Annotated in this window: 51 protein-coding genes (1 of these 51 cut by a window edge); 26 read left to right on the top strand and 25 right to left on the bottom strand. The window is 66.9% G+C overall.

Annotation, left to right across the window (positions count from 1 at the left end; genetic code table 11):
- The 3 genes from ACFXHA_RS40130 to ACFXHA_RS40120 all read right to left on the bottom strand — a co-directional run.
- Positions 1-112, bottom strand: the 5' end (the start) of a protein-coding gene (locus ACFXHA_RS40130; protein WP_379365753.1) for a hypothetical protein. 356 nt of this gene lie to the left of the window's left edge; the window shows 112 of its 468 coding nt (coding positions 1-112); it begins with the start codon at positions 110-112; its stop codon lies off the left edge, out of view.
- 189 nt (positions 113-301) lie between these two features.
- Positions 302-1141 (bottom strand): alpha/beta fold hydrolase, encoded by an 840-nt coding sequence (locus ACFXHA_RS40125; protein ID WP_379365751.1) that lies wholly within the window; start codon positions 1139-1141, stop codon positions 302-304.
- Complete coding sequence (locus ACFXHA_RS40120) at positions 1138-1563, bottom strand: helix-turn-helix domain-containing protein (protein WP_379365749.1); 426 nt, start codon at positions 1561-1563, stop codon at positions 1138-1140. Before ACFXHA_RS40120 ends, ACFXHA_RS40125 begins: the two co-directional genes overlap by 4 nt.
- A 140-nt stretch (positions 1564-1703) precedes the next feature.
- On the opposite strand from ACFXHA_RS40120, the gene ACFXHA_RS40115 reads away from it, so the two are divergent.
- The gene (locus ACFXHA_RS40115) at positions 1704-2126 is read left to right on the top strand and encodes a DUF4383 domain-containing protein (RefSeq protein WP_379365747.1); all 423 of its coding nucleotides are present in this window, start codon (positions 1704-1706) and stop codon (positions 2124-2126) included.
- Here ACFXHA_RS40115 and ACFXHA_RS40110 read toward each other — a convergent pair.
- Positions 2123-3043, bottom strand: coding sequence for a LysR family transcriptional regulator (locus ACFXHA_RS40110; RefSeq protein WP_379365745.1), 921 nt, complete (start codon positions 3041-3043; stop codon positions 2123-2125). The two genes, ACFXHA_RS40115 and ACFXHA_RS40110, sit on opposite strands and share 4 nt — an antisense overlap.
- A 71-nt stretch (positions 3044-3114) precedes the next feature.
- Here ACFXHA_RS40110 and ACFXHA_RS40105 point away from each other — a divergent pair, with 71 nt between their 5' ends.
- From ACFXHA_RS40105 to ACFXHA_RS40095, 3 genes are all read left to right on the top strand, one after another.
- The gene (locus tag ACFXHA_RS40105; RefSeq protein WP_379365743.1) at positions 3115-4479 is read left to right on the top strand and encodes an FAD-binding oxidoreductase; all 1365 of its coding nucleotides are present in this window, start codon (positions 3115-3117) and stop codon (positions 4477-4479) included.
- Positions 4480-4547: 68 nt separating this feature from the next.
- Complete coding sequence (locus ACFXHA_RS40100; protein ID WP_379365741.1) at positions 4548-5429, top strand: SPFH domain-containing protein; 882 nt, start codon at positions 4548-4550, stop codon at positions 5427-5429.
- Positions 5429-5587, top strand: coding sequence for a hypothetical protein (locus ACFXHA_RS40095; protein WP_379365739.1), 159 nt, complete (start codon positions 5429-5431; stop codon positions 5585-5587). The genes ACFXHA_RS40100 and ACFXHA_RS40095 overlap by 1 nt, the downstream gene beginning before the upstream one ends.
- A 72-nt stretch (positions 5588-5659) precedes the next feature.
- Here the strand turns inward: ACFXHA_RS40095 and ACFXHA_RS40090 are convergent, their stop codons facing one another.
- Both ACFXHA_RS40090 and ACFXHA_RS40085 read right to left on the bottom strand, forming a co-directional pair.
- Positions 5660-7150 (bottom strand): protein kinase, encoded by a 1491-nt coding sequence (locus ACFXHA_RS40090; protein ID WP_379365737.1) that lies wholly within the window; start codon positions 7148-7150, stop codon positions 5660-5662.
- Positions 7151-7194: 44 nt separating this feature from the next.
- Entirely contained in the window at positions 7195-8067 is an 873-nt protein-coding gene (locus tag ACFXHA_RS40085; RefSeq protein ID WP_379365735.1) for a class I SAM-dependent methyltransferase, read from the bottom strand.
- A gap of 301 nt (positions 8068-8368) precedes the next feature.
- Here ACFXHA_RS40085 and rpsA point away from each other — a divergent pair, with 301 nt between their 5' ends.
- Positions 8369-9847: a 30S ribosomal protein S1 gene (gene rpsA / locus ACFXHA_RS40080; RefSeq protein ID WP_379366003.1), complete on the top strand. Its 1479-nt coding sequence runs from the start codon at positions 8369-8371 to the stop codon at positions 9845-9847.
- A gap of 143 nt (positions 9848-9990) precedes the next feature.
- Positions 9991-10623, top strand: a complete 633-nt coding sequence (locus ACFXHA_RS40075; RefSeq protein ID WP_379365734.1) for a TetR/AcrR family transcriptional regulator — start codon at positions 9991-9993, stop codon at positions 10621-10623.
- Here the strand turns inward: ACFXHA_RS40075 and ACFXHA_RS40070 are convergent.
- Positions 10569-12842, bottom strand: a complete 2274-nt coding sequence (locus ACFXHA_RS40070; protein ID WP_379365732.1) for an MMPL family transporter — start codon at positions 12840-12842, stop codon at positions 10569-10571. The two genes, ACFXHA_RS40075 and ACFXHA_RS40070, sit on opposite strands and share 55 nt — an antisense overlap.
- 231 nt (positions 12843-13073) lie before the next feature.
- On the opposite strand from ACFXHA_RS40070, the gene ACFXHA_RS40065 reads away from it, so the two are divergent.
- Entirely contained in the window at positions 13074-14597 is a 1524-nt protein-coding gene (locus tag ACFXHA_RS40065) for a phospholipase C (RefSeq protein WP_379365730.1), read from the top strand.
- Positions 14598-14661: 64 nt separating this feature from the next.
- On the opposite strand, the gene ACFXHA_RS40060 is transcribed toward ACFXHA_RS40065, so the two are convergent.
- Positions 14662-14880: a hypothetical protein gene (locus tag ACFXHA_RS40060; RefSeq protein WP_379365728.1), complete on the bottom strand. Its 219-nt coding sequence runs from the start codon at positions 14878-14880 to the stop codon at positions 14662-14664.
- Positions 14881-15170: 290 nt separating this feature from the next.
- Here ACFXHA_RS40060 and coaE point away from each other — a divergent pair, with 290 nt between their 5' ends.
- A complete protein-coding gene (coaE, locus tag ACFXHA_RS40055) occupies positions 15171-16361 on the top strand; it encodes a dephospho-CoA kinase (protein ID WP_379365726.1) in 1191 nt (396 codons plus the stop codon).
- A 7-nt stretch (positions 16362-16368) separates the two neighbouring features.
- On the opposite strand, the gene ACFXHA_RS40050 is transcribed toward coaE, so the two are convergent.
- Positions 16369-16893, bottom strand: coding sequence for a DUF402 domain-containing protein (locus ACFXHA_RS40050; protein WP_379365724.1), 525 nt, complete (start codon positions 16891-16893; stop codon positions 16369-16371).
- A gap of 213 nt (positions 16894-17106) precedes the next feature.
- Between ACFXHA_RS40050 and ACFXHA_RS40045 the strand changes: the two genes are divergently transcribed.
- Positions 17107-17529: a hypothetical protein gene (locus ACFXHA_RS40045; RefSeq protein WP_379365722.1), complete on the top strand. Its 423-nt coding sequence runs from the start codon at positions 17107-17109 to the stop codon at positions 17527-17529.
- A 55-nt stretch (positions 17530-17584) separates the two neighbouring features.
- On the opposite strand, the gene ACFXHA_RS40040 is transcribed toward ACFXHA_RS40045, so the two are convergent.
- Positions 17585-18091: a DUF402 domain-containing protein gene (locus ACFXHA_RS40040; RefSeq protein WP_379365720.1), complete on the bottom strand. Its 507-nt coding sequence runs from the start codon at positions 18089-18091 to the stop codon at positions 17585-17587.
- A 422-nt stretch (positions 18092-18513) separates the two neighbouring features.
- Here ACFXHA_RS40040 and uvrB point away from each other — a divergent pair, with 422 nt between their 5' ends.
- On the top strand, positions 18514-20679 hold the full coding sequence (gene uvrB / locus ACFXHA_RS40035; RefSeq protein WP_379365718.1) for an excinuclease ABC subunit UvrB: 2166 nt from the start codon (positions 18514-18516) through the stop codon (positions 20677-20679).
- Between the two features lie 20 nt (positions 20680-20699).
- Here the strand turns inward: uvrB and ACFXHA_RS40030 are convergent, their stop codons facing one another.
- Positions 20700-21170 carry a VOC family protein gene (locus tag ACFXHA_RS40030; RefSeq protein WP_379365716.1) on the bottom strand — a complete coding sequence of 157 codons (471 nt, stop codon included), beginning with the start codon at positions 21168-21170 and terminating at the stop codon, positions 20700-20702.
- 56 nt (positions 21171-21226) lie between these two features.
- On the opposite strand from ACFXHA_RS40030, the gene ACFXHA_RS40025 reads away from it, so the two are divergent.
- From ACFXHA_RS40025 to ACFXHA_RS40015, 3 genes are all read left to right on the top strand, one after another.
- On the top strand, positions 21227-22090 hold the full coding sequence (locus tag ACFXHA_RS40025) for a helix-turn-helix domain-containing protein (RefSeq protein ID WP_379365714.1): 864 nt from the start codon (positions 21227-21229) through the stop codon (positions 22088-22090).
- A gap of 16 nt (positions 22091-22106) precedes the next feature.
- A complete protein-coding gene (locus ACFXHA_RS40020) occupies positions 22107-22274 on the top strand; it encodes a hypothetical protein (RefSeq protein ID WP_379365712.1) in 168 nt (55 codons plus the stop codon).
- Between the two features lie 476 nt (positions 22275-22750).
- Positions 22751-23203, top strand: a complete 453-nt coding sequence (locus ACFXHA_RS40015) for a universal stress protein (protein WP_379365711.1) — start codon at positions 22751-22753, stop codon at positions 23201-23203.
- A gap of 107 nt (positions 23204-23310) precedes the next feature.
- Here the strand turns inward: ACFXHA_RS40015 and ACFXHA_RS40010 are convergent, their stop codons facing one another.
- Positions 23311-25593: a HelD family protein gene (locus tag ACFXHA_RS40010; protein WP_379366001.1), complete on the bottom strand. Its 2283-nt coding sequence runs from the start codon at positions 25591-25593 to the stop codon at positions 23311-23313.
- Between the two features lie 187 nt (positions 25594-25780).
- On the bottom strand, positions 25781-27115 hold the full coding sequence (locus ACFXHA_RS40005; protein WP_379365709.1) for a diguanylate cyclase domain-containing protein: 1335 nt from the start codon (positions 27113-27115) through the stop codon (positions 25781-25783).
- Between the two features lie 174 nt (positions 27116-27289).
- Here ACFXHA_RS40005 and ACFXHA_RS40000 point away from each other — a divergent pair, with 174 nt between their 5' ends.
- Positions 27290-28486, top strand: a complete 1197-nt coding sequence (locus ACFXHA_RS40000) for a beta-ketoacyl synthase N-terminal-like domain-containing protein (RefSeq protein ID WP_379365707.1) — start codon at positions 27290-27292, stop codon at positions 28484-28486.
- On the opposite strand, the gene ACFXHA_RS39995 is transcribed toward ACFXHA_RS40000, so the two are convergent.
- Positions 28483-30294, bottom strand: coding sequence for a GAF domain-containing sensor histidine kinase (locus ACFXHA_RS39995; protein ID WP_379365705.1), 1812 nt, complete (start codon positions 30292-30294; stop codon positions 28483-28485). The genes ACFXHA_RS40000 and ACFXHA_RS39995 overlap by 4 nt on opposite strands.
- Before the next feature lie 71 nt (positions 30295-30365).
- A complete protein-coding gene (locus tag ACFXHA_RS39990) occupies positions 30366-31013 on the bottom strand; it encodes a response regulator transcription factor (protein ID WP_354846173.1) in 648 nt (215 codons plus the stop codon).
- A gap of 281 nt (positions 31014-31294) precedes the next feature.
- Here ACFXHA_RS39990 and ACFXHA_RS39985 point away from each other — a divergent pair, with 281 nt between their 5' ends.
- Together ACFXHA_RS39985 and uvrA are read left to right on the top strand one after the other, a co-directional pair.
- Positions 31295-32128: a sigma 54 modulation/S30EA ribosomal C-terminal domain-containing protein gene (locus tag ACFXHA_RS39985; RefSeq protein ID WP_379365703.1), complete on the top strand. Its 834-nt coding sequence runs from the start codon at positions 31295-31297 to the stop codon at positions 32126-32128.
- Positions 32129-32268: 140 nt separating this feature from the next.
- Positions 32269-35259, top strand: coding sequence for an excinuclease ABC subunit UvrA (gene uvrA, locus ACFXHA_RS39980; RefSeq protein ID WP_379365701.1), 2991 nt, complete (start codon positions 32269-32271; stop codon positions 35257-35259).
- A gap of 64 nt (positions 35260-35323) precedes the next feature.
- Here the strand turns inward: uvrA and ACFXHA_RS39975 are convergent, their stop codons facing one another.
- The 7 genes from ACFXHA_RS39975 to ACFXHA_RS39945 form a co-directional block, all read right to left on the bottom strand.
- On the bottom strand, positions 35324-37255 hold the full coding sequence (locus ACFXHA_RS39975) for an ATP-binding cassette domain-containing protein (RefSeq protein ID WP_379365699.1): 1932 nt from the start codon (positions 37253-37255) through the stop codon (positions 35324-35326).
- 33 nt (positions 37256-37288) lie between these two features.
- The gene (locus ACFXHA_RS39970) at positions 37289-38509 is read right to left on the bottom strand and encodes a type III polyketide synthase (RefSeq protein ID WP_379365697.1); all 1221 of its coding nucleotides are present in this window, start codon (positions 38507-38509) and stop codon (positions 37289-37291) included.
- A 35-nt stretch (positions 38510-38544) separates the two neighbouring features.
- A complete protein-coding gene (locus ACFXHA_RS39965; RefSeq protein WP_379365695.1) occupies positions 38545-40032 on the bottom strand; it encodes a fatty acid desaturase in 1488 nt (495 codons plus the stop codon).
- Between the two features lie 232 nt (positions 40033-40264).
- Entirely contained in the window at positions 40265-41098 is an 834-nt protein-coding gene (locus tag ACFXHA_RS39960) for an LppX_LprAFG lipoprotein (protein WP_379365694.1), read from the bottom strand.
- A 303-nt stretch (positions 41099-41401) separates the two neighbouring features.
- Positions 41402-42115, bottom strand: a complete 714-nt coding sequence (locus tag ACFXHA_RS39955) for an alpha/beta fold hydrolase (protein ID WP_379365692.1) — start codon at positions 42113-42115, stop codon at positions 41402-41404.
- Positions 42116-42453: 338 nt separating this feature from the next.
- Positions 42454-43989, bottom strand: a complete 1536-nt coding sequence (locus ACFXHA_RS39950) for a hypothetical protein (protein WP_379365690.1) — start codon at positions 43987-43989, stop codon at positions 42454-42456.
- A 52-nt stretch (positions 43990-44041) separates the two neighbouring features.
- Complete coding sequence (locus tag ACFXHA_RS39945) at positions 44042-44410, bottom strand: DUF1844 domain-containing protein (protein WP_379365999.1); 369 nt, start codon at positions 44408-44410, stop codon at positions 44042-44044.
- A gap of 356 nt (positions 44411-44766) precedes the next feature.
- Here ACFXHA_RS39945 and infC point away from each other — a divergent pair, with 356 nt between their 5' ends.
- From infC to ACFXHA_RS39920, 5 genes are all read left to right on the top strand, one after another.
- The gene (gene infC / locus ACFXHA_RS39940) at positions 44767-45483 is read left to right on the top strand and encodes a translation initiation factor IF-3 (RefSeq protein ID WP_379365998.1); all 717 of its coding nucleotides are present in this window, start codon (positions 44767-44769) and stop codon (positions 45481-45483) included.
- A 64-nt stretch (positions 45484-45547) separates the two neighbouring features.
- Complete coding sequence (rpmI, locus tag ACFXHA_RS39935; protein WP_379365688.1) at positions 45548-45742, top strand: 50S ribosomal protein L35; 195 nt, start codon at positions 45548-45550, stop codon at positions 45740-45742.
- A gap of 110 nt (positions 45743-45852) precedes the next feature.
- Entirely contained in the window at positions 45853-46233 is a 381-nt protein-coding gene (gene rplT / locus ACFXHA_RS39930) for a 50S ribosomal protein L20 (protein WP_040807291.1), read from the top strand.
- A gap of 108 nt (positions 46234-46341) precedes the next feature.
- Positions 46342-47145, top strand: a complete 804-nt coding sequence (locus ACFXHA_RS39925; protein ID WP_379365686.1) for a TrmH family RNA methyltransferase — start codon at positions 46342-46344, stop codon at positions 47143-47145.
- 52 nt (positions 47146-47197) lie between these two features.
- Positions 47198-48712: an APC family permease gene (locus ACFXHA_RS39920; protein WP_379365684.1), complete on the top strand. Its 1515-nt coding sequence runs from the start codon at positions 47198-47200 to the stop codon at positions 48710-48712.
- Positions 48713-48714: 2 nt separating this feature from the next.
- Here the strand turns inward: ACFXHA_RS39920 and ACFXHA_RS39915 are convergent, their stop codons facing one another.
- Entirely contained in the window at positions 48715-49284 is a 570-nt protein-coding gene (locus tag ACFXHA_RS39915) for a TetR/AcrR family transcriptional regulator (protein ID WP_379365682.1), read from the bottom strand.
- A gap of 115 nt (positions 49285-49399) precedes the next feature.
- On the opposite strand from ACFXHA_RS39915, the gene ACFXHA_RS39910 reads away from it, so the two are divergent.
- Together ACFXHA_RS39910 and ACFXHA_RS39905 are read left to right on the top strand one after the other, a co-directional pair.
- Entirely contained in the window at positions 49400-50854 is a 1455-nt protein-coding gene (locus ACFXHA_RS39910) for an MFS transporter (RefSeq protein WP_379365680.1), read from the top strand.
- A gap of 98 nt (positions 50855-50952) precedes the next feature.
- Positions 50953-51168, top strand: coding sequence for a hypothetical protein (locus ACFXHA_RS39905; protein ID WP_379365678.1), 216 nt, complete (start codon positions 50953-50955; stop codon positions 51166-51168).
- On the opposite strand, the gene lipB is transcribed toward ACFXHA_RS39905, so the two are convergent.
- A complete protein-coding gene (gene lipB / locus ACFXHA_RS39900; RefSeq protein ID WP_379365676.1) occupies positions 51146-51817 on the bottom strand; it encodes a lipoyl(octanoyl) transferase LipB in 672 nt (223 codons plus the stop codon). The genes ACFXHA_RS39905 and lipB overlap by 23 nt on opposite strands.
- A 179-nt stretch (positions 51818-51996) precedes the next feature.
- On the opposite strand from lipB, the gene pheS reads away from it, so the two are divergent.
- Both pheS and pheT read left to right on the top strand, forming a co-directional pair.
- Positions 51997-53055 (top strand): phenylalanine--tRNA ligase subunit alpha, encoded by a 1059-nt coding sequence (pheS, locus tag ACFXHA_RS39895; protein ID WP_379365675.1) that lies wholly within the window; start codon positions 51997-51999, stop codon positions 53053-53055.
- Between the two features lie 28 nt (positions 53056-53083).
- On the top strand, positions 53084-55585 hold the full coding sequence (pheT, locus tag ACFXHA_RS39890) for a phenylalanine--tRNA ligase subunit beta (RefSeq protein ID WP_379365673.1): 2502 nt from the start codon (positions 53084-53086) through the stop codon (positions 55583-55585).
- Positions 55586-55658: 73 nt separating this feature from the next.
- On the opposite strand, the gene ACFXHA_RS39885 is transcribed toward pheT, so the two are convergent.
- Positions 55659-56201 (bottom strand): TetR/AcrR family transcriptional regulator, encoded by a 543-nt coding sequence (locus ACFXHA_RS39885; RefSeq protein WP_379365671.1) that lies wholly within the window; start codon positions 56199-56201, stop codon positions 55659-55661.
- Positions 56202-56335: 134 nt separating this feature from the next.
- On the opposite strand from ACFXHA_RS39885, the gene ACFXHA_RS39880 reads away from it, so the two are divergent.
- Positions 56336-56611, top strand: coding sequence for a hypothetical protein (locus tag ACFXHA_RS39880; protein WP_379365670.1), 276 nt, complete (start codon positions 56336-56338; stop codon positions 56609-56611).
- Positions 56612-56794: the final 183 nt, after the last annotated feature.

Here is a 56794-nt window from a genome sequence, read left to right as displayed (position 1 = left end):
CGAGAGTGTGCTGGTAGACGCGGAAACTGCCGCCCACCGAACACTCGTTGCGCATGAGGTAGTAGAAGCTCGGCGCGGCCGGATTCGCGCCCGCGTCCTGCCCACTGGTCACCGTGACCCCACATCGGCCGGGATCGGCCGAGGCCGTCCCACCCATCGGCCATCCCGTGATCGCCGAGGCCGAAATTCCGAGTGCCGCAACCGCCAGAGCCATCCGCCGATGCATGCGCTCCAGTATCGGGGTCGTGGTGCGGCCGTGTGGAGGATCGGAGCTATTTCCGTGCGACCGCCCCGGATCGTGTCACTTCCGTAGGAACTCGTGGACCGCTTCGGTTTGGCCGAGGATGGCGTGGCCGGTGTCGGGGAGGATGCGGAGGGTGGCGTCGGTGATGGATTGTTCGGCGCGGCGGGCGGTTTCGGCGGATTTGAACATGGCGTCGTCGGCGCCGACGATGACCAGGACCGGCATTTTCAGGGTGGCGAGTTGGGCGTCGGTGAAGAGGGAGAGTTTGCCGGTGCGGGGGTTGAAGTGGGTGAAGGTGAGGGCGATGTCGTCGAGGATCTCGGCGTGGTCTTTGATGTTCAGGCCGGTCACGATGGCGGCCGAGCGGCGCAGGTCGTGATTGCTGAACAGGTGGTCCACCAGGTTTTTGAAGATCCAGCCGAAGCGCTGCTTGCCGATGCCGCCGGGGCAGTAGAGGGCGAGCCGGGTGACGCGGTCGGGTCGGCGGATGGCGTAGTCGAGGGCCGTCCAGCCGCCCAGGGACATGCCGACGAAGCTCGCGGACGAGATGTTCAGGCCCGCGAGGACATCATCGAGCCAGTCGGCGAGGGCGTCGGTGCCGAGCTCGGGACGGGACTCGGTGCTGCCGCCGGGCTCGCCGGGCATGTCGACCGCGTAGACCCGGAAATCCTGTGCCCAGGAGGCGATATCGCCGCGCCAGGTCGAGGAGTTGGAGCCCGAGCCGTGCAGGGCGATCACCGGCGGAGCGCCCTGCGGACCGGAGGCGAGCACGAAGGTGTCGCCCAGGCGGGTGGGGATGTGCAGCTGTTCGGCCGGGACCGGCCACTTCTGCAGGGTCTCCCGGTAGCGCGCCTGGATGGCGGCCCGGCCGGCCTCGGACTTGTAGATCGCGCTCATGACGCGAGGACTCCTTCCATGTATTCGAGCAGCCGGGCGGTGTCGCCCAGGCCGCCGACGAGAATGACCTTCAGGCGGGCGCGTTCGCGGTCGTAGAAGGTTTGGACCCGCAGTGTCTGGTCGTTGGCGAACCGGTTGCCCGCCATCCCGGTCAGCAGGGTGCTGACGCGGTCGGCGGTGGCCGGGTCCACGGCGTCCACCTCGACGATGCTCGACACTTCCGAATGTCGTTGCCGGGCGGTCGATCCGGTGTCGGGGGCGGGCAGGCCGGTGAATGCCTCGAGATCGGCCTGATTGATGCGGTACTGCTTGCCGATACGCGTGGCGGGCAGCTTCCCGTCGCGTACATAGCCGCGGACGGTGCGCACGTGCAGGCCGAGGCGTTCCGCGACGTCTTCGACGGAGTAGAGACGATCGGTCACGAAAACTACCTTAACCTTCCCTATCGTGTGGGGCAATAGGGAAGGTTAGGTAATTGTGTGATGGCACTTACGCGGATCCGCTCAATCAACTACAGTTTGTAGTAGAAGTTCTGATCGCACCGTTGGGGAGGTCGATTCCATTGGCACGGTGGAGTTTTCTGCAATGGGCGGTCCTCGCGGTCGGGGCCGTGCACATCGTCTGGGCGATCGCGGGCTGGATCGCACAGCCCAGCTTCGCCATGGGCGAGCACGCCCCGGCCACCTCGGTCCTCGGCATGGATTACAACGGCTGGCACGGGCTCGCGGGCCTGCTGCTGTTCGCGCCCGCGCTGGTGGTCGCACTGCGTAAACGCTGGGCGGCCTGGTATTGCGTAATCGCCGGTGTCGGAGGCGGATTCATTGTCGGCATCTGGGCGCTGTTCGCGCACAGCGTGCTGTTCTTCAGCTTCCCGCATCACCTCAGTGATGCCGTCGAACACCTGGTGACCGGTGGGGTGCTGCTGGCCCTGGTCGGAGTTCAGGCGATCCGGGACGGCGGTCTGCGGGCGGTATTCGCGGCCTAGCCGCGGGAGGGCATCGGCGCGGGGTACTTCCAACGGGACAAGGCGATACGCAGTTGTCCCAGTAGGACTTTCGCGGCCGGACTCAGGGGACGCTCGGTGTTCCAGGCCAGCACGAGGCGGCCCCGCATCTCCGGATCGATCTCCAGGGTGCGCACGCCCAGCGCGGCCGCCTCGTCGGCGGGGACGCGCGGAATGACGGCCACGCCGAGGCGGTGCGCGGCCAGCCGGATGAGCAGCGGGGGAGCGGCGGCTTCGAAGGCCACGTCGGGGACGAGACCGGCGGCGGTGCAGGCATTTTCGAGCAGTCCCCGCAGGCCGGTGCCGCTCGGCAGGCAGATCAGGGGATGGGTGCACAACTCGGCCAGCGTGATTCGCTCCCCGAAGCCTTCGGCGTCGGCGGCCACGGCCGCGACAATGGCGCTGTCGTAGACGGTTTCGGCGCCGATACCCGGATCCAGATCGCCGGATACGCTCAGCACGCCGATATCCAGCTCGCCGCGGCGAACCGCCGCATGCATGGCGTCGGAGGTGTCCTCGGTCAGGGAGATGCCGATCTGCGGGTGATCGTGGTGGAAATCGGCCAGTACCTGGGCGATATCGACCTCCTCTAGCGCGGCTCCGGCGATCAAGCCGACCCGGACGTGCCCGCGCAGCAGGCCGGTGAACTCGTCAACCGTGTGGGTGATCCGCTCGACCTGTTCCAAGGCGGCCCGGGCCAGTGGCAGCACCGCCTCGCCGACCGGAGTGAGGGTCACCGAGCGGCTCGTCCGATCCAGCAGCGGTTGTCCCAGTTCATGTTCCAGCTGTTTGATCTGGGCGCTGAGCCCGGGCTGCGCGAGGTGCAGGCGAGCGGCCGCACGGGTGAAGTTGGCTTCCTCGGCGACCGTGACGAAGTACCGCAGCTGACGCAGTTCCATAACTGCTGATTCTAGCTACTAGAAAAACTATCTGTTGGAGTTCTAGATCGGATCGGCGCAGAGTCATGGACATGACGAAGACAGCGATCACCGAACTGCCCACCACCACCGGCCCCGTCTTCCAGCCCGGCGACACCGGCTACGACGCCGAGATCGCCGGATTCCAGACCGCCTACACCCACCGCCCCGCCGTGGTCGTCGGCGCGGCCCACGCCGAGGATGTGCGGGCCGCCGTGGAATACGCGGCGCGCCACGGCCTTCCGATCGCAGTGCAGGCCACCGGCCACGGCCTGTCGGTCGCCACCGACGGCGGCGTGCTCATCACCACCCGGCGCATGACCGACATTCGCATCGACGCCGAAGCCCGCACCGCGCGGGTGGCGGCCGGGGTCCAAGCCGGAGCGCTGATCGAGGCCGCGGCCGAATACGGTCTGGCCCCGCTGAACGGCTCCTCGCTCTCGGTCGGCGTGGTCGGCTACACCCTGGGCGGTGGGATCGGCATCCTGGCCCGCGAATTCGGTTATGCCGCAGAGCATGTGCGGGCGATCGAGATCGTCACCGCCGACGGCCGGCTGCGGCGGCTGGAACCCGGCGACGAACTGTTCGGCGCGGTGCTCGGCACCGGCGGCAACTTCGGCGTCGTCACCGCGCTGGAGCTGACGCTGCTGCCGATCGCCACCGTGTACGGCGGCCAACTGCAATTCGACACCCCGCTGGTCGCGCCCGCGCTGGAAGCCTGGCGGCTGTGGACCCAGGACCTGCCCGAGCAGGTCACCTCGGCCATCACCATGATGTCGTTCCCTGACATCCCGGCCTTCCCGCCGCACCTGCGCGGCCGGCACGTGGCGACCATCAATGTCGCCTACACCGGATCCGAGCAGGAGGGGGAGCGGCTGGTCGCCCCGCTGCGGGCGGTCGGCGCGCGCCTGACCGACGATCTGCGGGTCATGCCGTACACGGAAAGCCATGCCATCTACCGGGATCCGGCGTTCCCGCACGCGTACACCGCCACCGACGCGCTGCTGTCGGAGCTGCCCGCCGACGCATCGGACGCCTTCCTGGAGATCAGCGGTCCGGGTGAACCGATCCCGGTGATCGCCGGGCTGCGCCACCTCGGCGGTGCGCTGGGCCGACCCGGCCCGAACGGCATCAGCATGGATCACCGCGACGCGCAGTACGTCGTGCGTGTCCTGGCGATGCCGAACCCGGACAACACCGAGGAGGTGTACGAGCGGCTGTCGCAGGTGGCGAAGTCGGTCGAGCCCTGGACCTTGGGCTACAACCTCAACTTCCTGTATGGCGGTGGCGACCGGGCCGGCGAGGCGCAGACCCGCGCCGGATACGAGCCCGCCACCTACGCCCGGCTGGCCGGGCTGAAGGCGAAGTACGACCCGGCCAACCTGTTCCGCAACAACCGCAATATCCGACCGGCCTAGAAAAGTTCTGTTCAACCGCGACGGCTCGCGCTATCGTCGTGATATCACTTCGATACTAGGAGAGTGTCATGGAGTTGCGTCGAGCCTTCCGGTTGAACGGGTTCGTCATGCTGGGGGTATTCGCTCTACTGATCGTCGCGATCATCTTCGAGGCCCATGGGATCAAGACCCGAGCCGATAATCACGAGGGGTCCTCGACGCCCCTGGGGATCCTGCTGGCGGTGACGATCCTGGTCATCGTGCTCGTCGCCAGCGGCTTCATCACCGTGAATCCCAACCAGGCCAAGGTGATCCAGTTCTTCGGCCGCTACATCGGCTCGGTCACCGAATCCGGATTCCACTGGGTGACACCGCTTTCCAGCCGTCGCGGCATCTCGCTGCGGGTGCGTAACTTCGAGACCCAGAAGCTGAAGGTCAACGACCTCGACGGCAACCCGGTCGAAATCGCTTCCGTCGTCGTGTATCAGGTGGTCGACAGCTACAAGGCCGCCTTCGCCGTCGACGACTACGAGGACTTCGTGACCACCCAGTCCGAGACCGCCGTCCGGCACCTGGCCACCACGCACCCGTATCAGACCGATGATTCGGGCACCCCGAGCCTGCGCGACGGCACCGAGGTCGCCAGCGAGCTCACCACCGAACTGGGCGAACGCACCCAGCTCGCCGGCATCTCGATCATCGAGGCCCGCATCACCCATCTCGCCTACGCCCCGGAGATCGCCCAGGCCATGCTGGTCCGCCAGCAGGCCGCCCAGGTGGTCGCCGCCCGCAGCCGCATCGTGGAGGGCGCGGTCGGCATGGTCGGCATGGCGCTGGACAAGCTCGCCGAACAGGGCGTCGTCGAACTCGACGAGGAGCGCAAGGCCGCCATGGTCTCCAACCTCCTGGTCGTACTCTGCGGCGACCGCTCCGCCGCCCCCGTCGTCAACGCCGGCTCCCTGTACGCGTAATGGTCAAGCGCGAGCCGAAAAAGGTGCTGCTCCGGCTCGACCCGGCGGTCCACGACGCGATCGCCAAGTGGGCCGCCGACGACCTCCGCAGCATCAACGCCCAACTCGAATACGCCCTCCGCCTGGCCCTCAAACAGGTCGGCCGAGAACCGAAATAGCACCCTCACCCGCCGCCCCCCGCCGATTCCGGCCGGGGCGGCGGCGTTTTCGCGGGCCGAGGGGCGTAGCGCTCAGGGCACGATTTCGGAGCTGTCGATCAGGTAGCCGCCTCCGTACTGGACCAGTTTCGCCCTGCGCGTCTCGACCCGTGTCCGTCCGTCGGTGAAGTGCAGGGTCAGGCGGTAGCCGACGGCCATCGCGGGCACCGCCACGGCGGTCTCCCCGACTGTGACCGAATCAACTGTGCCCCAATAGTTTCGGTACTCGTCGTAGCCGCCGAGGGCGTTCTGGTAGCGGGTGGTCAGCCACGTCCAGGTGCCGAGCGTGTTCCCCGGCAGCAGCTGGTAGTACACCCGGATGTAATCCGATAATCCGTCCGCGGTCACCGGGAAGAAGGTGGTCGGGGCGCTCGTGGTCGGCGACCCGGTGGGCGCGGTCGAGGTGGGGGAGCCCGCACCTGTCGGCGCGGGACCGGCGGTGGTCGCCGAGATCGGTGCGGAGGCGGAATGACTGTCGCCCTGACGCATTTCGACCTTCACCAGCGTCACCGCGGCTAAGACTGCCACCGTCAGGGCGGCTGCCCACATCAGCGCGTGCAGCGACCGCCGTGAGGGATCTGCTGCGGCGGGCCGGAACTCCACCGGGGCCACCGCGGGCGGCCGCACCGGATCGGTGAACTCCCGCGTCGGCAGCGAATTCGACTGCCCGGCAGCGCTTCCCACCACCACCGGGACCGTCGGCAGCTCCGCGCCGGACAGGGCGGCCCGTGCGGCGGCGGCGAGCACACCGGCCGAGGGATATCGCTCGCGAGGATCCTTGGCCATCCCGTCCGCGATCACCGCGTCGAACGCGGCCGGAATCCCGGCGCGCAGGACCGACGGCCGCGGCGGCGGGGATGCGAGGTGTGCCGCGACCTGTCGCTCGACACTCGGACCAGGGAACGGTTTGGTGCCGGTCAGGCACTCGTAGAGCACACAGGCCAGTGAGTACACGTCGGCGCGGGCGTCGTAGTCGGTGTGCTCGAGCCGCTCGGGTGCCATGTAGGCGAAGGTGCCGACCGCCGAGCCTGCGCTGGTGAGCCCGGTATCGTCGCCACCGCGCGCGATGCCGAAGTCGATGAGATACGCGAAATCGTCTGCGGTGGTGAGGATGTTGGACGGCTTCACGTCCCGATGCACCAGCCCGGCCCGATGCGCCGCGTCCAGTGCGGCCGCGATCTGCGTCGTGCAGGAGACCGCCGCCTCCGGTGACAGCGGCCCGCCCTCGGCGAGCCGGGTGGCCAGATCCACGCCCTCGACCAGCCGCATGTCCAGGAAAAGCCGCCCGTCGATCTCCCCGAAGTCGTGGATCGGAATGACGTGCGGCTCGTTCAATCGCGCGGCGGCCTGCGCCTCCCGCCGGAATCGTGACCGGTACACCGGGTCGTCGGCCAGCCCGGGAGGCAGCACCTTGAGCGCCACCACCCGATCCCGCTCGCTGTCGTAGGCCCGGAACACCTGTCCCATCCCGCCCGCCCCGAGCAGGTCGAGCAACCGATAACGGCCGAACGGGCTCTCCTCCACCCCACACACCCCCTGTGATCCACCACGAGGGTACGGCGGCTACCTCAGGCGCGCTTCTCGGTGACGAAGATGGCTGTGCCGGGGAAGATTTCGCCGCGCAGCGGACTCCACTGGCCCCATTCGCGGTCGAGCCACTCCGGCCAGTCGGGTTCGATGATGTCGACGAGGGTGAGATCGGCGGCCACGATCTCGCGGACCCGGTCGCCGATGGTGCGGTGGTGTTCGACGTAGGTGGGTTCGCCGTCGGAGTCGAGTTCGACGTACGGGGTACGGTCGAAGTACGGGATGGTGGCGCGCAGGCCGTCGGGGCCGGGATCGTCGGGGAAGATCCAGCGCATCGGGTGGTTGACGGAGAAGACCCAGCGGCCACCGGGTTTCAGGACCCGCCGCACCTCGCTCATCACGCGGGCGGAATCGGCGACGAAGGGGACCGCGCCGAAGGCCGAGCAGGCCAGATCGAACGACTCGTCGGCGAACGGCAATTCTTCGGCACCCGCCTGGATCAGCGGGACGTGCGGTCCGCCCGCGGCCATGGCCGCCAGGCCGCGGTCGAGCATCGCGCGGGAGATATCCAAGCCCACCGGGTGTGCGCCGTGCGCGGCGAGCCAGCGCGAGCAGGGCGCCGAGCCGCAGCCGATCTCCAGGATCCGCTTGCCCTCGATATCCCCGAGCAGTCGCCAGTCACCTTCGTGCAATCCCTCCGGGCACCACACGAACTCGCCGGCGGGGGAGTCCACGCCGAGGAAGTCGGCGTGCGTCTCGTGATAGGCGTCGGCGTCGGCGTCCCACCACTTGCGGCTGGCCCGGGCACTGGATTGCGAATCGACCTTGGCGCGAGTCACTCCCACCGTTCCGAGCACGGCATTGGCCTGGGCGTGCCGGGCATCGTCGGGGGTGGCAGAGTGATCTTCGGACATGGGCTCACCCTATAGAGCGTCGCGAAGGGGCCCATGTTTGCTTGGTACAACACGTGTCGCGTACGCTGTTTTCCGCGAGTGTCTTCTGTACACGGTTTCTCGAGACCGCGTAGAGCAGACAATCGTGCTGTGAGTCCGCATGCCTGTATTTGAAGAGATACAGCAGGGCAGCGTTGCGCAGCGTCGCAGCGATGTGCTGTGCATGTCTGCCAACGTTAGTTCCAACTGCTGTGTGTTCGCAGCAATACCGAAAGTCCACATGTCCACTACCGACCACAATCCGTCCGGAGCCTCCCAACACATGCCCTCCACCGTCACCTCGCCGCAGGTAGCCATTAACGACATTGGCTCTGCCGAGGACTTCCTCGCCGCTATCGACAAGACCATCAAGTACTTCAACGACGGCGATATCGTCGAAGGCACGATCGTCAAGGTTGATCGTGATGAGGTCCTTCTCGACATCGGTTACAAGACCGAAGGCGTCATCCCGTCTCGCGAACTGTCCATCAAGCACGATGTCGACCCGAATGAGGTCGTTTCCGTGGGTGATGAGGTCGAGGCCCTCGTTCTCACCAAGGAGGACAAGGAAGGCCGTCTGATCCTGTCGAAGAAGCGCGCTCAGTACGAGCGGGCTTGGGGCACGATCGAGGAGCTCAAGGAGAAGGACGAGGCCGTCAAGGGCACCGTCATCGAGGTCGTCAAGGGCGGCCTGATCCTGGACATCGGTCTGCGCGGCTTCCTCCCGGCTTCGCTGGTCGAGATGCGCCGTGTCCGCGACCTCCAGCCGTACGTCGGCAAGGAGATCGAGGCCAAGATCATCGAGCTCGACAAGAACCGCAACAACGTGGTCCTGTCGCGTCGTGCCTGGCTCGAGCAGACCCAGTCCGAGGTCCGCTCCGAGTTCCTGCACCAGCTGCAGAAGGGCCAGGTCCGCAAGGGCGTCGTGTCCTCCATCGTCAACTTCGGTGCCTTCGTGGACCTGGGTGGCGTCGACGGCCTGGTGCACGTCTCCGAGCTGTCCTGGAAGCACATCGACCACCCGTCCGAGGTTGTCGAGGTCGGCAACGAGGTCACCGTCGAGGTCCTCGACGTCGACCTGGACCGCGAGCGTGTCTCCCTGTCGCTCAAGGCGACCCAGGAAGACCCGTGGCGTCAGTTCGCCCGGACCCACGCGATCGGTCAGATCGTCCCGGGCAAGGTCACCAAGCTGGTTCCCTTCGGTGCCTTCGTGCGCGTCGAAGAGGGCATCGAGGGCCTGGTGCACATCTCCGAGCTGGCCGAGCGCCACGTCGAGGTCCCGGACCAGGTTGTCGCCGTCGGCGACGACGCCATGGTCAAGGTCATCGACATCGACCTCGAGCGTCGTCGTATCTCGCTGTCGCTGAAGCAGGCCAACGAGGACTACACCGCCGAGTTCGACCCGTCGAAGTACGGCATGGCCGACAGCTACGACGACCAGGGCAACTACATCTTCCCCGAGGGCTTCGACTCCGAGACCAACGAATGGCTCGAAGGTTTCGAGAAGCAGCGTGAAGAGTGGGAGACCCGGTACGCCGAGGCCGAGCGTCGCCACAAGATGCACACCGCTCAGATGGAGAAGATGGCGGCTGACGCCGCCGCTGAGGCCGCCAACGGCGGACCGCAGAACTACTCCTCGGAGACCGGCGCGCAGGCTGCGACCTCGTCGTCGTCCTCCTCGTCGGATCAGCCCGCCGGTGGCTCGCTCGCGAGCGACGCGCAGCTGGCTGCCCTCCGCGAGAAGCTGTCGGGCAACGCCTGATTCGCTTTCCCTGACGGGATAGGCAAGTAGAAATCCCCCGGGTCCTGGCGGACCCGGGGGATTTTTCTATGGGTGGGTGGGGCGGCCGCAAGCACCGGCGTTGCCGAGAATCGTTGCTGTGAGCAGGTATTCTCGGCAATGAGATGTCCGAGTCCACCTTTGCTTCCACGCCCTCGCTCTGGGAACGCCGCAAGATCGAGGCGATGAGCCGAATCCAGCGGATCGCGCTCGAGTTGTTCGACGAGCACGGGTATCGCGAGGTGACCGTCGAGCGGGTGGCCACCGCCGCGGGGGTGTCACCGAGTTCGATCTACCGGTATTTCGGGACCAAGGAGATGCTGGTCCTCTACGACGAGACCGATCCGCAGGCGCTCGCGGTGATGCGGTCGATCGGCGGCGGGCAGACCCGCGATTTCCCCGAACTGCTGGCGATGGCGCGTCCGCTGGTTCCGGCGGTGCTCGACGAGATCGTCACCGACGACGTCGATTACCGCACCCGGGTGCGGCTGGGCTATGTGCGGTCGATCCCCGAGGTGCGACTGCGGCAGACCGAGCAGTGGCGGGCGCTGGAGGACGAATTCCGGATCGCCTTCGCGGAATTGACCGGACGTGACCCCAATGAGCTGAAGCTGCGGATGGCCGCCGCCATCGCCATCTGGAGCTGTATGGCGGCGTTGGATCATTGGGAGGGAACGGGTTTCGCCGTCCGGCTGCGGGATATCTACGCCGAGGTGGTGGAGTCGATCCTGGTCGCGCTGGAGGCCGTCTTCCGCTGACGGCGCAACGTATGCAGGGTCGGCAGGGTCGGCAGCCACCAGTTCCAGCGGCCGAACAGTCGCATGAAGGCCGGGACCAGGATCAGGCGCACGATCACCGCGTCGATGGCGACCGCGACGGCCAGCGCGAAGCCGATCTCCTTCAGCTCCATGACATCCGCGCTCAGGAAGCTCGCGAACACCGCGACCATGATGGCGGCCGCGGCCGTGATGGGCCGGGCGGTGCGTTGCAGGCCCTCGGCGACGGCGGTGGCATTGTCGCCGGTGCGATCCCAGGTCTCCTTCATGCGCCGGATGAGGAAAACCTCGTAGTCCATGGACAATCCGAACAGCACGGCGAACACCAGCATGGGCAGGAACACCTGCAGGAAACCCGGGCTGTGGAAGCCGAGCACCCGCTCGCCGAGCCCGTGCTGGAACACCGCGACCGTAATGCCCAAGGCCGCACCGGTGGCCAGCAGATTCAACGCGATCGCCTTGAGCGCCAGCACGATCGAGCGGAACGTCACCACCAGGAAGATCAGCGAGGCGGTCAACACCAGGGCGATGACCCAGCCGAAGCCGCGCGAGATCTGCCCGGAGACATCGGCGAACATGGCCGGCGTGCCGCCGACGAGGACCTCGGCGGCGTCGACAGTCTTTGCGCGGGAACGGATATCGGTCGTGAGATCGCTCACGGTGGTCGAGTCGAACGAATCCTTGGGCACCACCGTCACCAGGTAGCGGCCGTCGGCCTGCAACGGGAGCACGTTCGCCACCCGCGGATCGTGGGCCAGCTCGTCGCTCAGCATCCGCACCTCGCCGCGGCCGTCGAGCGACAGCGGAGTGTCGCCGGGCCCGGAGGCCACCACCTGGATGGGCGAGAGCAGGCCGGGCCCGAAGTTGTCCTGTACCAGTCGAGTCGCGTGCCCGGTGGGCCGATCGCCCAGCGAGTTCAGGCCCATGTCGATGCCATAGCGGATGCCCGTGATCGGCACCGCCGCCACCGCCAGCAACGCCACCCCGAGCACTCCGAAGACGATCGGGCGGCCCATCACCAGATGCGCCCAGCGCGCCCACGCGGTCGAGGCCGCCGTCGACCGGGTCTCGGCCGGCCGCAGCCGCGCGGGCAACGCACCCCGGTTGACGGCCGGACCAAGGACGGCCAGCAGCGCCGGCAGCAGGGTGAACGCGGCGGTCAGGGTGCCGAGCACCGCGACCACCACGCCCAGCGCCACCCCGTCGAGCATGGGCAGGCCGACCACCAGCAGCGAGCACAGCGAGATCATCACGATGATGCCCGAGGCCAGCACGGTGCGGCCGGTGGTATCCAGGGCCGCACCGACGGCGGCATGGATGTCCTTGCGGGCCTTGCGATCCCGCACACCGCGTTTGGTCAGCTCCTCGTTGAACCGGCTCACCAGGAACATGGCGTAGTCGATGGCGGTGCCGGTCCCGATCATGGTCGCCACCGACAGCACGAACGAGTCGAAGGTCAGGAAGCTTGCCAGCCCGAACAGCGCACCCACCGCCAGCGCTATCCCGGCGGCGGTGACCGAGATGGGAATCGTGGCCGCGACCACCGCGCCGAGCGCGAGCACCAGCACGATCGCGGCGATGGGTAGGCCGATGCCCTCACCGCGGCTGATGTCCGCGGTCTCCATCCGGATCAGTTCGCCCTCGACCGGCGAGTATCCGGTCACGTCGGCGCGGACCTCGGTGTCGGAGGCGACGGTCAGGGCGGTCTGCAGCCGGGCGGCGACGTCGACGCGTTCGGACATGTCGCCGTTGATGCCCACGAGGGCGAGCGCGGTGTGCCGGTCGGCCGAGATCTGTTGTTTGGTATCGCCTTCGAACGGGCCGACGGCACCGGGTACGCCGGGGACCGCGCGGGCCGCGCCCAGCACCCGATCGATCGCCGCCCGGAAGCGCGGATCGTCGACGGTGAATCCGTCGGCATGCAGCACGATCAGGTCCTGCTCCGCGCCGAGCACCGAGAAGTGTTGTGCGATACGGGTTTCCGCCTGGGCGGAGGTGGATCCGGGTACCGCGTAGTTGGGTGCGCCCAGTCGCGCGTGCAGGGCCGGATACGCCGCGCCGCAGACCGCGATCAGGACCAGCCACACGCCGATGACCGTCCATCGGTGCCGGGCCAGGAAGCCGCCCCAGCGTCCGAGCGGCCCGGGCCGGGTCGCGGATTCGGGCGAGCGGGGCGGATCTGCGAGGGCCTGACTGGTCATGCTGACTCCCACGGTCGATACCTGATAGTCACTATCAGGTATGCGCGAAAGCTTAGGCCGACCCGGCAATGAGGTGCAAGTCACTGTCAGGAATCCACGGCTGGACCCCGTACGGTTACGAGTGGTTCGCTAGGCCGTCATCATTCGAGGGTTGGATGCGAACTGGACGCGCGACCGGATAGCTTCGGGGCGTTCAATTCATTCACTCCTAGCGGAAGGCATCACCGGAGCATGGGCGTGTTCGCCGGAATCAACAGGCGCGATTTTCTGGCGAAAGCCATGGCCGCGGGCGGTGCGGCGTCGCTCGCCTCACTGGCCAACCCGATCATCGAGCGGGCCTACGCCGCCGACCCGGCCGGCATGGGCGGACTCGGCGACATCGAGCACATCGTGCTGCTCATGCAGGAGAACCGGTCCTTCGACCACTACTTCGGAACCATGTCCGGCGTACGGGGATTCGACGATCCGTCTCCGGCCTGGAACCAGTACGGCTACACGCCCGGCGTCGGTCCCACCCCGGACGGTTTCCTCAATCCGTTCCGCCTCGACACCACCCGCGGCGCCACCCTCGACGGTGAATGCATCAACGACCCGGACCACAGCTGGGCGGCCATGCACAAGGCGTGGAACGGTGGTAAGAACGACGGCTGGATGCCCATGTCCATCGCCTCGGTCGGCGCCGGAAACGGCCCCGCCGCAATGGGTTACTACACCAAGGACGACGTCCCGGTGCACTGGGACCTGGCCAATGCCTTCACCCTGTGCGACAGCTACCACTGCTCGGTGCTGGGCCCGACCGATCCCAACCGGCTGTACTGGATGTCGGCGACCATCGACCCGGACGGCCGGAACGGCGGTCCGCTGCTCGAGACGCCGACCCTGATCCCGCAGAACGCCTACAGCTGGCGGACCATGCCGGAGAACCTCTCCGACGCCGGGGTCAGCTGGAAGATCTACAACAACCGCGATGTCGGCCCGCTGTCCTCGGTGATCCTCGACGGCATGCTCGGCTGCTTCAAGCAGGCCGCGGACCCGGCGTCGGAACTGGCCCGGCGCGGTAAGGCCCCGGCCTACCCGCAGGACTTCGCCGCCGATGTGGCCGCCAACCAGCTACCGGCCGTGTCCTGGGTGATCCCGTCGCTGCTGAACTGCGAACATCCCGCGCTGCCACCGGCTTTCGGTGCGGTCGGCATCATGCAGGTGCTCGACATCCTCACCTCGAATCCGGCCGTGTGGGAGAAGACCGCGCTCATCGTCAGCTACGACGAGAACGGTGGCTTCTTCGACCATGTCACCCCGCCGACCGCGCCCGCGGGCACGCCGGGGGAGTACATCACCGTGCCGGTGGACAAGAAGCACGAGGGCATCACCGGCCCGATCGGACTCGGCTACCGCGTGCCGTGCTTCGTGATCTCGCCCTACAGCCGTGGTGGACTGGTGTCGTCGGAGACCTTCGATCACACCTCGCAGCTGCGCCTGATCGAGAAGCGTTTCGGGGTGGACGTGCCGAACCTGACCTCGTGGCGGCGCAGCGTCACCGGCGACATGACCTCGGCCTTCGACTTCGGGTCGAGCCCGGACGCCACGAAACCCGCGTTCGCACCGGCCGATCGGAAGGTGGAGGCCGCGATCGCCCAGTGCGGCCCGAATATCGCACTGGGCACCGCGACCGGCGGCATCCCCTACCCGGTTCCGCCGAATGCCATGCCCACGCAGGATCCGGGCACGCGTCGTAAGCCGAGCGGCATCGTGTAACACGCACACAAAACCAGTGGCTCGGTCCGAAAGGGCCGGGCCACTGTTGGTTTCGGGGGATGGATCAGCCGACGGTGGCCGGTACCCAGTTCCGCACGCGAGTGGGTTCGGACGACCGTTTTCGCATGGCCGCGAAGCTGTGCCGAGCCGGGCTGAGGAGCGCGGTCAGCCAGGGTCGCCGGTATTCGGCGAGAGCGGCTGCGACGGCGGGGATCTCGAGACAATGCACGGTGCCCGCCAGGCCCAGACGGTGGCGACCCGTCTGGAGTTTGTTGGTGCCCACTGATAATCCTTCTCTTGCGTGTTAACCGGCCCACTATCGCCTGCGGCGAACCATAGCCGAACAAAAGTGTGGATCGCCGAATATTGCGCGACGTACGCCCCGGCGTGTCGGAATGTTGCCGACAAACGGTCGGGATTGACCGAAAAAGTTGCGAAATGATCTCGTCGGCGTCACGGAACGGCCAAGGACTGTGCTTGCAGGTGAAACCGCAGGCCCGGATGGGTAATCCCGGAGGCTGCGCGGGCAACCCTGATCGCCGCCCCGACCGGCCGCAATGCGAGACTGGACCAATGTTGCGAATCGGTCTCACCGGAGGCATGGGCGCGGGCAAATCCACCGTGGCCCGCATTCTGACCGAACTCGGTGCCGTACTGGTCGACAGTGACGTCATCGCCCGCGAGGTCGTCGCGCCCGGCACCGAGGGGCTGGCCGCGCTGGTCGCCGCCTTCGGCGACGACATCCTCGCCGCCGACGGCAGCCTCGACCGGCCCGCCCTGGCCGCCAAGGCGTTCGCCACCGACGAGGCCCGCGCCACCCTCAACGGCATCACCCACCCGCTGGTCGGCAAGCGCACCGCCGAACTCATCGCCGCCGCACCCGCGGACGGCATTGTGGTGCAGGACATTCCGCTGCTGGTCGAGAACGGGCTGGGCCCGTTCATGAACCTCGTGCTGGTAGTCATGGCCGATGTCGAGACCCGGGTGCACCGGCTCGAAGCTTTCCGCGGTATCTCTCCCGAGGACGCGCTGGCCCGCATCCAGGCCCAGGCCACCGACGACCAGCGTCGCGCGGCGGGGGATGTGCTGCTCGACAACAGCGGTGCGCCGGGTGAATTGGAGCCGGTGATCCGCGACCTGTGGGCGCAACGGCTGGTGCCGTTCGAGCACAACCTGCGGACCGGGACCCGGTCCCCGCGCGGTGCCGTGCGCCTGGTCGAACCGGATCCGACCTGGGCGGCCCAGGCGCAACGCGTCATCGCTCGACTGGCCGTGGCGTGTGGTGACCGCGCCCGGCGCATCGATCACATCGGCTCGACGGCGGTCGAGGGGCTGCCCGCCAAGGACGTGCTCGATATCCAGATCACCGTCGCCGATCTCGGTGTCGCGGACTCGCTGCGAGAGTCCTTGCAGGCCATCGGTTTTCCCCGCCTGGACCACATCACAACCGACGATTCGAAGCCCGGCACCGATCCGGCGCTGTGGGAGAAGCGCATCCACGTCAACGCCGATCCGGGCCGCCCGGTCAATGTTCATGTGCGCGTGGACGGTTGGCCGGGACAGCGTTTCGCGCTCGCGTTCGTGCAGTGGCTGCGTGCCGACGCCGCCGCCCGTGCGGAGTACCTCGAGATCAAGCGCAAGGCCGAGGCCGCCGCTGCAGGGTTGACCGATCCGGCTGCCATCGAGGCGTACCTCGCGGTGAAGACGCCGTGGTTCGAACAGGTCTACCCGCGGGTGCTCGCCGAGACCGGACAGCCCGGCTAGCGCGAGGCTACATCCAGGTCAGTTCGATTCCCTGCTTGGCCAGCCACGCCTCGAAACTGTGGCCGTGCGCGGCGATTCCGTCGATCGTCGAGGTCGCGGACTCGATGGCCTGCTGCGCCTCGGTCAGGGTCAGGTAACCGGCGGCATGGGCGGCGAGCAGTTCGTCCACGTCGAGTAGCTCGACGTCGCGGCCCTGGCGCACCACCAGATCCAGGTAGTGGTCGACGGATTTCCACTGCTTCGGACCGACCTGCGCGAACTCGCCGATATCGATGTAGTAGTCCTGATCGCGCAGGTGTGCCGGGGTGAAGTGGAAGACGGTGGCACGCAACGACACCGTGGGCAGCAGCCAGGATTCGATGTAGTGGAACTCGGGATGGTCGGAGGTGCGGGCCATGTAGAGCCCCCACGGCTCGACCTGATAGCGCTCCACCTGTCGTACGAAACCCTTGGGATCGATATTGGTGAGCTCGTCGACATTGAAGTACTCCACCTTGGGTCGGTGCAGGTTCACCGCGGGTGCCCGAGTCATGCCATTCAGCATCGCTGCTCCGGCGGCGGTCGTCCAGGGGAGCGGATGTTGCGTCGCCGACAGATTGCTGGAATCCGGTGCGGGGCGGGCCGGATTTTCCGAAAAGCCAATCTGAAGCGGTGATGTTTCGTTAATGTGCGGCCTGCGCTTGTTCCTTCGCGCACCCGCGTCCGTCGCACCTGGGCGGGCGCTTCGACCAAGGGAAGTATCTGAATGAACGAAATCAATCCCGGCGCCCGGCGGGTCGGTCTGGGCGCCATGACCCTCGGCGCGGTGGCCGGAGTCGCCGTCCTGGTCGCGCCGCAGGCCGGTGCCTGGCCGAGTGATCTGACGATCTCCGGTGGTTCGGCCCACAATGTCGGCTGCTCGTACACGCTCACCGCGACCGTCACGCTCGACCGCCTGACCTCGGTGAGCTTCAAGGACAACGGCACCGAAATCGGCAACCCGGTAACCCCGTCGCTGCTGAGCAACAGTGTCACCACCAGCTGGACCCCGAGCACGACCGGCTCGCACACGCTGACCGCGACCCAGGACCTGATCACCAAGTCGCTGGCCGTGGACGTGTCGCCTGCCAGTAGCTTCGGCAGCTTCGGCTGCGGACTCAACGGACTGCTCCCGAGCCTGTCCGGCTAGTCTTCCGGCCTGCGGCACCCGGTCCGAACCCATTGCGGACCGGGTGTTCTCGTCTCTAGAGCCAGGTGAGCGTGATGCCCTGGCGGCCGAGCCAGGCATCCACATCGTGGTTGCAGCCGGCGATCCCGTCCACCACCGCGGCGGCGCGCTCGATGGCGCGGTGCGTCTGGGCGGTGTCGAAATAGCCTGCGGCGTGGGCGGTCAGCAGATCGTCGATACCGACGAGCTCGGGCACCTGGCCGGGGCGGGCCACCACGTGCAGATAGTGGCTCTGGGCGCTCCACTTCTTGGCCGCGCACTGACCGTACTCACCGATGTCGAGGTAGTAGGTCTGGCCGCGGGAGTGGCCGGGGCGCAGGTGGTAGACCGTGGCGCGCAGCGTGAGCTCGGGCAGCATCCAGGTCTCGATGTAGTGGTAGCGCGGATTATCCACGGTCCGTTCGACATACAGACCGAACGGTTCTGCGTGGATTCGCTCCACGGGGTGTAGAAACCCGCGATAATCGGTCCACGAGAGATCCGCGAGATTGAAGTATTCGAGCCTTGGGCGATGCGGGGACACCGGAGGAGTGTTACCGATCGCTGCATGCGGGCGTGTGCCATTGGTGGAATTCCGCTGTGGCGTAAACAGACCGGTCATCGCCCTGCCTTCTCTCGAATCGTGCGACCAGCGAGCCCAGAGTACACCCGGAGACTGCGATTCAAACCCCTGTGAACGGACTGAGATCTACGCGACATCACGTAGTCGCGAGGGCGTGAAATCCACTGGGGCACGGGCTAATTCGGACATTAGAACTCCTTTACCGAATTGAGTGCGCGACTAGAGAATTGGTACGGTCGCTCCGCTGCGGAGGCGTGGCTCGCGCCCGCGAGCCACTCTCGGGCGACGTTGCCTCGCCCTACGGCCCGAACGCCTTGCTCCGCGGACCGGACACCGCGCGTCCGCGGCCGACACTTGTCGGTGGGTGGTCCTAGGCTGGGCACATGGCATTCGCAACCGAGATCCCGGACGACGTGCCGATGGCCCACTCCGAACACCGGCCCATCGGCGAGATCGAGCGCATCGATGGTCGGTTCCAGGTGGTCAGCGAACACAAACCCGCAGGTGACCAACCTGCCGCCATCGAGGAACTGGAACGGCGCGTCCGGGCGGGGGAGAAGGACATCGTGCTGCTCGGTGCCACCGGCACCGGTAAGTCGGCCACCACGGCGTGGCTGATCGAGCGGCTGCAGCGGCCCACGCTGGTCATGGCTCCGAACAAGCTGCTGGCCGCGCAGTTGGCCAACGAGCTGCGCGAGATGCTGCCCAACAACGCGGTCGAGTACTTCGTCTCGTACTACGACTACTACCAGCCCGAGGCGTACATCGCGCAGACCGATACCTATATCGAGAAGGACAGCTCGGTCAACGACGATGTCGAGCGGCTGCGGCACTCGGCCACCTCGAGCCTGCTGTCACGGCGCGATGTGGTGGTGGTCGCCTCGGTGTCGTGCATCTACGGTCTGGGCACGCCGCAGTCGTATCTCGACCGGTCGGTGGAGCTGGAGGTCGGTCAGGAGATCGACCGCGATCGGTTGCTGCGGTTGCTGGTGGATGTGCAATACACGCGCAACGACATGTCTTTCACCCGTGGATCGTTCCGGGTGCGCGGCGATACCGTCGAAATCATTCCCTCCTATGAGGAATTGGCGGTGCGCATCGAATTCTTCGGGGACGAAGTCGAGGCGCTCTACTATCTGCACCCGTTGACCGGTGATGTGGTGCGGCAGGTGGATATGGTCCGCATTTTCCCGGCCACCCACTATGTGGCGGGTCCGGAACGCATGGAACGCGCGGTGCGCGATATCGAGGTGGAACTCGAGGCGCGGCTGGCGGATTTGGAGAAGCAGGGCAAATTGCTGGAGGCGCAACGACTTCGGATGCGCACCCAGTACGACCTGGAGATGATCAAACAGGTCGGCTTCTGTTCCGGGATCGAGAATTATTCGCGGCATATCGACGGTCGTGCGGCGGGTACCGCGCCGGCCACGCTGCTGGATTATTTCCCCGAGGATTTCCTGCTCATCATCGACGAGTCGCACAACACCGTGCCGCAGATCGGCGGCATGTACGAGGGCGACATGTCGCGTAAGCGGAATCTGGTGGAGTTCGGGTTCCGGCTGCCGTCGGCGGTCGATAACCGGCCGCTCACCTGGGAGGAGTTCGCCGACCGGATCGGTCAGGCGGTGTACCTCTCGGCCACGCCCGGCCCGTACGAACTCGGCCAGTCCGGCGGTGAATTCGTCGAGCAGGTCATCCGGCCGACCGGGCTGGTGGATCCGCATGTCGTGGTGAAGCCGACCAAGGGACAGATCGACGATCTGGTGCACGAGATCCGGCTGCGGGCCGAGCGTGACGAGCGGGTCCTGGTCACCACGCTGACCAAGAAGATGGCCGAGGATCTCACCGACTATCTGCTGGGTCTGGGTGTGCGCGTGCGCTACCTGCACTCGGAGATCGACACGCTGCGCCGCGTGGAACTGCTGCGGCAGTTGCGCCTCGGCGAATACGACGTGCTCGTGGGCATCAACCTGCTGCGCGAGGGTCTCGACCTGCCCGAGGTATCGCTGGTCGCCATCCTCGACGCCGATAAGGAAGGCTTCCTGCGTTCGTCGACCAGCCTCATCCAGACCATCGGCCGCGCGGCGCGCAATGTCTCCGGTGAGGTCCACATGTACGCGGACAAGATCACCGACTCCATGCGCCACGCCATCGACGAGACCGAGCGCCGCCGCGCCAAGCAGGTCGCCTACAACGAAGAGCGCGGCATCGACCCGAAACCGTTGCGCAAGAAGATCGCCGACATCCTCGACCAGGTCTACCGCGAAGCGGAAGAAACCGAAGTCGAGGTAGGCGGCTCCGGCCGCAACGCCAGCCGCGGCCGCCGCGCCCAAGGCGAACCCGGCCGCGCCGTCAGCGCCGGTGTCTACGAGGGCCGCGACATCAAGAACATGCCCCGCGCCGAACTCGCCGACCTCATCAAGGACATGACCGCCCAAATGATGAACGCCGCCCGAGAACTCCAATTCGAGCTGGCAGGCCGCCTCCGCGACGAAATCGCCGACCTCAAAAAGGAACTACGCGGCATGGACGCCGCCGGCTTGTCGTGAGGAAGAGCGGCTCCCGATCATCAACCCTGCTGGGCCATCCATTCGTTGACGCGGCGTTCGGCTTCTTCTCGGGAGACGTTTTCGACTCGGGTCATGACGATCCAGCGGTGGCCGAAGGGGTCCATTACTCGGCCGTAGCGGTCGCCGGTGATGAAGGTGGCGGGGTCGGAGACGAAGCGGGCGCCGTGTTCGGTGGCGAGCTTGGAGACCGCGTCCACGTCGGAGCAGTAGTGGACGACGCTGGTGTGGACCCAGTCGTCGGCGGGGGCGCGCAGGCCCTCGTCGGGGATGGGCATGCCGACCTGGATGGTGGAGTCGCCGATCAGGAGTTCGGCGTGGGCGGCCTGGCCGTCGGGAAGATCGTTGCGGCTCAGCAGTTTCGCGCCGAAGACGGCGGTGTAGAAGTCGATGGCCGCGTTCGCGTCGGGGACGGCCAGGAAGCAGGTGATGGCGTGGTAGCCCTCGGGGACGGGATTCACGGTGTCGCTCATGGGATTCACTCTTCTCGTCGCCGCGGCGATGGTCTTGTAAGAAAGCGACAGGGGCGATGAGCAGCGGAGACCACGAGCCGGGCGGGTTCGCGTCGCGTCCGGTACCGCCGCCGGAGACGGCGAAGGGCATTCTGCGGCCGCGGCAGCAGAACGCGGCCAACAATCACAGCCGCCTGGCCGCGGGGGAACGGGTGTCCCGCTACGTCGAGTGGTACTGGGCGGTCCGCTGGGATCGGCGCGGCCTGCCGCCCTTTCAGGCGGAGGTGCTGTCCTATCCGTGCGTGAACCTGACCTTCGAACGCACCCACGAGCGCACCGGGGCGTTCGTGACGGGCGTGTGGACCACCAAATACATGCGCGAATTGGCCGGGCAGGGTGAGACATTCGGGGTGAAGTTCCGGGCGGGCGGCTTCGGTGCGTTCACGGGCCTGGACGTCGGCGCGTACAGCGACACCTCGGTCCCGGCGGCCGAGATCTTTCCCGGCGTGGACGCCTTAAGCGAGGCCGTGCTCGCCACCGCCGACCAGGAACATCGCCGCGATCTGATCGAGGACTTTCTCGTCGCGGCCCAGCGCGCCGCCGGCGACGACTCCGCCTACCGGCAGGTGCTGACGATCATCGAGGCGATGGAGCATGATCCCGACCTGACCCGGGTCGACCAGGTCACCGACCGTTTCGACATTCCGATTCGCACCTTGCAGCGCCTGTTCCGCCGGTATGTCGGCGGCAGCCCGAAGTGGGTGCTGCGCCGCTACCGCCTCCAGGACGGCGCGCAACTGCTCGCCGACGGCCGCACCTCGGACCTCGCCGCCCTGGCCGTCGAACTCGGCTACTTCGATCAGGCGCACTTCTCCAACGAGTTCGCCAAGGAGATCGGCATGCCGCCGCTGGAGTACGCCCGCATCGCACTCTCGTCCTGAAGCGACCGCCTTCCTGATGCACGCCTGCTGGAAGGAGACCGACCCGCAGGCCAAGCAGGGCGAGATGGCGCACTTCAACAAGGACATCGGCCTCGCCGGCGCCGCGCTCATGGTGTTCGCGTTCTTCGCCGACGTCGGCGCGGATCTCGGATTGACGCTCACCGGACCGCTTTTCAGCCTCTGATCCGATCACGGCGCTATAGTATTGCGCGTCATTGATCGGCCGGTAGGGAAGAGGATCGCATGCGTTTGGTGGATACAGCCGTCCTCACCGCGATTCTCGGCTGGTTGTGGGCCGAATTTCGCGAGCTGTGAAGCAAGGCGAAGTCACTGATTCGCGGGTCGCTCGTTGTGAGTTCTCACAGCGAGCGGCCCGCGGTCGGTTCCACTGAAATCGGGCTTGTGACGAATCTCCCAGCGCGGCAACGGTGTTGGCATTATGTGGGCCGCGTCGCGACCGTCCGGGGAATTGGCTGGTAGCCGATGCCCTGTTCGACCCGGATGTGCAATGTGTGAGGTGTCGGCCACGCCACGTGAGTGTGATGTGTTGCGATATCGAATATTTCCGCCTGTTATGCCGCTATTGTCAGGCGAAGTTGCCGCGGCGGTAACCCCACCGTTGTGGACGTCGCGGCCCCGACCCTTGTACTTGGAGGAGAAATGACCGCCTACCGGACGATCGTCGTCGGTACCGATGGCTCGGACTCGTCGTACGTCGCCGTCGAGCGGGCCGCGGCTCTGGCCGGCGACGAGGGTGCCACGCTGTACATCGCCTGCGCGTATTTCCCGACCGACGACCGTGACGTGGCCGCGGCCGCGGACGTGTTGAAGGAAGAGGCATACCAGGTCCGCGGCTCCGCTCCGACCAGCGAGATCCTGCGCGTGGCACGCGACAAGGCGATCGCCGTCGGCGCGGTGAACGTGGTCGAGAAGGCTGTTGTCGGCGAGCCCGTCGAGTCGCTGCTGGACCTGCTCAAGGAGGTGGACGCCGACCTGCTCGTGGTCGGTAACCGCGGCCTCAACACCCTGGCCGGTCGCCTGCTCGGTTCCGTACCGTCGGACGTGGCCCGCAAGTCGCGCAGCGATGTGCTGATCGTGCACACCGTGCGCTGAGTGGGGCTTCGCCCCACACCCGGAGGATACGGGGGCAAGCCCCCGAACCCCCTTTACGACGAAGCGGCCGAGCCCGAATGGGCTCGGCCGCTTCGCTGTTGGCGGACTCAGCCCAGTCGGTGCAGGACCGCGGGCAGGTCCTCCGAGTGCACCACGGCCAAGCGCTGGGTGGCGCGGGTGAGGGCCACGTACAGGTCGTTGAGGCCGCGCGGCGACTCGGCCAGGATCCCCTGCGGTTCGGCGAGGATGACCGCGTCGAACTCCAGGCCCTTCACGTCGTGGACGGTGAGCACCCGCACCGAATCATCGGTCAGGTGTGCGAGTTCCGGGGCCAGATCGTGCGGCACGATGACCGCGGTGGTCCCCGGCTGTTCGGCCTCGGCGGCGATCAGCCGCTTGATCTCGTCGCCCAGTTCGGTGGACGCCACCCGCACGGCGGTGGGCGCGAATCCGGAGTCGCGGACCGAGCGCGGCGCGGGCGCGGCCGGGTCGATGGCGGCCAGCACGTCGCCCGCCACCGCCATGATCTCCGAGGGCGTCCGGTAGTTGACGGTCAGTTCGGTGAGCTTCCAGCGTTTGGCCACATACGGTTCCAGCACCTGCTGCCACGAGGACGCGCCCGCCGGGTCACCGGTCTGCGCGACATCGCCGACGGCGGTGATCCAGCGATTGGGGATGCGGCGCATCACCATTCGCCATGCCATCTCCGAAAGCTCCTGTGCCTCATCCACGATGACGTGCCCGTAGGTCCAGGTGCGGTCGCCCGCGGCGCGTTCGGCGGTGGTCTGCCGGGTCCGCACCTGCTGGCGTTCGGCCAGCTGGGAGGCGTCGATGAGGTCGTAGGCCATGAGCAGTTCCGGGTCGAGGTCGTCCTCGAGATCCTGTGGCGCGGAACCGGTCAGGATGTCCAGGGCGTCCTGGGCCTCGGCCAGCTGGGCGCGCCAGCGACGCCGCGAGCGTTCGCGTTCCTCGCTGTCGTCGATGCCGAGCAGTTCGGCCAGCTCGTCGAGCAGCGGGGCGTCGGCGGCACTGAACTCGCCGCTGTCGGAGCGATACAGCTCGGCCCGGTCGGCGGCGCTCAGCTGCCCGGCCGCATTGCCCAGGCGACGAGGGTCGGCCCACAGCCCGCCCAGCACCTCCTGCGGGGTGAGGATCGGCCACAGCCCGGCGATGGCGCGCTGGATCTCCGCGTCGGCGCGCATCTCGTCACGGATCTCGGTGAGATCGGTCTGGCTCAACAGGTTTCGCCCACCCAGCGGGTTCGCGCCGATGGCGGCGGCCAGCTGATCGGTGAGCGCGTCCACCACACCGGCGGCGAAGATCGGCCGCGCGAGATTGTGGGCGCGACGCGAGGAGCGGGCGCGACCGCGGGCCTTGGTGACGATCGCGCGGTTCAATTCCAGCTGATGCCCGTCGAAGTAGAGCCGGATCGGCTCGCGCGGCACCTCCTGCCAGTCGCGCACCGCCTTCTTGAGGACCTCGAGCATGGCGAGCGAACCCTTGAGCTCCCCGGCCCGCAGCGAATCCTCCAGTGTCGCGCGCACTCCCGGGTACAGATCGCCGATGGTGGACAGCAGCACGCCGGTCTCACCCAGCGACGGCAGCACCTGACCGATGTAGTCGAGGAAGGTGGAGTTCGGGCCGATGATCAGCACGCCGGCCTTGTCCAGCTGCTGACGGTAGGTGTAGAGCAGGTACGCCGCGCGGTGCAGCGCCACCGCGGTCTTGCCGGTGCCGGGCCCGCCCTGCACCACGAGCACGCTCTTGTGCTCGGAGCGGATGATCGCGTCCTGTTCGTGCTGAATGGTTTCGACGATGTCGTTCATGTGCCCGGTGCGGGCGGCATTGAGCGCTGCCAGCAGGGCGCTCTCGCTGCCGACGCCACCGTCGCCGCCGATCACCCCGTCACGGCGGGCGGCATCCAGGTCCAGGTACTCGTCGTTGATCGAGGTGACACTGCGGTTGCGGGTGCGAATGTGGCGACGCCGGGTCACACCGTCGGGCGCGGCGGTGGTGGCCAGGTAGAACGGGCGGGCCATGGGCGCGCGCCAATCCAGCAGCAGCGTCTCGTAATCGGCGCTCTCGTCGAGGATGCCGATGCGGCCGATGTAGCGCGGTTCGTCGCCATTGCCGGAGGCGCCGTCACCATTGCTGCTCGGCTCGCCGCTGCCGTCGTTGATATCGATGCGGCCGAAACATAGGCCGTGTTCGGCGGCATCGTATTTGGCGAGATCCTCGGAGTAGAGCTGCGAGAACGACTCGCGTTCGGTGCGCGCCTGCGGGGTGCCGCCGGTCTCCAGCAGCACGGTGCGCAGCCGCCGCTGGGCGTAGGCGCGCATGGCGTCGAGCTGTTCGTAAAGCTTCGTGAGGTACTGCTGCTCGCGCTCCATGTCCGGGGATACCGCGTTGGCGGCTTCTGACACGGAACGCTCCTCGGTGAGGTCGGGCAAAACGGAACTCCTTGTTCACCACGTCTGCCGGCACGGGCGCGGCACGCGAAGCATCGAGAACAGAGTTATCGAGTCTAGTTCGCGATTGCGGCGCGTGCCGTACCGGCTGGTTAACGTGACGAGGAGCTCAGGAAGCGTGGGTGCTGTCGCTGCGTCGGCTCAGCGTCGTGCTCTGGTGATCGGTCGCCTTGGCCCGGTACATGGCCAGATCGGCGTCGTGCAGCACGGCCTCGGGGGTGCGGCCGTCACCGGTGTGCAGATGGGTGACGCCGATGGAGGCGTCGACCTGGATGCGGTGCCCGCGCGCGATGATCGGCTCGGCCATGGTCTGTCGCAGCCGCGTCATCAGTGCCTCGAGATCGTCGCCCAGGGTGCGCCCGGACAGCAGCACCAGGAATTCGTCGCCGCCGATGCGCCCCACGATGTCGTCGGCGCGCAGTCCGCGTTGCAGCCGTTGCGCCACGATCTGCAGCACGGTGTCGCCGATGGCGTGCCCGAGACTGTCGTTGATGGCCTTGAACCCGTCCAGGTCGATGAACAGCACGCTCGACACCGGCAGGTTCTCGCTGGTGCCCAGCGCCGCCGACAGGCGGGAGAGCACCAGCGCCCGATTGGCCAGCCCGGTCAGCGGGTCGTGGGTGGCCTGATACTCCAATTGCCTTCGGCTGGCGCGGAATTCGGTGATGTCGTTGAACGAGGAAACCGCCGCCGATTCCGGATCGTCGGGATTGAGCAGGCGGCTGTTGGCCGAGAGCCACCGGCGCTGCCCGTCGGGCCGGTCGAGCCCGAACACGAAGCGGGTCACCATCTCCCCGGTCGCCAGCGTGCGGATGACCGGATACCAGGACGTGGGCATGGGCTGGGCGTTGGCGTCGAGCAGGCACAGCGGAATGTCGTAGATGTGGGTGCCGACCAGGTCGTCGGCGTCGTAGCCGAAGATGCGGCGCGCGGCCGGATTCGCCGATTCGATGCGCCCGTCCTTGGCGATCACCACGACGCCCTCCTCCAGTTGCGACACCACCGTGGCGAAGAACTGTTCCGCGCGCGCCGCGGCGGCCTCGGCGGCGCGCTGCGCGGTGAGGTCGTGGACGACCACCTGATAGGCGAGGTGGTCGTGCCACGCGGTCAGTACCGAGACGGTCTCGACGTCCACGCTGCCGCCGTCGCAGCGGCGCAGGGTCATCTCGGTGGGGACCGACGCGGTGCCGGCGATGGTGAGGCGGCGGATGCGCTCGAGCATGGGGGCGACGGAGTCGGGTTCGACGAAGTCCATGACCGGTTGGCCGACGACGTCGTCGGGGGTCTCGGCCACGAGTAGGCGCAGCATCGCGGGATTGGCGTAGACGACGGTGCCGCGCTCGTGGACCACGACCCCGTCGGGGCTGTAGTCGACGAGGGATCGGTACCGCTGGGCCAGCTGTTCGGCATCGGCCGGGTCGTTCGCCCGATCGTTACCCGCCACTTCACGCACCCCCTGCTCGTCGTTGCAACACGTCGCTGGAGCACGGCACCATACTCGTTATCTGAAAAGTTGCTAGTGCACGTTCTCAGCGGTATTGAATGAATCACAGTCCTGCACAGCATCGGCCCGAGATTGGTGATCATTACGGGCAGTGTCCCGAAAGGAGCGATGCAAATGCCTGGCACCATCCGCGAACCCGAGACCACAGGTCGGCATCAAGATCATATGACGATTGCCGGAATCGGAGCCGTCACCGGGTACGGCTGGGGCCGTGAAACCCTCTGGGAGGGTTTGCTGAGCGGCAAACCCGCCGCCCGGCTCTTCCCAGGGTACGGGCCCGAACGCGATCGGAACGGATGGGTTGCCCGCGTGCCGGAAGGCGGCGATCCGGACCTGCCGGACAGCCGGTATCTGCGCGCGATCATGGGCGCGGCGCGCGAGGCGGTGAGCGATGCGCAGGAGCGCGGCTGGCGGCCCGGTCGCACGGTCGGGCTGCTGCACGCCATCGTGCTCGGCAACGTCTACGAGTGGCGCGACTTCTACACCGTCGACGGCGGGCAGCGGCGCTCCCGCGACTATCTGCGATTACTTCCCTCGACCCCGGTGTCGATGCTGATGACCGAGTTCGGGTTTCACGGCCCGGCCATGAATGTGACCGCCGCCTGCTCCTCGTCCAATGTGGCGATGATCACCGCGCAGATGTGGATGGCCCAGGGCATCGCCGACGACGTCCTCGTTGTCGCGACCGATATGTCCGCTATTCCGGAAATGGTGCAGCCCTTCGTAGGACTGGGCGCAGCGGTCGACGACACCGACCCGCTGGATGCCTGCCGCCCGTTCCAGGAGGGCAGCCGCGGCTTCGGCTTCGGCGAGGCGTCGGTGGGATTCGTAGTGACCCGCGAGGCCGACCGCCCGTACGCGGCGGTGCTGGGCGGTGGCATGTCCAATGACGGCCACCACGTGATCTCGGTGGAACCGTCCTACGAGCAGATCTTCGAATGCGTGCGCCGCGGCTTGGCCAGTGCCGACGTGCACCCCGAGGAGGTCGCCTACCTCAACACCCACGGCTCCGGCACCGCCCAGTGCGATGCCGCCGAAACCGCCCTGCTGGCACAGCTTTTCGACGACCGCCCCCAGGTGGTGGCCCTCAAACCCCTCGCCGGTCACTGCCAGGCCGCCTCGGCCGGAGTCGAATTGGCCGCCGCCGCACTCGGTTACGACCGCGACATCCTGGTCTCCGCCCCGATCGTCGCCCCCGCTCACGCGCGCCTGGTCGACGGCGTCCAACACGGTGTCGACGGCATCACCGTGAAAACCGCCCTCGGCATGGGCGGCCACAACTCCGCCGTGGTCCTCGGTCCGATCGGCTAGTGCAGCGGCACGGACCAGTGGAGTTTGGTGCCGGTGCTGCTGCCCGCGCTCGGGTCGTCGTCTTCGCCGGTGCCGTTGTCGCTCTTGCCCTTTTTGCCCCGGCGCGGATATACCGCGAGACTGCCGCCGGATTGTTCGGCACGGCGGGCCAGGTTGGTGAGGCCGCTGGGGATGATGCCGTCGGGGATGCCGCAGCCGTTGTCGGCGACCACGATGGTGAGGTCGTCGGCGACGCCGATGTCGATGGTGATGGTGTCGGCGCCGGAGTGGCGGACGGCGTTCGAGACGGCTTCGCGGACAACGGCTTCCGCATGATCGGCCAGCGCGGGTTCGACCACCGACAGCGGCCCGGTGACGTGCATGAGGGCCCGGATGTCGGTGGCGGTGGTCTGCTGTTTGATCGCGCGTTCCAGGCGTTGGCGCAGCCGGGTGCTGTGCCCGTCACCGCCGTGCAGGTCGAAGATGGAGGTGCGGATCTCCTCCACCACGTCCTGCAGATCGTTGATGGCGTCGGAAAGCCGTTGCTGCACTTCGGGTAGCCGGGCGCGCGGCACGGTGCCCTGCAGCGACAGGCCGATGGCGAACAGCCGCTGGATGACGTGGTCGTGCAGGTCGCGGGCGATGCGGTCGCGGTCGGTGAGGATGTCCAGTTCGCGCATGCGCCGTTGCGCCACCGCCAACTGCATGGCCAGCGCGGCTTGGTCGGTGAAGGCGGCGATCAGCTCCACCAGTTCGTCGGTGTAGGGCGCGGATTCGGCCGAACGTAGCGTGATCAGCACGCCCAGCGTCGAATCGGGCGTATGCAGCGGCAACACCAGCGCGGGCCCGTTCCAAGGGGTGGGGAGGCCCAGGTCGATGTGACGGGCGTCGTCGAACCGCAGCGGGGTGCGGGTGGTGAGCGCTTTGCCGACGGCGGTGTCCGTGGCACGGACCACCTGCCGCGGTGGCGTGGACTTCTTGGACTTCGAGGACTTGACCGGCGGCAACGCCTCGCCCGGTACCGACCATTGCGCCACAACGAGTTCGGCGACCTGTTCGGGCAGGTCGTCGGGATCGACCACGGCCAGCAGCGCCCGCTGCGAGGCGGTCAGCTCGCGCGCGTGCTCGACCACGTGCGCGAGCACCTTGCTGGGTTCGGTGTCGGCCAGGAATTCGGTGGCGATATCGCGGGTGGCCTCGATCCACGCCTGCCGGGTGCGGGCCTGCTCGTAGAGTCGCGCGTTGTCGACGGCGATACCGGCCGCGGCGGCGAGCGCCTGCAACAGCACCTCGTCGTCCTCGGTGAAGGGGTGGCCGCCGGATTTCTCGGTGAGATACAGGTTTCCGAAGACCTCGCCGCGGATCCGCACCGGCATGCCGAGCAGGCTGCGCATGATCGGATGGTGTGCCGGGAAGCCGACGGCGGCCGGATGTCGCTGCAGATCGTCGAGGCGCAGCGGTTCGGGTTTGTCGAGCAGCAGGCCCAGCACGCCGTGGCCCTCGGGCAGATCCCCGATCAGCACCCGGGTCTGTTCGTCGACACCGTGAAAGATGAACTGGTTGAGCTGCTTCTCGTGCCCGCGCACCGCGAGTGCCCCGTAGCGGGCGTCGACCAGGATGGTGGCCGCGCGCACGATGGTGCGCAGCGTCTGGTCCAGATCGAGCCCGGAGGTCACCGTGAGCATGGCCTCGACCAGCCCGTCGATGCGGTCACGGGCATCGATGATCTGTTCGACCCGATCCTTGACCTCGGTGAGCAATTCGCGTAATCGCAGTTGCGACAGCGTTTCACGCACCGAGTACGGGCCGGTGCGGGGAATGTCGTGCATTGTTGTCCTGCGGTCCGGCGGATGCGACACGGCAGGGGAAGTCTATGCCGTCCGAGGTTGCCGGAAGGTTGTCATGCCGAACGTGACTGTCCCGTACGGAGTTTCGAGGCGAGCACGGCGGCCTGGGTGCGCCGTTCCATGCCCAGTTTGGCCAGCAGCCGCGACACGTAGTTCTTGACGGTCTTCTCGGCCAGGAACATGCGTTCGGCGATCTGCCGGTTGGTCAGCCCGTCGCCGAGCAGGTCGAGCAGTTTGCGTTCCTGATCGGTCAAACCGGCCAGCGGGCCGTCGAATTCGGTGCTGCGCCGCAGTCGCGCCATCAGGGCGGCGGCCGCGCGATTGTCCAGCAGCGAGCGGCCCGCGCCGACCTCCTTGATGGCCTTGGCCAGTTCCATGCCCTTGATGTCCTTGACCACGTACCCGCTGGCCCCGGCCAGGATGGCGTCCATCATGGCCTGCTCGTCGGTGTAGGAGGTGAGGATCAGGCAGCGCAGATCGTCGATGTCGGCGAGCAGGTCCCGGCACAGTTCGATGCCGTTGCCGTCGGGCAGGCGCACGTCGAGCACCGCGACATCCGGGCGCAGGGCCGGAATTCGCGCGAGCGCCTGGGCGACGTCGCCGGCCTCGCCGACCACGGTCAGTTCGGGATCCTCCTCGAGCAGATCGGTCAGGCCGCGGCGGACGATCTCGTGATCGTCGACCAGGAAGACTTTGATCACGACGGCCTCCAAGCTCATCGGTGTCGTGGACGCGGCCCGGCAATGTCGTGGACGCGTGAGGGCTGCGCGCGAGTGGTATGGCCCAACGTAACTCGCGGCGTGCCAGGGAGATACCGCCGAAGGTCCCTAATTCCAGTACCAGTGAACGCGCCATGATTTTTTGTCGGAGAATTTTCCCTGAAAGTGGTCGGTTTTGGGACTTTCGGCACTGTCGAGGGCCGGGAGGGTGTGTTGCCATGGGAGTCGGGTTGCCGGGTCGGAACACGGAAGCGGGGTCGGCTATGGGCGCGTTCGATGTGTGGTCGAGTGGAATCGATCCGGATTTCGTAGTGGCCACGGATGGGCCCGTCCCGTCGGGGGAGGTGACCCGGGTGGTGCGCGGTTTGGGCAGAATCCTGCGCCGCCACGGAGTGGAAGGGCCGGTGCGGGTTCGCCTGCACTGGCCCGACTCCGACACCGGCACCACGTTGGTGCAGGCGAGCATCCGAACGCTGGGGAAGGCGTTCCGGGTGCAGGTCGCCGGGCCGGGACGGTTCGCGTCCACCTTCGCGCTGGAGCGGCTGGATCTGCGGCTGGGCTGCCCGCCGGACGAATTGTCCCGGCCCTGGCCGGATCCCGCGCGACCCTCGCTGTCCGCGGTCACCGATCCGCGACCGATCGTGCGGCGCAAGGACTGTCGACTACAGGTGGCCACACCCGCGGCGGCAGCGCGGGTGCTGGACGCCATGGATTACGACGCGCACCTGTTCCTGGACGCGGACACCGGGGCCGAGGCGGTCGTCTGCTGGACCGGTCCGCTCGGCGTGCGGACAGTGGCGCGGGCGCGTGACAACGTGCCGTCGCTGCTCGAGGACGAGGCGGTCGCGCGGTTGTGCGCGAGCGGGCTACCGTATCTGTTCTTCACCGACGCCGATGCCCGCCGCGGGCGGCTGCTGTATCGGCGCTTCGACGGGGATCTCGCGCTGGTGACCGCGACCGGTTCGGAGGATCGGACGCGCGAGCGGGAGCGGGATCGGGGATTCCAGCCGCGCGTGATCGCGGGCTGTGTGCGGCGGGCATTGCCGAGCACGATGGGCAGCTATATCGCCGGTACCGCGGTCGAGAAATTGGCGTGAGTTCGGTCGCGGTCTGCGAGGCCGCGCAATAAACACGCTGTGACCAGCGTTTCAACCGCCGTGAGCGAACTTGTCGGTGGGTACCCCTAGCATGGCCGTCGGGGGTATGTCTGGATGCTGAAACGTTGGAAGGATGGCCAGTGGCGGATCGCCTGACGGTGCGCGGAGCGCGGGAGCACAACCTCAAAGGGGTCGATCTCGACCTACCTCGCGACAGTCTCATCGTTTTCACCGGTCTGTCCGGTTCTGGCAAGTCTTCGCTGGCCTTCGACACGATCTTCGCCGAGGGACAGCGCCGCTACGTGGAATCGCTGTCGGCGTACGCGCGCCAATTCCTCGGTCAGATGGACAAACCGGATGTGGACTTCATCGAGGGCCTGTCCCCGGCGGTGTCCATCGACCAGAAGTCGACCAACCGCAATCCGCGCTCGACGGTCGGCACCATCACCGAGGTCTACGACTATCTGCGGCTGTTGTTCGCGCGCGCGGGCACCCCGCACTGCCCGGTCTGCGGTGAGTTCATCGCCCGGCAGACCCCGCAGCAGATCGTGGATCAGGTGCTGGCCATGCCGGAGGGCACCAAGTTCCAGGTGCTCGCGCCCGTGGTGCGCACCCGCAAGGGCGAATTCGTGGACCTGTTCGAGTCGCTGAACGGGCAGGGCTATTCCCGTGTCCGGGTCGACGGCGTGGTGCATGCGCTCACCGATCCGCCCAAGCTCAAGAAGCAGGAGAAGCACGATGTCGAGGTGGTCGTGGACCGCCTCGCCGTGAAGTCGAGTTCCAAACAGCGCCTGACGGATTCGATCGAGACCGCGCTGCGGCTGGCCGACGGCATCGTGGTGCTGGACTTCGTGGATCGTGACGAGCACGCCCACGATCGGGAGCGGCGCTTCTCCGAGCGGCTGGCCTGCCCGAACGGGCACCCCCTCGATATCGAGGATCTGGAACCGCGGTCGTTCTCCTTCAACTCGCCCTACGGCGCGTGCCCGGATTGCACGGGTCTGGGTATCCGCAAGGAGGTCGATCCCGATCTTGTTGTGCCGGACCCGGATCTGAGCCTGGCGGACGGCGCGATCGCGCCGTGGTCGCGCGGGCAGACCGCCGAATACTTCACCCGGCTGCTGTCGGGCCTGGCCGAGGCGATCGGCTTCTCCATGGACACGCCGTGGAGCCAGTTGCCGCTCAAAGCCCGCAAGGCGGTCCTCGAGGGCAGCTCCGAGCAGGTGCACGTCTCCTACACCAACCGATACGGCCGCAAGCGTTCGTACTACGCCGATTTCGAGGGTGTGATGCCGTTCCTGCAGCGGCGCATGGACGCCACCGAATCGGAGTCGATGAAGGAGCACTACGACGGGTACATGCGGGACATCCCGTGCCCGGTGTGCAACGGCGCGCGGCTGCGCCCGGAGATCCTGGCGGTCACGCTGTCGGCGGGGGAGGACCGCAAATCCATTGCGGACCTGTCGGATCTGTCGATCGGGGATGCGGCGGCGTTCCTGAACGGCCTGACCTTGGACGAACGCCAGGCGGCCATTGCCGTCCAGGTGATCAAGGAGGTGCAGGCGCGACTGGGCTTCCTACTCGATGTCGGCCTGCAGTACCTGACCCTGTCGCGGGCGGCGGCCACGCTGTCCGGTGGTGAGGCGCAACGCATCCGGCTCGCCACGCAGATCGGGTCCGGCCTGGTGGGTGTGCTGTACGTGCTGGACGAACCGTCCATCGGCTTGCATCAGCGCGACAACCGCCGCCTCATCGAAACCCTCACGCGCCTCAAGAGTCTCGGCAACACGCTCATCGTGGTCGAGCACGACGAGGACACCATTCACGCCTCGGACTGGGTGGTCGATATCGGCCCGCTGGCCGGTGAGCACGGCGGCCAGGTCGTCTACTCGGGCCCGTACGAGGGGTTGCTGAAGGACCCGCGATCACTCACGGGCGCTTACCTTTCCGGCCGCGAGCAGATCGAGGTGCCGCTGGTGCGGCGGCCGATCGACCGTAAGAAGCAGCTCACCGTGGTCGGCGCGATCGAGCACAATCTCCAGAACATCGACGTGAGTTTCCCGCTGGGTGTGCTCACCGCCATCACCGGTGTGTCCGGTTCGGGTAAGTCGACGCTGGTCAACGACATTCTCGCGACCGTGCTGCAGAACAAGCTGAATGGTGCGCGCCAGGTGCCGGGCCGCCACACCCGGGTCAACGGCCTCGATCATCTCGACAAGCTGGTGCAGGTCGACCAGTCGCCGATCGGCCGCACCCCGCGCTCGAATCCGGCCACCTACACGGGTGTTTTCGACAAGATCCGGACCTTGTTCGCGGCCACCACCGAGGCGAAGGTGCGCGGCTACCAGCCGGGCCGATTCTCCTTCAATGTGAAGGGCGGCCGCTGCGAGGCCTGCTCGGGCGACGGCACGCTCAAGATCGAAATGAACTTCCTCCCGGACGTTTACGTCCCGTGCGAGGTCTGCCACGGTGCGCGCTACAACCGCGAGACCCTGGAAGTCCACTACAAGGGCAAGACCATCGCCGAGGTTCTCGATATGCCGATCGAGGAGGCCGCGGAGTTCTTCGAACCGGTCACCTCCATCCACCGCTACCTCAAGACGCTGGTGGATGTCGGTCTCGGCTATGTGCGCCTGGGCCAGTCCGCGCCGACGCTGTCGGGCGGTGAAGCACAGCGCGTGAAGCTGGCCGCCGAACTGCAGAAGCGTTCCACCGGCCGCACCATCTACATCCTCGACGAGCCCACCACGGGCCTGCACTTCGAGGACATCCGCAAGCTGCTGGGCGTGATCAACGGTCTGGTGGACAAGGGCAATTCGGTCATCGTGATCGAGCACAACCTGGATGTCATCAAGACCTCCGACTGGGTGATCGACATGGGTCCCGAGGGCGGTTCCGGTGGTGGCACCGTCATCGCCGAGGGCACCCCGGAAGACATTGCGGCCGTGGCGGAAAGCTACACCGGGCAGTTCCTGAAGAACGTCCTCGACGCCGCGCCCGCCGCCCCCGCGCCGGCGAAGAAGGTGGCCAAGAAGGCTCCGGCCAAGAAGGCCGCCCCGAAGACCGACGCCCAGGCCGCCGCCGCGAAGAAGGCGACCGCCGCACGTCGTAAGGCGGCCGCGCTGCGCTGAGGTTCGGCTGAAACGTAGGAAGGCCCCGCACCGGAATCGGTGCGGGGCCTTCCTGTTTCGTGTCTTACTCGGCGGCCGCCAGCGGCTGCTCGAGCTCCTTGACCTCGGCGATCCGGCCGAAGTCGAGCTTGACGATCTGGTCGGCGCAGTCGAAATACCGGTCGTCGTGGGTGATCACGATGACGGTCTTGCCGCGCTCCTTGAGCTTCACCAGGATCTCCCGGTAGAAGACGTCACGGAACTTCGGCTCCTGATCGGCGGCCCACTCGTCGAACATGTAGATCGGGCGATCCTCGAGCAGCGCGGTCAACAGCGCCAGGCGCTTTCGCTGCCCCTGCGACAGGGCGACGGTCGACAGGCGGCCGTTCTCGACGGTGACCTTGTGGTCGATCTGGAGATCCTTCAAATGCTTGCGGACCTCCTCGTCGACGCCCTCGTCGAAGCCCAGGTAGTCCTCGAACAGATGGAAGTCGGTGAAGACCGCCGAGGTGTTCTGCCGGAACCACTCGATGTTCTCGTGGTCGATCGTCTCGCCGTTGAGCGACAGGTGACCCTGCTGCGGGACGTAGAGACCCGTGATCAGTTTGGCCAGTGTGGATTTGCCGCTGCCGTTGCCGCCCACGATGAACGTGATCCGGCCGGGCTCGAAGGTCAGATCCAGCGGGCCGAGGCTGAAACCGGTGCCGTCCGCCTCGGGCGGCGCCACGGGCGCGCCCATCGGGACGGGCCGTCCTTCGTGGCCACCGTGATCGAGGAACCTGTGCCCGTTGACATCCGGCCGATCACTGCCGGGCCGCGGACCCTGCGGCGGTGGACCGCCGGGCCGGCCACCCGGATGCGGTCCGGGCCGACCACCCACGGGCGCACCGGGAGCGCCGGGACGATTGCCCCCACCCGGGTGCGGCCGCGCACCCCCACCCGGGTGAGGTCCGGTGCCGGGCGGCGGACCACCCGGGACGGGCGGGAACGCCGGCGGCGCTTCGGTCAGATAGTGGTAGCTGACGTCATTGAGTTCCAGCCGCGCTGCGGTGGCGGCGGGCCGCTCGATGTACGGCAGCGTGGATTCGTCGTGCGCGGTCTGGATGGACAGATTCAGCGAGCGAATCTTCGACAGCGCCACGTCACCGCGCAGCAGATCGGGAATGCGGTTCATGAAGTTCTGCATGGGCATCGAAAGGAACGTGGTGACAAGGACATAGCCGACCATGGCGTTCTGTGGCAGATGCAGGGCGCGCGCCAGGCCGAACAGGATCAGCGCCATGGTGCCGAGCTGCAACAGCTGCCCGAAGCCCTGCGCGAAGGTCATCTTCGATCCGGCATCGGTGTTCTGCACCCGCAGCTTCTCGGCCGAGCCGAGCAGATGCTTGTCCATGAAATCGCTACGCCGCCCGCGGTGCAGCTTGAGCTCCTTGATGCCCAGTGACACCTCTTGGAAGGAACGGATCAGGCCGTCCTCGTTCTCGCGGGCATCCCGGTACAGGCGGCGTACCGTCTTGAGAACCGTTTCCACACAGGCGATTCCGAGCAGGGTGCCCGCGACGGTGGTGGCGAAGATCGGCCCCGACACGATCGCGAGGAAGATGAAGCAGCCGACGATGGTCGCCAGATCGATGCAGATGCTCGGAATGGCGGTCACCGCCTGCGACAGCGACCGCACATCCTCGGTCAGCGTCGCGATCAGGCGGTGCTGTCCGAGCCGCTCGAGATGCTCGAGCGGCGCGGACACGATGCGCGCACTCAGGTCCGCGCGCAACCGGTAGATGGCTTCCTGAGCGAGCCGGATCAGCAGCACCTGCGAGATCACACCGCTGATCAGAATGATCAGCGCGGTCGCCACGAAGGCCTGCACGGTGACGGCCGGGTGCGGTTCCGGTGACACCACTCCCCGAATCAATGTCACCAGGTAGGTATTGGCCGCACCGCAGACCAGACCGGAGGCGATGACGCCCGCGATCCGCATCCACGAGATGGAGATGAGGAATCTGATGAGTTGCATGACTGCTGGCCTTACTGGAAGGGCTGGGTTATGTCAGGGCCGGATGATGTCGAACAGCACGCCCTCGAGGGTGACGCCCGGCGCGAAGGAGAACGCCACACCCGTCGAGATCGGCTGATCGGCCTGCTGCGCGATCATCTGCTCGAGCACGAAAATCAGTGAGACGCTGAGCATGTTGCCGTATTCGGCGAGCACGTCCCAGCTGGCCGAGGCCTGCTCGGGGCTCAACCCGAGCGAGCTCACCGACTGCTCGATGATCTTCGGGCCACCCGGGTGGATCGCCCACAGATCGACATCGGACTTGCTCATGCCGTGCCGCTCCAGCACCCCGGTCACCACCGGATCCACCCCGTTGAGGATGTACTGCGGCAGGTTCTCCGACAGCTCGCAGGTGATGCCATTGTCGTTGACGCCCAGGACGATTCCGTCCTCCGCGTCGTCGAACAGGTAGCTGAAGCTGTCACGGATGACGATCGAGCCGGCCGCCAGCGGCTGCTGCGGGTTGCTCGCCCCGATGACCACCGCGCCGCACCCGTCACCGAAGAGGCTGTGGATGATGACATCGTTGATGTTGTCGTCGAACACGGCATTGACCGAGCTCAGCTCCAGGCAGATGACCAGCGCCTTCTTGTCCGGGTGCGCCCGAACATAATCGACGGCGGCCCGCACCGAGTTCATCGCGGCCGCACAGCCCATGAAGTTCACCATCACCCGGTTGATCGCGGGCGATAGGCCGAGCTGCTTGACCACGGCCACATCCACACCGGGCGCGATGAACCCGGTGCTGGTGGCGAAGACCATCATCCCGATCTCCGTCGCCGGATCCTCGAGGTGTGCGACCGCGCGGCCGGCCACATCCACGGCCAGCGGCACCGCGTGGTCGTAGAAGGTGTTCATGCGATCCCGGATGGTGCCGACTTCCTTGCTGTAAGAAAGGAATTCGGGGTCGACCGGGTTGACTGCCAGATGCCGGGTGGTGATCCGGGTCTTCTGGTAGATCCGCGGAATCCGCGCCTGCTGCACCGGATCGCTGAACAGCTCGGCCACCTGGGCGGCGGCGTCGGCCTGCGAGAAGATCTGCTGCGGTGCTCCGGTGGCGATGGACTCGATCACGCCGACGGTGGTCGGCGGGGTGGGCGGCAGTGGTGTCGGTGCGAAGTCGCCGCCTTCGAAGAAGGCAGTGCCGGGTTCGCTCCCCACGAACCGGGTGGACGTCGCGGGCACCATGCCCCCTTCATCAATGGTGATAGACACGAAATTCTCCCCTCGATTTTCTAGATGGAATCGGTTCAGACAGTTCCGATTCCGGTGAAGCCCTGAGCCGTATAGATGACGCAGGTCTTCAGGGCAAGCGGTGAGAAGTGCTCCTTCATGAACCCCCACTTGCGTTCCACCGCGTCGTCGGACGGCGCGAGAATGTAGGTACGGATCTGCTTCGGGAAGCGATCGGTGAAGAAGCTCTTGGCCGGCAGCCATTCGACACCGAACTTCGCGGACTCCTCGCGCAGCACATCCTCGGTCGCGATATTCGCGAAACCACTGCGCTGGTAGGGGAGTACGTGGTGCACCCGGTGCGAGCTCAGGCCCGCCGACAGGAAGCAGTCCACGTAGCGGTTACCGACCACCTTCAGGTCGTAGGCCTGCTCGATCTGGTCGACACCCCAGTCCTCGGAGTTGTGCTCGAGTTCTTCGGTCTCGACCTCGAAGTCGTGGCTGGCCACCACCAGGAAGGTGGAGATCCACAGGCTGAACACGAATTGCAGTGCCCAGGCCCAGAAGTCGCCCATCACGATGAACGCGATCATCTCGCCGATGAGCAGGAACCGGACGCCGAAGGAGCCGATGAAGTGCGGCAGCGCCCCACCCCAGGTGCCGTACATGTCCTTGATGCCCACCTTGCGGGTGAGCCGGCAGACATCGAGCAGGCGCATCAGCATGCCGGTCACGGTGTGGCCGAACTTGTGCATGGTGTGGACCGGGATCCGGTACAGCCGCGGGATCCGCATCATCATGGTGAAGACGTTCTTCTTGATGTCGACTTCACTCTGGGTGTGCGGGTGGTGCAGCAGTGCGTGGCCGTCCGCGGTCACGAAAGCCAATGCGACGTAATTGAAGTCGAAGGCGTTCGTGTAGATCTTGTTCATGCCCTTCTGGGCCCGGTGGATGGCGTAGTGCCCGAAACCGGCCAGGCTGCTGCGCAGCAGCACCATGGCGATCACGAACACCGGCAACGGCATCCAGTTGCGCTCGAACAGCCGCAGCCCCTGCACCGCGAAGTACGCGACCGCGAGGATGGCCACCACGATGTTGAAGTAGGTGTCCATGCGGCGGATGCGCGCGGCCAGCTCGGGTTCCTTCAGACGCGCCTTCACCTTGTGGAGCAGGTCGTCCTTGTTGTCGAAGCTGAACTTCGGGGTGTCGCGCCAGCTGTCGAAGCCCTCGTTGAACAGGAAGGCGGGGGCGTTGGCCTTGGGATGGATATCCTCGGGCAGCGCGTCGCGATCCAGCGAGTACTTCTTGATGATCTTGCCGATGGCTTCCGGATTCTTGTGGTACGAACCGATGATCGAGGTGATGTCGCGGTTCTTGGTCCGGCCGATGAAGAACTCGCCGCCCGGATGCTTGGAAATCCAGTCGCTGAGGTCGTAGGCTTTGCCGTTGTAGACCCAAACGTTCGATACCGGGGGCGGGCCGTCCAGCGGAGGGCGGCGGAACTCACCCTCACCTTCGGGTTCCCGGCGTTCGATCGCCGCCTCTGTGGGCTGTTCGATCGTCATAGCATCCCTCCACACGCAGGCACGACGTTTGAGCTTTCAGACGAAATCGTCGGTGCCGCGCCTTGCATTTCACTGAACAATCTCTTGTAGCACTTGTTGTAAGCAGCGGCATTTCGCACCGGAGGGTGCGAACGCCAAAGCCGGTCCGGGGAGTGGGCGGGCGACATGCGTTGCCGCCGTTGCGTTTTCCCCGAACCGGCTCCGAACTCACTTCACGGGAGCAATCCCGGGTTTAGCCACCAGGCTTGGTGACGTGGACTTCCTTGCCCCAGTTGGACAGGGTCACGGTGACATTGCCGGCGTCCTTGGTGACGACGGCGCGCACCAGGTTGGGGCCGGTGCCCGGCGAGGCGGCCGCGGACGGCAGCGTGGTGCCGGTGCCACTCGGGGGAGCGACGTCCTTGATGTAGACGACGATCGGGAAGGTGCCGCCGTCCTTGCCGATCTGCGGGACGATCGGGTCGATGACGGAGGCGTCGATGGTGCCGGACACCTTCACGACGTCGATGCCGTCGATCTTCTCGCGGCCCTCGGCCTTGGCGTTCTTGATCTGGCCGATGGCGTTGGCCAGGCCCTTGTCCTTGTCCAGGATGATGCCCGGATCGTAGATCTTCTCCGCCGGACCGATCTTGGCGTACTTGCTGCCGTCGCCGGTGTAGAGGGTCTTGTCGACGACCAGGAACTTGGTGTCGGTGAAGTCGGGGTCGTCCGTCTTGATCTTGACCTTGGCCTCACCGATGGCCTGGCCGGCACCCTGCGGCTGGTTGGTGATGTCGGCCTTGATGCTCTCGAACGGCAGGCCCGGGATGTTGGTGACCGCCAGGTCCGCGTGCACGTTCTGCAGCGTCTGGGTGGTCTTGGCGGACTCGGCGACGATCTGCGCACCGTCGGGCAACTGCGACGGCGGCGCGGCCTGCGAGGTGGTGGCCTTGCTGTCGTTGCTGGAGGACGAGGAGCAGCCCGCCACGAGCGCGGCGACAGCGGCCGCGGCGATCACGACCGGCAGGACGCCACGCCGAAACCCGCGTCCGGATGCCCGTTTACCTTGAGAAATCAGCTGATTCATATACAACCCCCGAAGCTTCCATTCGATCTCGTAGTTTGGGCAGCCTTGCCGCTGCCCGTCGTAGTATGCAGCACTTCGCCCCGGTCCGCGCCGGACGAGGCGATACTTCGGCATCCAACCAGCACAGCAATCGTGTCGCCAAGAATTTTGATCATTCAGCAGCGCAAGCGATTACCCTGCAACCCTGAAATGTCCCATGTGGGCGCGAGTGTTAACGGATTTACAGTGCTCGCAGCAAGCCGAGCGACCGCTTACCTGGATGTCATTCCGTCGCTGGGTATTTGCGGAATAATCGCTGAATATTCAACGACCGGCCGCCTCATGAATCAACTCCGCCAACTCCAGCGGCTTCGACCACATCGGCCAATGCCCCGTCGGCAGATCCACGTACTCGGCATCCAGGAGCCGCAGCTCCTGCACCAACGCCGGCACCTCCTCCGCATCGCGGAACTGCGCGATCAGCGAGGAGGGGAAACTGCAGCAGATCACGGTCGTCGGAATCTTCAGCCGCGCAGGCGAATCGCTCAGCCGCACCGGCTGTCCCGCGACCCCGGCCGGAACCGGTACCGCGCGCTCGCGGAACCGCGCCAGCATCGCCTCGTCCAGCCCGGCCAAACTGTTCCCCGCCGCCTCCACCTCTTCCCAGGTGTCCGCCAGCGGAAACTCCACCGCCTCCCCGAGGGCCGGATTCAGCACGAACCCGTCCGGCATGGGCGCGGTATCGGCGTAGATCACCCGCGAAAACCGCTCGGGCGCTAGATCTGTCGCCATATACCCCGATGCTGCGGCCCCCGAATGCACCACCAGTACCACGGCATCCGCACTCGCCGAAGCGTGCTCGACAATCGCCCGCGCCTGTGTCTCGAGCGTCGCCGTCAACCGCTGCGGATCCTCCGGATCCTGCCCCGGCAACGTCAACGCCTCCACTTCATCCCCCCGCGACCGCAATTCAGCGGCCACCCGATCCCAAGCCCAAGCCCCCAGCCAAAACCCGGGAGCCAGCAGTATCCGTGCCATACCCCGAGCATGGCACACCCCACCGACACCGAAAACCCCTCTGTCCTGGGGTCTCTCGCCCACCCTCACCGCCAGCCCGCACTTCCTGGCACTTTGCCCTCCACATCGAGGTGGACCCGCCGCACCAATTTTCCGGTCCGGAAAACCCGCCCCGCCAGTTGATCTCGCAAACCTCCCGCTCTCGCCACAACCCCAGCCGAAAACTCCGCTGCCGGCAGTGCCCGGAAGCGCCCTGTGTGCGCCGAGTGCTCTCGCGGCAGGGTTGGCCGAGTTGAAAACTGACGCCCTCGAAAGGATCTCGTGGGCAGCGGTCCGGCGTGAGCGCGGTCGCGGCTCACTCACTCGCGGTGATTCAGGCCCAACCGAAAACTCAACAGCCGCTGCGGCTTCGTAGGGATGTCAGCGTCGCACCACAACTGCGCCGGCGATCCGAGCTCTTGCTCGCGCAGTGCGGTCAACACCGCGATCGCGATGTCGCGTCCGGAAGGCCGACCCGGTAGGTAGTCGGCCGGTCGAGATTGCCCATCGGTTCCCAGAATCTCCAGCCGAGAGCCGCTGTCCCCGAACCATCCCCGCACGAGCCAACCATCCGGGTCGTCCCGGCGACCGATGGTCCACTCGACACGGCCAACATAGGGATGCAGCAGAGCGACATCCGCCGCGAGCGATTCGAACACCGGTTGCAGACATGACTTGAACGCCGTCCACGTTGTCGCCCCGAGTTCGACGTCGGGCGACTCCCGATCGTCGTAGTGGTCCGACGCGGCATCGGGAGCGGCCACCCAGTTTCCGTGGATTCTGTCGGTGTCGGTGTCGGTGTCGAGCACCCTGCGCTGGTAGTCCTCGGTGGCGGCGGTCGGGTCCACCTGGAGATAGAGCAATGTTAGGTTGCCGGTGGACCGGCGCAGCGTGATCGTCACGTCAGGCTGCCGCCAGATTGCCCGCGCGCCAAGCCCTCCCACGCGCGTAGGCACGCCCAATAGACGCACACATTCCGCCAGCGCGGCCCGATAGGCGGCGTCACCGGCGGCTGTGGACAGCCGTTGCATCAGCAGCAGGGTGCTGAACTCGCCGAATCCGGACCGCGCGAGATCCGGGTCGTCCGGTGTCTTGGCCGCATCGAGAAATATCCATTCCCGGTCCGACTCCAGTTCGACTCGGAGGTGATCCCGAAGCAGGCCATCCAACTCGACGGTCGGCCAGCCCGTCGATCGGGTCAGCCGGGTGATGTCGGCTCGCGACCAAGATCCGGTATCCGCCTGTGCGACCAGCGGAATCGCGGCGAGGAAGGCGCTCCAGTCGGTGAGCCGGACGGCTTTATCGGCAGCGGCGACGGCGCTGCGCCTGGTTGATCGGTAGACGGCCGGATTGTCCAGCGTCAGAAAGGTTTCGCCGCCGCTCGTCGACAGATTCACGACGATTCGCGGGTGGACCCACAGCTGCGGAGTACCGGGAGACACCCCGGTGGGTTCGCCCCACGCCGCGCGAAAGAGGACGCCCAGTTCCTCGAACGTCAAGTCGAAAGTGTCGGGGCCGCTGCCGGATTCGATGGTCGGAACAACAATCGCGATGCCCCGGACCTCGTCGTGGAGCGTACTCAACCGGATACGGGGTGCGCCATCGTGCGACAGTGTCAGCGACGCCGGATTCAGTCGTGCATAGAGCTCGACGTGGCGTGGCACCCGCCCTTCGCGTTGCAGCCGTTCGGCTACGAGCGCCGGGCCCCTTTCCTCGCGCTGGACGCTCGCCGCGCCCCAGCCGAGATGCTCGGCGAATCGCTCCGCATCGGCGGCGGTCCAGGTCCACTCGAATTGTGTTGCGGCGATCGCGATTTCCGCCACCGCATAGAGGTCCGCCCCCGGTTCTCCACCCATCGCACGAGCCTACAAGCTCAGCGGGGGAGGGGCTGGGGGCGGAATCAGGCGGTCAGTAGACCGGGCCGGTGAACTTTTCGCCCGGGCCGGCGCCGGGGGCGTCGGGGTATTCGGAGGATTCGCGGAAGGCTCGCTGCAGGGATTGCAGGCCGTCGCGGATGGGGCCGGCGTGGGGGCCGAGGTATTCGACGGAGGCGGTGACCAACCCGGCGAGGGCGGTGATGACGCGGCGGGCCTCGTCGAGGTCGAGGTGGGGGCTCGAGGACGGATCCGCTTCGCCGAGGCCGAGCTTTTCGGCGGCGGAGCTCATGAGCATGACGGCGGCGCGGCTGATGACCTCTACCGCGGGGATGTCGGCCAGTTCGCGGACGACCTCGCCATCGATGAGGGCGGCGTCCGATAGGGTCGCGTCGTCGTTCATGGTTGCCTCGCTCATGGGGAAGAGCATCGCATCGAGCGGGTCGCCGCTGGTGGCGGGGGCCGCCGATTCGGAGCCTGCGGCTATGAGTGTTAGACTCTTCCGCGACGACCGTCCTGGACTGGTTACTGCAACCGACACGGGACATCAAGTGGAGCCCGACTCCCACCGTCAACCAGCGGTTCCCGATGGAACACAGCAAGGTTCGGCGGTCCGGTCGCCCATCATTTACGTGATGGGTTCTGCATGTGGGTTTTTCCTGCGTGCGGTGCGATGCAGCTTGTTTGCGTCGAAGATCGGTCGACTCGGGCCCCGTGGTGGTGAAATACCAACACGGGGCTTTCGTGTTGAAATTGGGGTTGCAGTTATTGCTTGCGGTCGTTGACGAACCGCTTGACCTAGGAGGCCCCATCAGCACTGAGACCCGCATCAACGATCGCATCCGCGTTCCCGAGGTCCGACTCATCGGACCCGGCGGCGAGCAGGTTGGGATCGTGCGTGTTGAAGATGCACTACGCGTCGCTCAGGAAGCTGACCTCGACCTGGTCGAGGTCGCACCGGACGCACGCCCGCCGGTGTGCAAGATCATGGACTACGGCAAGTTCAAGTACGAGACCGCGCAGAAGGCGCGTGAGTCCCGGAAGAACCAGGTCCAGACCGTGATCAAGGAGCAGAAGCTCCGACCGAAGATCGATGACCACGACTACGCGACCAAGCGCGGCCACGTGATGCGCTTCCTCGAGGCCGGGTCGAAGGTCAAGGTCACCATCATGTTCCGTGGTCGCGAGCAGTCGCGACCGGAGCTCGGTTTCCGGCTCTTGCAGCGACTGGCCGCCGACGTCGCCGACCTCGGTTTCGTCGAAACTTCGGCCAAGCAGGACGGCCGGAACATGACCATGGTCCTCGCTCCCCACAAGGGTGCGAAGACGCGGGTGAAGGCGCAGAACGACGCGAGCTCCTCGCAGCAGCGCAGCAGTGCGCCGGCTCCGGCCGAAGCGCCGGTCGCCGAGGTTGCCGCGGCTCCGGCCGCCGCGCCGGTTGCGGAAGCTCCGGCAGCAGCCGCCCCGCAGCAGTAATAACGACAAGCATCGGCGGCAGGGTCACACCCCTGCCTCCGGTATGAGACAGATTGAGGAATCCATGCCGAAGATGAAGAAGCACAGCGGTGCCTCGAAGCGATTCAAGGTGTCCGGCTCGGGCAAGCTGCTCCGTCAGCAGGCGAACCGTCGCCACCTGCTCGAGCACAAGCCTTCCACCCGGACTCGTCGTCTGGACGGCGTGGAGGTCGTCGCGAAGGCGGACGTCGCTCGCGTCAAGAAGCTGCTCGGTCTCTGAGCTAGCAGCATTCGCGATCCGTTCGCGGAACGCCTGAACCGACCAACCTCCGGGCGCAAACCCCGGGTCCACGCGAGGACCCAGCGCCCCCAACGATCAAGGACTGAAAAGTGGCACGCGTCAAAAGGGCCGTCAACGCTCAGAAGAAGCGCCGTTCCGTTCTCGAGGCCTCGAAGGGCTACCGCGGTCAGCGGTCGCGCCTGTACCGCAAGGCCAAGGAACAGCAGCTGCACTCGCTCACCTACGCCTACCGGGACCGCCGGGCGCGCAAGGGTGACTTCCGTCAGCTGTGGATCACTCGTATCAACGCCGCCGCGCGTCTGAACGACATGACCTACAACCGCTTCATGCAGGGCCTCAAGGCCGCCGGCATCGAGGTGGACCGCAAGATCCTGGCCGAGCTCGCCGTCTCCGACGCCGAGGCCTTCGCCCAGCTGGTCGCCGCCGCCAAGGCTGCCCTCCCGGCCGACGTCAACGCCCCGGCCGCCTGATTCGGTCTGCGTGACAAAGCAATACCCGAAACGACCCGTGGACGTGCTCTCCGAGCACCACCCACGGGTCGTTCGGCATTTTCCGACCGGCACGAGGAACAGGTGGTCATGAGCGCTGACGTCATCGACTGGCGCAATTCCCGGATCGTTGCGGCCGTCAAGCTGCATCGCAGTCCGGTGCGGCGCAAAACCGGGCTGTTCCTCGCCGAGGGCGCGAATTCGGTTGGCGCCGCGCTCGATACCGACCGGGTCGAGGAGCTGTTCTACTCCTCCAGGGCGGCCGAGCGCGAGCACGCACTGGTCGCGGGCGCGGCCGCACAGGGGGTGCGGACCACACTGGTCAGCGATCGGGCGGCGGAAATGCTCGGGGAGACGGTGACGCCGCCGGGGCTGATCGCGGTGTGCCGCCACGTGGATGTGCCGCTGCGTGAGGTCCTCGACTCTGGGCCGCGCATGCTGGCCGTGCCCGTCGAGATCGCGGATCCGGGCAATGCGGGCACGCTCATCCGAGTCGCCGACGCTGTCGGCGCGGACGGCGTCGTCCTGGCCGGTGATTCGGTCGACCCGCACAACGGCAAGTGCGTACGCGCCTGTGCGGGAAGCCTTTTCCACGTGCCGGTGGCGCGCTCCCGCGACATCGACGCGACCCTGGACGCGCTGGAAGCGGCGGGCATCGCGATCCTCGCCACCACCGCCAAGGGCGAGGTCGACCTGGACGACGCCGACGAGATCCTGAGCGGCCCGGTCGCCTGGCTGTTCGGCAATGAGGCGCACGGCCTGGACAAGGCCATCGCCGCCCGGGCCACCCACCGCATCCGGATCCCCATTCACGGCCGTGCCGAAAGCTTGAATCTGGCTGCCGCGGCGGCTATTTGCCTCTACGCGAGTTCGCGGGTCCAGCACTCGAAGTGACCGCACCGGGCCGATTCGGTGTGCTGCTGATTTGCCCGTATTCTTTCGTGACGTGACATCGCCCAGCACTCTGCGGTCCGGTGCGCTGTCCCTGGTCTCCAGTGTGGTGATCGGGGTGGCGTCGGCGGGGCCGGCGTACAGCATTACCGCCACCCTCGGATTGGTCGTGGTGGCCGTCGGGGCCCAGTCGCCGATCATCGTGCTGCTGGCCTTCGTGCCGATGCTGCTGGTGGCCATCGGATACCGGGATCTCAATGCGGTGGAACCGGATCCGGGCACCACGTTCGTGTGGGCGACGCGTGCGTTCGGACCGTTCACGGGGTGGATGGCGGGGTGGGCCATCGTCGTCTCGGATCTGCTGGTGATGGCGAGCCTGGCGCAGATCAGCTCGCAGTACACCTTCCACCTGTTCGGCGCGCACGGCATCGGAGCGGACGGGACCAGCATCTGGGTGCTGTTGCTGGGTATTGCCTATCTGATTCTCATGACCATCGTCGCGGTGCGTGGCATCGACGTGTCGGCGCGGCTGCAGTCGGTGCTGCTGAGCGTGGAATTCGGCATGCTGGTGGTGTTCTCGGCGGTCGCGTTGGGGCGGGTGCTGCTCGGGAACGGGCCGGCCGGGTCGAGCCTGCCGAGCTGGGAGTGGTTCAACCCCTTCGCCATCGGCTCGTTCTCCGACTTCGTGACCGCGCTGCTACTGATGGTGTTCATCTACTGGGGCTGGGACTCGGCGGTATCGGTGAACCAGGAGACGGTGGATCCGCGGCACACGCCGGGACGCTCCGCGGTGCTGTCCACGATTACCTTGGTGGCGCTGTATCTGCTGGTGACCGTGGCCGCGCAGGCGTTCGCCGGAACCGGCAAAGACGGTATGGGCCTGGCCAATCCGGATCATGTCGACGATGTGCTCGGCGCGCTCGGGCGGGCCGTGTTCGGCGACAGCTGGATCGGCACGGCGGCGGTGTATCTGCTGTTCGGCATGGTGCTCACCTCGGCGGCGGCCTCCACCCAGACCACCATCCTGCCGACCGCGCGGACCACCTATTCGATGGCGCTGCATCACGCCCTGCCCGCGGCGTTCGGCCGCATCGATCCGCGCTTCCGGACCCCGGTGTTCTCGACCTGGGTGTTCGGCGGGGTCTCGGTGGCGCTGTACGTGGGCTTGAACTTCGCCTCCGGCGGCCGCCTGATCGCCGAGGCGGTGACGGCCATCGGCATCTCCATCGGCGTGTACTACGGGCTCACCGGCCTCAGCTGCGCGTGGCTGTACCGGCACGAATTCGCCGGCAGCCCAAGGACTCTCGTGGTCAAGGGCATCCTGCCGACGCTGGGCGGGGCAGCACTGTTGTTCGCGGCGGGCTGGACGGCGGTGACCTCGTGGTTCAGCGCTGTCTTCGTGCTCGGTGTCGGCACCTTGCTGATCGGCATCCCGATCTACCTGACCCTGGCGCGCAGGATGCCGCCGTTCTTCCGCGGTGAGGTGCTGGCGCGCCGGTTGCCGGAGCCGACCGAGGACATCATCGAGGCCGATGCCGAACCGGAGCCGGAAGTGCCTGTGCGCGGCTGAATTCAGGCTTCGTCGCCGCGGATGTCGGCGAGGAGTTCGTCAGCCCAGGGCGGTCGGAAGGCATCGGGCCCGACCAGCCGCATGACCGTCAGGTCGATGAGCAGCATGCCCTTGCCCATGAAGCCGCGCAGCGCCTCGGGGGACGCGCCGGTGAGCTCGCGCAGCAGCAGATAGATCTTGCCGAAGCGCTCGCGGATGCAGTCGCCGATGGCGGGATCGGAGGCAGCCGCCATGCCTTGCAGGAACACGCGCGGCAGATCGGGTTCCGCCAGGAACTCGACGAAGCTCGGACCCAGCATGTCCAGGCGCTGTTCCGGCGTCGCATCGGGTGTGAACTGCTCGGCGGCGACGCGGAAGATGTCCTCGATGCGATCGCAGACGCGGCTCAGCACGGCCAGGAACAGTTGCTGCTTGGTGCCGAACAATCGGATCACATACGGCTGCGAGACGCCCGCTCGCCGTGCGATGTCATCGGTCTTGGTTGCCGCGTAACCGGATTCGGCGAAGGCGGCGACGGCCGCGAGCAGCACCTCTTCACTGCGTTCACCTGCGGTCATCCGGGTCCTGGTCATCGTCCGACCTCCTCGTCAGCGGGGGCTGTGCCTATTCAAGCGGTCCTTGCCTTGACATGTTATCAGTCGATGCATACTCTTCTAGTTATCAGTCGATTACAACAAGGACTTGGACATGACTGAAACACTCGAAACCTCGACTCTCGCCGACAAAGTCGCGGAAGGTGCCCGTCAGCGTCCGCTGGCCGCGATCCTCGCTGCGATCGGCATTCCGACGTTCATGGTCACGCTCGACAACCTCGTGGTGACCAACGCTCTCCCGGTGATCCGCACCGAACTGCACGCCTCGCTGTCGGATCTGCAATGGTTCGTCAACGCCTACACTCTCGCCTTCGCCTCGCTGCTGCTCACCGCGGCCGCGCTCGGCGACCGGCTGGGCCGTCGACGGCTGTACCTAGCCGGGATCGCCCTGTTCACGCTCGGCTCGGCCGCCTGCGCGCTGGCCACCGAACCGTGGATGCTCATCGCCGCCCGCGCGGCCCAAGGCTTCGGCGGGGCGGCAGTGATGCCGCTGTCGCTGACACTGTTGTCGGCGGCGGTACCGGAGAAGATGCGCAGCGCCGCCATCGGCATCTGGGGTGGCATCTCCGGACTCGGTGTCGCGCTCGGCCCGGTGGTCGGCGGTGCCGTCGTGGAGGGCATCAACTGGCAGTGGATCTTCTGGATCAACGTGCCGATCGGCATCTTCGCGGTGCCGTTCGCCGCCCGCGTCCTCAACGAATCCTTCGGCGGTGCAAGGAAATTGGACCTCGTCGGCCTGGTGCTGTCGGCCGGTGGTGTGCTCGCAGTGGTGTGGGGCGTCATCCACGGCGCCGGTGACGGCTGGACCTCGGCCAAGGTGCTGACCGGCCTGATCGGCGGCGGGGTCCTGCTCGTGGTGTTCGTGCTCTGGGAGCGCCGGGTCGCCGACCCGATGCTGCCGCTGCGCCTGTTCGCCCGCCGCGGCTACGTCATCAACGTGGTGACGCTGACCTTCTCACTGGGCGTGTTCGGCTCGATCTTCCTGCTCGCCCAGTACTTCCAGGTGGTCCAAGGCTATTCGCCGCTGGCCGCCGGCGTTCGCACCCTGCCGTGGACCATGGCTCCCATGGTCGTCGCCCCGCTCTCCGGTCTGGTCGTCGACCGCGTCGGCGCTCGCACCCTCATCGGTGTCGGTCAGGTGCTGCTGTCGATCGCCCTGTTCTGGATGGCGCTGGCGACCGGCGTCCACTCCGACTACAGCTCCTTCGTGCTCCCGTTCATCCTCGGCGGCATCGGCATGGGCCTGACCTTCGCCCCCACCGCCACCGCCGTCATGGCCCGCACGGCCCCGGCCGATCAGGGCATGGCCTCGGGCGCCAACAACACCATCCGCGAGGTCGGCGTCGCCCTGGGTGTCGCAGTCCTGGCCTCGGTCTTCGCCTCTCGCGGCTCCTACCTGACGCCGCAGGACTACGTCGACGGCCTCATCCCCGCAGTCAAGGTCGGCGCCGCAGTCGTTGCAGTCGGTGCCCTCTTCTCCCTGCTGCTCCCCGGCCGCAAGGCCACGGCCGAAAGCCTTGCTGAGGGAACCGTGGTCGCCGCGCACTGACTCAGCGAGTTGTGCGAGAGTTGCTCCAGCACGAACCGCGTACCGCCCCTTCCGGAATCGTCCGGAAGGGGCGGTACGCGTCTGAGGGGGTAATCGACATGTCCACCGGTACAACGAAATACGGCTCGCTGTTCCTGCAGTGCTATTTCTGGGCCGCGCTCATGGGAGTGCCACGGGGATGGCACGTCCATCACAATCTCGTGCTCGGCATCCTCGAAGGACTGTGCGGGGGCATCGTCACCGCCGGTGCGCTGACCTGCTGCCGCATGTATGCCGTTCGGCGCGTGGAGATCAGGCGGGGAGAACCGGTGTAGCGGTGGCTTCGAAAGCCTCGGCGACGGTGGCGACCACCTCGGGCATGGTGGGTGCGGGTTTACCGCCGAGTTCGCGTTCGAGCGAGGTCATGTCGACGTCGGGGAGGCCGCAGGCGACGGCGAGCTTCCACGGGGACAGGTCGCCGGTGACATTGACGGCGAAGCCGTGGGTGGAGACGTTGCGGCCCACGCGCATGCCGATCGAGGTGATCTTGCGGCCGGTGTCGCGGGTCCAGACGCCGGTGAGGAGTTCGGAGCCGGGCGGGGTGACGCGGCGTTCGGCGGGGATGCCGAAATCGGCCAGGGCGTTGACGATTCGCTGTTCGACGTCGCGGATGAGGTCGACCACGCCTTCGCCGGGTTGCAGGCGGACGATCAGATAGCCGACCAATTGTCCCGGGCCATGGAAGGTGAGTTGGCCGCCGCGGTTGGTGGTGAAGACCGGGATATCGGTGTCGGGGGCCGGGAGGTGCGCCTCGGGGGTGCGTCGGCCGATGGTGAAGGTCTGTTCGTGGGTGAGTAGCCACAGGGTGTCGGGGCGTTCGTCGGCTACGCGTTGTTCCCACATTTCCTGCATGCGTGCCATCGCCGCGCCGTATTCGGTGAGGTGGGCGGTGTCGTCGATGAGGGTCAGCGGCCGGGACTTCACACGTCCATTCGTACCACTGTGGTGGCCTCCGCCACACCGGCAGGGCGGGCCGGAGCTGGGGAAATCCAGGTGAGGTGGGCTGATTACAAGGATTACGATGCCACCAGCAAGAATGGGTGGGCCGATCCTGGCAAACAGACCCGCCGACTCGTAACCAGTATGGGGAGTGACGAACCATCGTGGCCGATGACAACAGTGCCGAGCAGAACGCTGCGCTGAGCGAGGAATCGCTCTCCGCCGCCGCGGAAGCTGCTGAGAAGGCGTTCGCCTCGGCCGCCACCCTGGACGAGCTGGCGGCCGCCAAGACCGAGTACATGGGCGGCAAGTCGCCGATCTCGCTGGCGCAGCGCTCGCTGGGCACCCTGGCCAAGGAAGAGAAGGCCGAGGCCGGCAAGCGCGTGAACGTGGCGCGCGGCCGGGTGTCGAGCGCTTTCGAAACCCGCCAGGCCGAACTGCTGGCCGAGCGCGACGCGGCGGTCCTGGTCGCGGAGACCATCGACGTCACCCTGCCCGCCCGCCGCCACGCGGCCGGTGCCCGGCACCCGATCTCGGTGCTGTCGGAGCGGGTCGCGGACGTGTTCGTGGCCATGGGCTGGGAGGTCGCCGAGGGCCCCGAGGTCGAGACCGAGCACTTCAACTTCGACGCCCTGAACTTCCTGCCGGACCATCCGGCCCGCACCATGCAGGACACCTTCCACATCGCGCCGGAGGGCTCGCGGCAGGTGCTGCGTACGCACACCTCCCCGGTTCAGGTGCGCTCCATGCTGTCTCGCGAGCTGCCCATCTACGTGGTGTGCCCGGGCCGCACGTTCCGCACCGACGAGCTGGACGCCACCCACACCCCGGTGTTCTCGCAGATCGAGGGTCTGGCCGTCGACAAGGGCCTGACCATGGCGCATCTCAAGGGCACCCTGGACGGTTTCGCGCGGGCGCTGTTCGGCCCGAACACGACGACTCGCATGCGGCCCAGCTTCTTCCCCTTCACCGAGCCGTCCGCCGAGGTGGACGTGTGGTTCGAGGACAAGAAGGGTGGCCCCGGCTGGGTCGAGTGGGGCGGCTGCGGCATGGTGAATCCGAAGGTGCTCATCGCCAGCGGTATCGACCCGGCGGTGTACAGCGGCTTCGCGTTCGGCATGGGTCTGGAGCGGACCCTGCAGTTCCGCAACGGCCTGCCGGATATGCGCGACATCGTCGAGGGCGATGTGCGTTTCACGGTGCCGTTCGGCATCCAGTCCTGACCCCCGATACAAGGAAGCGAAACGTCAAGTGCGAGTAGCGCAGTCCTGGCTGACAGACATCCTGCAGCGGACCACCCCCGGGTGGTCGGTGACGGCCGAGGAACTCGACGCGGGGTTCGTCCGGGTCGGTCTGGAAGTCGAAGAGGTCGATCCGCTCGAGGCCATCGGCGGTGACATCGAGCACCCGCTGGTGGTCGGCCGGGTCGCCGAGATCACCGAGTTGACCGAGTTCAAGAAGCCGATCCGCTTCTGCAAGGTCGACGTCGGCAATCCGGAGCTGCAGGAGATCGTCTGCGGTGCACGGAATTTCGCCGTCGGTGACCTGGTCGTCGTGGTGCTGCCGGGTGGCGTGCTGCCCGGCGGTTTCCAGATCGCGTCGCGGAAGACCTACGGGCACACCAGCAACGGCATGATCTGCTCGGTCGCCGAGCTGGGCATCGGCAAGGACCACAGCGGCATCCTGGTGCTGGAGCCCGGCACCGCCGAGCCGGGTACGGACGCCAATGTGCTGCTGGGCCTGGACGATACGGTGATCGAGCTGGCCATCACGCCGGACCGCGGGTACGCGTTCTCGGCGCGTGGCCTCGCCCGCGAACTGGCCTGCGGCTTCGACCTGGAGTTCGGTGATCCGGCCGTGCGGCTGCTGCCGGACGCCGAGACCGAAGCCTGGTCGGTGAAGCTCGAACCCGAGTCGCTGTGCACGCGTTTCGCGATCCGCCGGGTGACCGGTATCGATCCGAAGGCCGTGAGCCCGTGGTGGTTGCAGCGTCGCCTGCTGCTGTCGGGTGTGCGCCCGATCTCTCCGGCCGTGGACGTCACCAACTACGTGATGCTCGAGCTCGGCCAGCCGCTGCACGCCTTCGACGCCGCCAAGGTGCAGGGCGGTTTCGTGGTGCGCCGCGCGAACAAGGGCGAAACCCTGCGCACCCTCGACGAAACCGAGCGCACCCTCGACGGCGAGGATGTGGTGATCGCCGACAACAGTGGCGTCATCTCGCTGGCCGGCATCATGGGTGGTGCGAGCACCGAGGTGTCCGACACCTCCACCGACATCCTGCTCGAGGCCGCCACCTGGAACCCGGTCGCCGTGGCGCGTACCGCGCGCCGCCACAAGCTCGGTTCCGAGGCCAGCCGTCGCTTCGAGCGGGTGGTGGATCCCGAGCTCAACATTGCCGCGCTGGATCGCGCCGCCACCCTGCTGGCCGAGATCGCCGGTGGCACGGTCGAATCCGTGCTGACCGACGTGCGTGTGCCGACCCCCAAGCCGCAGCCGATCGCCATGAACATCGACCTGGCCGACCGCACCGCGGGCGTGCACTACGCGCCGGGCGCGGCCACCCGCCGCCTGCAGCAGGTGGGTTGCTCGATCGAGGTGGGCGTCAGCGAGGCCGGTCACGGTCAACTGGTGGTCACCCCGCCGAGCTGGCGGCCCGACCTCACCCAGCCCGCCGACCTGGTCGAGGAGGTGCTGCGCCTGGAGGGTCTGGACAAGATCCCGTCGGTGCTGCCCACCGCCCCCGCCGGTCGCGGCCTGACCGCCGAGCAGCGTCGCCGCCGCGCGGTGAGCAAGGCGCTTGCGTTCGAGGGTTGCGTCGAGGTGCCGGCGCCGGTCTTCATGCCCGGCGGCGTCTTCGACACCTGGGGCCTGGACGCCGACGACGCGCGCCGTAAGACGCTGCGCGTGCTCAACCCGCTCGATGTCGAGCGCGCCGAGCTGTCGTCCACGTTGCTGCCCGGCCTGTTCGAGATCGCCGCCCGCAATATCTCCCGCGGTGAGCGCGATCTCGCGATCTACGGCATCGGCCAGGTCACCCTGCCGACCGACTCGACCGTGGCCGTGCAGCCGCTGCCCGTCGACCGCCGTCCCACCGACGCCGAGATCGACGTGCTGCTGAAGTCGTTGCCGCTGCAGCCGATTCACATCGGCGCGGTCCTCACCGGGAAGCGCGAGCCGCGCGGACCGTGGGGCGCGGGTCGCGCGGTCGAGGCGAGTGACGCGTTCGCCCTGGTGGACGCGATCGCCGAGGCCGCCGGTCTGGTGATCGAACGCCGTGCCGCACAACACCTTCCGTGGCATCCCGGCCGTTGCGCCGAGCTGCTCGTGGACGGTGTGGTCGTCGGTCACGCCGGTGAACTGCACCCCGCCGTGCTGGAGCGCTCGGGCCTGCCCCCGCGTACCTGCGCCGTCGAACTCGACCTGGATGCCCTCCCGGTCCGCGAAGTCCGGCCGACCCCGGTGATTTCCGCATTCCCGGCGGTGCTGCAGGACGTCTCGCTGAGTGTCGAGAAGTCGGTCCCCGCGACCGCCGTCGAGGCCGCCCTCAGCACCGGTGCCGGCGAACTGCTCGAAACCATCTCGCTGTTCGATGTCTACGAGGGCGCGCAGGCCGGTGAGGGCCGCAAGTCCCTCACCTACGCACTGCGTTTCCGTGCCATCGACCGCACCTTGACCGAGGACGAGGCGAGCGCGGCGCGCGACGCGGCCGTGGCCAAGGCGGCCGAGGCCGTGGGAGCTGTGCTGCGCGGCTGAGGTTTTCGGCTTGTCGAAGGCGGGCTCCGATCCTGGTGGATCGGAGCCCGCCTTCTTTGTCTTCGGCCGGATGTTATTCGGCTGGACGGGGTTTCAGTCCGTCGAGAACGAGGGTCATGGCGCGTTGCCATGCCTCGGTGCCGGCGTTCTCGCCGAGCAGGGCCAGCGCCCACATGAGATTGGCGATATCGGAATCGGCTGCGTCGGAACGTAACTGACCGGAGCGGCGGGCGCGGTCGGTGATCGCGGCGATGTGGGACATACCGCGCGCGCACGTTTGCTCCAGTGCTGCGGCAGCGGCGTTGTCCCCGGTAAAAGCTTCGAGGAGGGCTCTGTCGGCGGTGAATCGGCCGACCATGTCCGCGAGGAATCCGGTAAGGCCGGACCAGGGGTCTGGGTCGGCCAACGCTTTGGCGGCGACTTCGTCGAGCGCTGTCACATGCGGGGTCAGCAGGGCTTCGACGAGATCCGCGCGGGTGGGGAAGTGCTTGTACAGCGTTCCGATGCTGACCCCCGCGCGCCGGGCGATCTCCTCGAGCGACCCATTGAGCCCACGGGTAGCCAGCACACGTACCGCCGTGATCATCGGAGTCGGGCCCGGACTCGGAATGTCCATGGCTCACCCGTTCGGCAAGGAAGGATTCCGAGTCGCGCTCATCTCCCGCAGCGCGGCCCGGCACGGTGACTATGTCGCGGCGTTGGCCGCGCACGGGATCGACGCTCGGGCGTATGCGGCCGAGCGTACGGCCTATGCCTGCGTTGGGAGCGATGGCTCTGTCCTCGGCGGCTCTGCGGAACTATGCGGTCACGTTGAATGCTGGTCTGGCCGAAACCGGTGTCTACGCAGGGACTCTCACGATCGGTGGGCTGATCGAGCGTGGAGACCTGCATGTCATGGCGGGCGCTAACACTGCAGTGTTCGGCGAAATCGAGGGGCGCACTTTGGATCCCGACATGCTTGCTGACGCTGCGTGGGAGATGTACCGGGATCGGGGTCGGGCCGAGGCGGTGTTCGAGAAGGTATAAGACGAAAGACAAAAGAAGAAAAGAGAAAAGACAAAAACGGCCAGGAGGAGGAGTTGGGAGGTGGCTGGGTTGGGCTCGCCGGGTGGCGGTACCAGCCGCCTCACCGTCCGAAAAGCTCATCGTCCCGATGCTTTGTCGTCGAGTGGCACATTTCGGAGGGGATTTGGGTGAATTGTCCGCCGA

Source organism: Nocardia sp. NPDC059240, assembly GCF_042753865.1.
Classification (GTDB): Bacteria; Actinomycetota; Actinomycetes; order Mycobacteriales; family Mycobacteriaceae; genus Nocardia.
The sequence above is the reverse complement of the archived record's forward strand: the minus strand, read 5'-3'. Positions and strand labels throughout refer to the sequence as shown.

Bases quoted from the DNA above. Each gene is read 5' to 3' on its own strand.
- ACFXHA_RS40125 (WP_379365751.1), bottom strand. From the start codon at position 1,141: ATGAGCGCGATCTACAAGTCCGAGGCCGGCCGGGCCGCCATCCAGGCG.
- ACFXHA_RS40110 (WP_379365745.1), bottom strand. From the start codon at position 3,043: ATGGAACTGCGTCAGCTGCGGTACTTCGTCACGGTCGCCGAGGAAGCC.
- ACFXHA_RS40105 (WP_379365743.1), top strand. From the start codon at position 3,115: ATGACGAAGACAGCGATCACCGAACTGCCCACCACCACCGGCCCCGTC.
- ACFXHA_RS40100 (WP_379365741.1), top strand. From the start codon at position 4,548: ATGGAGTTGCGTCGAGCCTTCCGGTTGAACGGGTTCGTCATGCTGGGG.
- ACFXHA_RS40095 (WP_379365739.1), top strand. From the start codon at position 5,429: ATGGTCAAGCGCGAGCCGAAAAAGGTGCTGCTCCGGCTCGACCCGGCG.
- ACFXHA_RS40085 (WP_379365735.1), bottom strand. From the start codon at position 8,067: ATGTCCGAAGATCACTCTGCCACCCCCGACGATGCCCGGCACGCCCAG.
- rpsA (WP_379366003.1), top strand. From the start codon at position 8,369: ATGCCCTCCACCGTCACCTCGCCGCAGGTAGCCATTAACGACATTGGC.
- ACFXHA_RS40075 (WP_379365734.1), top strand. From the start codon at position 9,991: ATGTCCGAGTCCACCTTTGCTTCCACGCCCTCGCTCTGGGAACGCCGC.
- ACFXHA_RS40070 (WP_379365732.1), bottom strand. From the start codon at position 12,842: ATGACCAGTCAGGCCCTCGCAGATCCGCCCCGCTCGCCCGAATCCGCG.
- ACFXHA_RS40065 (WP_379365730.1), top strand. From the start codon at position 13,074: ATGGGCGTGTTCGCCGGAATCAACAGGCGCGATTTTCTGGCGAAAGCC.
- coaE (WP_379365726.1), top strand. From the start codon at position 15,171: ATGTTGCGAATCGGTCTCACCGGAGGCATGGGCGCGGGCAAATCCACC.
- ACFXHA_RS40050 (WP_379365724.1), bottom strand. From the start codon at position 16,893: ATGACTCGGGCACCCGCGGTGAACCTGCACCGACCCAAGGTGGAGTAC.
- ACFXHA_RS40045 (WP_379365722.1), top strand. From the start codon at position 17,107: ATGAACGAAATCAATCCCGGCGCCCGGCGGGTCGGTCTGGGCGCCATG.
- uvrB (WP_379365718.1), top strand. From the start codon at position 18,514: ATGGCATTCGCAACCGAGATCCCGGACGACGTGCCGATGGCCCACTCC.
- ACFXHA_RS40030 (WP_379365716.1), bottom strand. From the start codon at position 21,170: ATGAGCGACACCGTGAATCCCGTCCCCGAGGGCTACCACGCCATCACC.
- ACFXHA_RS40025 (WP_379365714.1), top strand. From the start codon at position 21,227: ATGAGCAGCGGAGACCACGAGCCGGGCGGGTTCGCGTCGCGTCCGGTA.
- ACFXHA_RS40020 (WP_379365712.1), top strand. From the start codon at position 22,107: ATGCACGCCTGCTGGAAGGAGACCGACCCGCAGGCCAAGCAGGGCGAG.
- ACFXHA_RS40015 (WP_379365711.1), top strand. From the start codon at position 22,751: ATGACCGCCTACCGGACGATCGTCGTCGGTACCGATGGCTCGGACTCG.
- ACFXHA_RS40010 (WP_379366001.1), bottom strand. From the start codon at position 25,593: ATGGAGCGCGAGCAGCAGTACCTCACGAAGCTTTACGAACAGCTCGAC.
- ACFXHA_RS40000 (WP_379365707.1), top strand. From the start codon at position 27,290: ATGCCTGGCACCATCCGCGAACCCGAGACCACAGGTCGGCATCAAGAT.
- ACFXHA_RS39995 (WP_379365705.1), bottom strand. From the start codon at position 30,294: ATGCACGACATTCCCCGCACCGGCCCGTACTCGGTGCGTGAAACGCTG.
- ACFXHA_RS39985 (WP_379365703.1), top strand. From the start codon at position 31,295: ATGGGCGCGTTCGATGTGTGGTCGAGTGGAATCGATCCGGATTTCGTA.
- ACFXHA_RS39975 (WP_379365699.1), bottom strand. From the start codon at position 37,255: ATGCAACTCATCAGATTCCTCATCTCCATCTCGTGGATGCGGATCGCG.
- ACFXHA_RS39965 (WP_379365695.1), bottom strand. From the start codon at position 40,032: ATGACGATCGAACAGCCCACAGAGGCGGCGATCGAACGCCGGGAACCC.
- ACFXHA_RS39960 (WP_379365694.1), bottom strand. From the start codon at position 41,098: ATGAATCAGCTGATTTCTCAAGGTAAACGGGCATCCGGACGCGGGTTT.
- ACFXHA_RS39955 (WP_379365692.1), bottom strand. From the start codon at position 42,115: ATGGCACGGATACTGCTGGCTCCCGGGTTTTGGCTGGGGGCTTGGGCT.
- ACFXHA_RS39950 (WP_379365690.1), bottom strand. From the start codon at position 43,989: ATGGGTGGAGAACCGGGGGCGGACCTCTATGCGGTGGCGGAAATCGCG.
- ACFXHA_RS39945 (WP_379365999.1), bottom strand. From the start codon at position 44,410: ATGAACGACGACGCGACCCTATCGGACGCCGCCCTCATCGATGGCGAG.
- rpmI (WP_379365688.1), top strand. From the start codon at position 45,548: ATGCCGAAGATGAAGAAGCACAGCGGTGCCTCGAAGCGATTCAAGGTG.
- ACFXHA_RS39925 (WP_379365686.1), top strand. From the start codon at position 46,342: ATGAGCGCTGACGTCATCGACTGGCGCAATTCCCGGATCGTTGCGGCC.
- ACFXHA_RS39915 (WP_379365682.1), bottom strand. From the start codon at position 49,284: ATGACCAGGACCCGGATGACCGCAGGTGAACGCAGTGAAGAGGTGCTG.
- ACFXHA_RS39910 (WP_379365680.1), top strand. From the start codon at position 49,400: ATGACTGAAACACTCGAAACCTCGACTCTCGCCGACAAAGTCGCGGAA.
- ACFXHA_RS39905 (WP_379365678.1), top strand. From the start codon at position 50,953: ATGTCCACCGGTACAACGAAATACGGCTCGCTGTTCCTGCAGTGCTAT.
- ACFXHA_RS39885 (WP_379365671.1), bottom strand. From the start codon at position 56,201: ATGGACATTCCGAGTCCGGGCCCGACTCCGATGATCACGGCGGTACGT.
- ACFXHA_RS39880 (WP_379365670.1), top strand. From the start codon at position 56,336: ATGCCTGCGTTGGGAGCGATGGCTCTGTCCTCGGCGGCTCTGCGGAAC.